The following is a 57,671-nucleotide window of genomic DNA, read 5'->3' as shown; positions in this document are numbered from 1 at the left end:
TTAACCAACTATTATATGCATTTTCAACACCTTCAATCCCAACATCATCTATGTTAGTGATGCCGATTAACTGAGCCGTGATTTCGCCACCAGGATAATAACGGCGAGATTCAGACTTTAGAAATACACCGGGTAATTTAAGCTGAGTAATATAGTCCGCAACCGCAGGGGTAATTTGGCGTTTCAAGTAGGTGAAGCGTTTGGTGGGGTTACTGCGCACTCGCTCTAACAAATCTTCGAGGGGCTCATGCAACACATCGGCTAAGGCTTGCCAGCGGCGCATATCGGCAAAACCATTACTATCATTGACTTGTTTTGGATCAGCCCAGACGGCTCGTACAGGTACGCTCACGGCCAGCATGTCGCCATTACGGTCGGTGATCAAGCCACGCTGCACTTCACGACTAGTGGTCCGCAATGTTCGCATGTCACTTTCGTGACGTAATTTGTCGGGCTCGATAATTTGAATGTAAGCTGCGCGTCCCACTAGGCTGCAAAACAACGCACACACAAACCCGACCACTACGTATAAACGCCAGTGGATCAATTGAGGTTTTTGCGGTTTGCTTACCCGTTTGATTTTCGCTTGCCTAGTCATATCTTCCCTATACTCACGGCACCTTTACCACAACTTCTTCGCTGGGTAACGGACGACTCATGTTGAGTTCCTTAGAGGCAATACGCGTAATACGACTGTGCTCAGTCTGCGATTGCTCTTCTAATAATAAATTGCGCCACTCAATATCTAATCTATCTCGCTCCTGCAGTAACTGGTCCCACTGGGTTGTCAGTTGACGGCTAACATGACTGCCATAAACCACGGCAACCGCATTACTCAGCACAAGCAAGGCTAATAACAAGATCCATTTGTGCAGCCATAAATCATGTAAAACGATCCGTGGCAGATTAATCGAGGGCTTACTCACAATGCGCCCCTTAGTAATCTAAACGCTCGGCAATGCGTAACACTGAGCTGCGAGCTCTGGCATTGCGTTCGATTTCTTCGTCGGATGGCATAATCGCCTTGCCCACGGCACGTAACTTACGCGACTTGTTAATTTGATCTTCAGTCACCGGAAAACCGTGCGGCACACTTTCGCCTTGGCTATGACGACGAATAAAACGCTTCACGATACGATCTTCTAAAGAATGGAAACTGATGACAGACAAGCGTCCTTGGGGAGCGAGCACATTGACTGCTCCTTCAAGTGCCTGATCAATTTGATCTAATTCACTATTGATATAAATGCGGATCGCTTGAAACACCCGAGTCGCAGGGTGCTTATTGCGTTCTTTATTTTTAGTGATACGCGCAATTAAATCGGCTAAATCTTTGGTACGTAAAAAAGGCGTTTTCTCACGGTCGGCAGCAATACAACGGGCAATATGGCGAGCATTTTTCTCTTCACCGTAGGTTTTAAATACCCAAGCCATATCTTCAATTTCGGCACGAGCCAACCATTGCGCAGCCGTTTGGCCTTGGCTGTTATCCATACGCATATCGAGTGGACCATCGCGCAAAAAACTAAAACCGCGTTCAGCATCGTCTAGCTGGGGTGAAGACACACCTAAATCGAGTAATACGCCATCAATTTTGCCCACAAGCCCAAGCTCTTCGACGTAATCGGCTAATTGACCAAAGCCGCCATGCACGATTTGAAAGCGTGGATCGTCAGCAAATTGTTTGGCCGCTTCAATCGCTTGAGGATCACGATCGATGGCGATCAATCGACCATGTTCACCGAGTTGTTGTAATACTTGTCTTGAATGACCACCGCGGCCGAACGTGCCATCGATATAGATGCCATCGTCTTTGATGTTTAAACCGCCAACCGTTTCTGCTAGCAGTACGGATAAATGGGCAAATTCTTGACTCATTACTCTCTTCTTATTTAGTTATCACGACTCGTTAAAGTGAAAAATCCGCGAGGCGCTCATTATTAACGAGATCCTCACTTCGAATCGTTTCCTGACATTCATCAATTTGCTGCAGCCAAGATTGCTCATCCCACAGCTCAAATTTATTCAATTGCCCCACCAGCATGATGCGCTTATCTAAATTGGCATATTGCCTTAACGGTGGCGGCAGTAATATGCGCCCATTACTGTCGAGCTCCACTTCGTGGGCGTAGCCGAGTAACAGGCGTTTTAAAGATCTCTGGGTTTTATCGGTATCTGAAAGCTTCAACAACTTAGCTTCGATCAATTCCCATTCGTGAATAGGATACAAGAGTAAACAGGCGGATTGGATATCGACGGTAATCACGATGCGGCCTTGGTGCTCAAGCTGCAAAGGTTCGCGGTATCGCACTGGAATAGCGATCCGTCCCTTTGTATCTAAGTTGATAGCACTGGCTCCACGAAACACGCTAATTCATCCTATCCTTTGATTTTTGATCCACAAATATCCACTATTTCCCACAACTGCTAAGTTTAGGGACAGTCGACAAGCATTGTCAAGGGATGGGATCCTTTTATAAATCCAGTCGGCAAGCGGGTTAGCCGCATGTTGAGCACTTAACCTCGCGACAAACTTTTGACAAGAAAAACCATTAGAGATTGACTAAACAGAGGAAACAACAGGAATAAATAGCGCCGATATATTCAGCAACCTTTTGCTTTCAGGTGCTTGCGATGAAAAAAATGGGGAATTATTTCTGTATTTGTAGGATTTTACGGGTCGAGAAATAACGTCAAACTCAAAAACGCAACAAAACAAACTTACGTCCACCCTTATTCGACAGTCAAAAAAGAGTTGAAATCAGCATAAAAATCTAAATTTTTATTCCAAATAAAGACGTTCATCCTTTTTACTAATGACTGAATATTAATGTCGCGATTGCGAGAAAGATCAAAAATCCCACGTAAAATCCACCAAAAGAACCACTTTATCCCTACACATTCACCTTATACCCGCACTAGCTACCTAATGACTCGCCCTATTCGCCTTAACAAGTTAAACGGCGTATAGTCTAAATATTGACCGACTTCAGCCGATATCATATTAAGAGGTGTAATAACAAGGAGGCGTTATGAGTGGATTGGATAGCATTTATGCCATGCTGGCACAGCCAGTAAAAGCCGTGTTTCACCCTAAACGGGTTGTTGACCAAGTCAGCAGTGCAAGCGCAAATGCCCCCGATAGCCATGAAACACCGCAGTCGCAGTTACCTCCAGCGTTAAAAAGCCGCAATACTAAAGTCAGGGAAAGACGCAAAGAATCAGATAACAATAAAAATAAGAAACGCCGTGCATCGGATGAAACCGAAACGCTAAAACTAAAAGAAGGTGTCGTACTTGAAGTGACCGATGATTCCGCAGAAATCAAGAAGCCACCGAGCCAACATATCATTGATGTAGAAGTATAAATCCGTACTGATATAAAACGGAAAAGGCGCAATCCCATTGGATTAGCGCCTTTTTATTAGCCTCTTTTTAGCAGCACTATCGAGCATGTCTGAAATCAGGCCAGATTTCGAATCATGCGATACCTCAAATTAAGTTTTATCTCAAACCAATGCCGCCTCAAGGCGTATTGTTTAAGTTCGAGTTCTGGCCACAGCATCCTGCCAACCTGCGTATAGCTGTACTCGAGTCTGGGCATCGATATTAGGGATAAAATGCTTATCAATGCAGGCTTTGTGCTCAAGCTCTATCACACTCTCCCAAAAGCCCACTGCCAACCCAGCTAAAAATGCCGCACCTAAAGCGGTTGTCTCACAAACGCTTGGCCTTAACACTTCGACATCGGTAATGTCGGCTTGAAATTGCATCAAAAAATCATTAGCGACCGCGCCGCCATCCACCTTTAAACGCTTAAGACTAACGCCACTGTCTTTAGTCATGGCATCAAGTAAATCTTTACTCTGGTAAGCGATAGATTCCAACGCTGCCCGAATAATATGATTACGATTCGCCCCGCGCGTCAGCCCAAATAGCGCACCACGGGCATTGGGATCCCAATAGGGCGCACCGAGTCCCACAAAAGCGGGCACCAGATACACGCCATTAGTATCGGCGACCTTAGAGGCAAAATACTCGGTATCACTGGCATCACGAATAAGCCCCAGTTCATCTCGCAGCCATTGAATGGTCGCGCCGCCCATAAAGACTGAACCTTCAAGGGCATAGTTCACTTCACCCTTAGGCCCCACGGCAACTGTAGTCAATAAGCCATGGTTTGAGCGCACCGCTTTTGTTCCTGTATTCATCAACAAAAAACAACCAGTACCGTAGGTATTCTTCGCCATGCCGGGCTCGACACATAACTGACCAAAAAGCGCAGCCTGTTGATCGCCCGCCATTCCTGCAACTTGGATTTCACTGCCTTCGCCAGCAATCCGTGTCGTGCCATACACGCTGCAGGAAGGTTTAACGTCAGGCAACATAGACAAGGGAATATCTAAGGCTTCGAGTAACTTATTATCCCAAGTCAGACTATGGATATTGAATAGCAAAGTACGGGCAGCATTGGTGGGATCGGTGACATGCACCTTGCCCTCGGTTAACTTCCACACGAGCCAAGTATCGATAGTGCCGAACAACAACTCGCCACGCTTGGCTTGCTCACGGGCATTGGGCACATTATCTAGAATCCATTTGATCTTAGTGCCTGAAAAATAAGGGTCGAGTAATAAACCGGTATTCTCACGCACATATTCTTCTAACCCTTGAGCTTTGAGTTGCTCACAAATCTCAGCGCTGCGACGGCACTGCCACACTATCGCGTTATAAATAGGTTTACCTGTGGCCTTCTCCCATATAACAGTGGTTTCCCGCTGATTGGTAATGCCAATGGCGGCCACTTCATCGCTGTGAATACCCGCACGCGCCAATACTTCAATTAACACTGAACTTTGGCTTGCCCAAATCTCCATGGGATCATGCTCGACCCAACCCGGATTAGGGTACAACTGGGTAAATTCCCGCTGGGACACGCTGACAATGTTTGCGTCGTGATCGAACACTATCGCCCTTGAGCTGGTTGTGCCTTGATCTAAGGCCACCACGTATTTTTTCTGCACGCTACTATCCTATCTGAACTCTCCGCCGCCTTTTTATGCTAGGGAGAATTAACATGATCCACCGACTTATGCAGTGAATATATTCGGAATTTACCGCCGTGACCAGCAAGCAAGCCGTAAAACAAGATCACTCCACCATGCTATAGCCATAAAAAAGCCCTGAAGATTCAGGGCTTTTTTTAACATACTGAACTTACATCTTGTAGCTCATTTGGATACCCGCAAGCCATACATCACCGCTTGCTTCACCGTTAAAGTTAACAGTCGCGAGGTTCAATAGGTTTTGCTGTTCGTTGATTGGCGCATCGCCAGTCGCTTTAATATAAGTCACAGCAAAATCAACGTTCAGGTTCTTAGTTGCCTGATAACCTGCGCCGACAGAGAACCACAGACGGTCAGAGTCTGGAATTGTGGTTGTGCGCCACTCGTCATTTGCCGCCGTTTTATCTAAAGCAACACCGGCACGCACTAACCAGTCGTTATTCACTTGATAAGTCGTCCCTAGCGCGAAGCGCCAGTTATCTTCGAAGTGCTCTTCTTTAACTAAATCAGACTCTAAGCCGCCCTTAGGCTTAACTTCACCAGGGAAATAAGCCACTAGTTGATCGAATACACTCCAATCGGTCCAGTTCACACTCGCATGCATGGCCCAGTTATCGGTCAATTGGTGATGGGAAGCTATCTCTGCAAAAGCGGGCAATTCAAGCGGTAAATAACCTTCAATGGACACATCTTGGCCGCCAGTGTACAGCACACCAGAGGCATGACCATCCAAGTCCAGTTGCACGCCGCTGTGATAAGCAAAACCCAAACGGTGAGCAGGATTGATCTGCCAACTTGCACCTAACTGCCAGCCGTAACCCACATCATCACCCTTCATGCTTTTCAGCTCAGTGCCACCTGGAGGTAACACTGCCTGCACAGGAGCCGGCAGAGCAGGTTTGATACCATCAACCCAACCTGGTAATGAGGCACCAATTTCGCCTTCACCATAAACGATACGTACACCAGCACCTACGCTAACAGCATCATTGATGCGATAAGCGATGTTTGGATTAAATTCGACGGTCGTAACCGAAGTCTTGTTACCAAAAATAGCCGCTGCGTGGGTCGCGGGTAATTCAGTGGCTAGACCATAATTAGAGTTTACCGCTAGGCCCCAAGTCCATTGATCATTTAGCTGATTTGAATAATAAAAATTTGGCACGAGTGCGTCATCAGCTACATCTAGTGCATCGCCACCTTTCATAACAACAGGATTAGGACCAATTAACGGTGAGCTAAGGCTCACATCACCAGTCACATCGACGTTTGGCATAACGTAAATGCCACCCGCGGACAACTGACGTCCTTCTAAATAAGTGAGCATTGCAGGATTTCGACCTTGAGCCGAAGCGTTATCCGCCATAGCGGCTTCACCCGCAAAGGCGCGACCTAAACCTGTAGCAGAGTATTCCGCAAGTTGAAAACCCGCGGCATGGAGTTGAGTCGTTGAACTTAACAAGGCTGCAGTGACAGCCAAAGTCAGAAGACGTTTTTGCATTGTTATTCTCTAATCATATTATTGTTATCTGTACTACTTAGATGAGTACTGCGGCGTTCAGGCAAAATAGAGCAAACACTCCATATTGAATGCGCAGCAGTTTACTTATGCAGAAGATGTTTGCAACCAGAGGAGATAAAACAGACAGAAACTCTAAATAAATGCGACTTTAAAACAGATTTAGTGACACACATCACCATTCAAACAAAGACTAACCTTTAAGCACTCAAAAATCATTCACAACAGTCGTGAGATTTAAATAAAGAATCCAACAAATACCAATATTAAACAACAAGATAAAAAATAAAAACTTTGGAACACCTGTAAATCATTTAAACTCGACAAATTCAGCATAAATCACTGCGGAGAATAAAATTTTCTAGTACCAAAATAACAATGAAAATTTATTTCTTAAAATACAAACAATTAAATTAAGCGAATATTGAGATTCAAAACAAAAACGCCTAGGTATTAACCTAGGCGCTTAAATATAGACTCAACACCAGTACAAATGTGCGCTGAAAGTTTAGCGGCGCCAACCTTGGATTTGAGTTTCGTACTGACTGATTTGCGCAGCATGGGACAAGGTCAGCCCAATAGCATCTAACCCATTGAGTAACTTATGTCTCGCCGACTCTGCCAGCGTAAAACTAAACTCAGCACCTGACGGTGCAATCACTTTACAGCTGGTGAGATCAACCGTGATTTGCGCGCCTTCTTCTGCCGCCACTTCGTCCATCAACTGACGCACCTGCGCATGGGTTAACGCCACAGGCAATAGGCCATTATTGATTGAGTTGCCGTAAAAAATATCGGCAAAACTCGGCGCTATAATGGCGCGCAAACCAAAGTCCGCCAGCGCCCAAGGCGCATGTTCGCGGCTTGAACCACAACCAAAGTTTTCCTGCGACAAAAAAATTGAAGCGCCTTTATAACGAGGCTGGTTCAATGAAAACTCAGGATTGGGCACATCGCCCGCATCATCTAAATAACGCCAGTCATGAAATAAGTGCACGCCAAAACCATCGCGCGTCACCTTAGACAAAAACTGTTTAGGAATGATTTGATCCGTATCGATATTAGTGCTGTCGATCATGACCGCAAGCCCGGTATGGGTCGTAAAAGGTTGCATTAACTTCTCCTCTTGGGTTTACGGTAATTAGTAAGGTTTACGAATATCGACAAAATGCCCAGCCACCGCAGCGGCGGCGGCCATTGCAGGGCTCACTAAATGGGTACGACTGCCGCGGCCTTGACGACCTTCGAAATTACGATTACTGGTCGAAGCACAGCGATCGCCCGCCTCTAATCTGTCATCGTTCATCGCTAAACACATGGAACAACCCGGTAAACGCCACTCAAACCCCGCTTCGATAAAGATTTTATCTAAGCCTTCGGCTTCGGCTTGGGCTTTCACTTGGCCAGAACCAGGTACTACAATCGCGGTGACGCCACTCGCGACTTTACGGCCTTTGGCATGTTCTGCGGCGCTGCGTAAATCTTCAATCCGTGAGTTAGTACATGAACCGATAAATACTTTGTTGATGTTGATATCTGTCATTGGCGTACCCGCACTCAGGCCAATGTATTCTAGGGCCTTTTCCATACTAGCTCGGGTACTTGGGTTTGCTTCATCAAGAGGATCAGGCACTTTACCATCGATTGCTACGACTTGGCCTGGGTTAGTGCCCCAAGTCAATTGTGGCGCGATATCGGCGGCATCGAGTACCACAGTCGCATCAAACACGGCGCCATCATCGGTTTTTATGGCTTGCCAATAAGCGACAGCCTCTGCCCAATCTTCGCCCTTGGGTGCAAACTCGCGGCCTGCTAAATAGTCGAAAGTGGTTTGATCCGGCGCGACCATGCCCGCCTTAGCGCCCATCTCAATCGCCATGTTGCACACTGTCATGCGACCTTCCATCGACAGTGCTTCAATCGCCTCACCGCAGAACTCCACCACATAACCTGTGCCACCATCCATGCCGATTTTGCCAATAATAGCGAGTACGATATCTTTGGCGGTCACGCCATCGGTGACATGACCATGCACTTCAATCTTCATGGTCTTAGCTTTTAACTGACGCAGAGTTTGCGTCGCTAAAACGTGCTCAACCTCGGACGTACCAATGCCAAACGCCAATGCCCCAAAGGCGCCATGGGTCGCGGTATGGGAATCACCACAGACAATCACAGTGCCCGGTAAGGTAATACCTAACTCTGGCCCCATTACATGCACAATCCCTTGATTAGGATGATGAATGTCGTATAAACGCACGCCAAAGTCTTTACAGTTTTGCGCTAGGGTTTCAACCTGTGTGCGCGCCATTGGGCTTAGGGCATCCAAGCTGGCGCTACGGGTCGAAGTGTTGTGATCCATAGTGGCAAAGGTTTTTTCCGGTGCACGCAGTTTGCGGCACGCCACTTTTAAGCCACTGAATGCTTGGGGGGAAGTCACTTCATGGACTAAATGTCTGTCGACATAAATGATCGGCGCTTCACCTTCAGGAGTCGCTACAACGTGAGCATCCCATACTTTTTGATACAGCGTTTTTGCCACCGCGTTTTTTGGCACAGTCGTCATTACACACCTTCCTTTATAGCATTGGCGATAAAGTCACCCATCTCGGCGGTTGATTTAGCTTGGCTACGCTTGTCGCTGCTCAATAGCTCACCGGTTAAGTAGCTAGAATTTAATGCTTTACTTACGGCACGCTCAATCGCACACGCGGCTTCTTCTTGCTTTAAGCTGTGACGCAACATTAAGGCCGCCGACAGAATTTGGGCGATAGGGTTTGCAATGCCTTTGCCCGCGATATCTGGCGCACTGCCACCCGCTGGTTCAAATAAACCAAAGCCAGTGCTGTTCATGCTCGCCGATGACAACAAGCCCATAGAACCCGTTAACATCGCGATTTCGTCGGATAAAATGTCGCCGAACAGGTTAGAACATAGCATCACATCGAACTCATCGGGACGACGTAGCAACTGCATAGTCGCATTATCGATATAAATGTGTTCAAGCTCGACATCGGGGAAATCTACCGCGACTTCTTCAACCACTTGGCGCCATAACACTGAACAGGCGAGCACATTGGCTTTATCCACTGAGGTCACTTTTTTACGGCGACCACGGGCGGCTTCGAAGGCGATACGGGCGATACGGCTAATTTCGCGGCGGCTATAACGCATGGTATCGAAGGCTTCTTCATTTTCGCCTTCGCCTTGACGACCCTTCGGCTTACCAAAATAAATGCCGCCGGTTAACTCGCGCACACATAAAACATCAAAGCCACGGGCGGAGATATCGCTACGCAGCGGCGACATATGTTCTAAGCCATCATGCAATTTTGCTGGGCGCAGATTACAGAATAGTTCGAAGTGACCACGCAGAGGCAATAGCGCGCCGCGCTCAGGTTGCTCATTTGGCGGTAACTTTTCCCACTTAGGACCGCCTACCGAGCCAAATAGGATCGCATCAGCCGCTTCACAGCCCTTTAGCGTGGCATCGGGTAAGGGACAACCGTGGTTATCAATGGCAATACCGCCAACATCGAATTCAGTGTATTCGATATTCAAATCGAAACGCACTTCAACCTCACGCAGCACTTTACGCGCCTCTGCCATCACTTCAGGACCGATCCCATCCCCTGCTAATACTGCTATTTGATAACTCATACGCCAGCCAACTCCTTTAAATGTAAATGCTTTATGCTCGACCTTGCTATTCTTTGGATGCTTTTAGCGACTAGACGCCGCCTAGCTCTCGGTTTTTTTGCATGCTTTGTTTGTAATCGGCAACCTTGTCTGCGCGGCACGTTAAGTTCATCACATGCACTAAAGCGCGTGCCGAGGCTTCAACCACATCGGTTGCCAAACCTACGCCGTGAAAGTTTTGCTCGTGGTAAACCGCGGTAATATCCACTTGGCCTAAGGCATTTTGACCTACGCCTTTAGCGCCTAGCTTGTAGCTGATGATATCGATTCGACGATCGGTTGCGCGGGCAATCGCGTTATAGGCAGCATCAACAGGACCATTACCCGTTGCGGCTTCGGTTTTAATTTCGCCGCCCACTTCGATACGCACAGTCGCCGTAGCAACGCCTTCAGTTGAGTCAGACTGCACCACTAATTGCTGCAATTGATAGTGATTGTCTTCTTCGGCCTGTGCTTCCATAAAGGCTAAGGCTTCTAAATCATAATCAAATACTTGTCCTTTTTTATCTGCCAATTTTAGAAACTCTTCATACAGAGTATCCATATTGTAATCGTGCTCGCTATAGCCCATTTCTTCCATGCGGTGCTTGATCACATGGCGACCCGAGCGCGAGGTCATATTCAAGTTATTACGATTTAAACCTATGCTTTCTGGCGTCATGATTTCATAGGTATTTTGTGCTTTTAACATGCCATCCTGATGGATACCCGACGAATGGGTAAAGGCATTGGCACCGACAATCGCCTTGTTCGCCTGCACTGGCATATTGCATAACTGGCTGACTAAATTAGAAGTACGGTGAATTTCTTTGGCATTAATGCCCGTTTCTAGCCCTAACATCCCCTTACGCGTCGCTAAAATCATCGCGATCTCTTCCAGTGAACAGTTACCCGCACGCTCACCTATGCCATTGATCGTACATTCAATTTGACGCGCACCGTGCTGTACAGCGGTAATCGAGTTAGCCACAGATAAACCTAAGTCATCGTGACAATGCACTGAGATCACCGCTTGGTCGATATTCGGCACCCGATTAAACAAAGTTTGAATGATATTGCCAAACTCGCTGGGCACTGTGTAACCGACCGTATCGGGAATATTAATGGTGCCTGCGCCCGCACGAATGGCCGCTTCTACCATACGGCATAGATTATCGATGGGCGTACGCCCCGCATCCTCACAGGAAAACTCCACATCGTCGGTAAAACGGCGGGCATATTTCACTGCACCTACGGCCATCTCTAATACTTGATCGAAGGAGCGCTTCAGCTTGCTTTCCACATGAATAGTCGAGGTCGAGATAAAGGTATGGATACGGAATTGATCAGCGACAGACAAGGCCTGCGCCGCAGCATCTATGTCCTTTTCCAATGCACGGGATAAGGCACAAACGCGGCTATTTTTGATGGTGCGTGCTATGGTCTGCACTGACTCAAAATCACCGGGCGAAGAAACCGGAAAACCCACTTCCATCACATCCACACCCAGACGTTCCAGCGCCATGGCGATCTGTAGCTTTTCTTTGACCGACAAACTTGCGGCTAACGCCTGCTCACCATCACGCAAGGTAGTATCAAATATTATGACTCTGTTAGACATCTCGCTTCTCCATGGAACGTCACCGTTCGTTAGTTAATTTTTGCCGTATTCAGATACAAAAAACCCCGCAACATCGGTGCGGGGTTTGTGAATGCTTTGCCTCTTTATCGAGCGTGCAACACTAAGACCTCCGCGTATAAACCGCGAGAGAGAGAAGGAGGAGGTCGAGTTTGCGGCTAATAATATTCATTTAATCTGTATATTTATTCTGTTTGAATTATTGAGGACGGTTAATATTTAACTTGCCTAGCCGATAGTGTCAACCCTAATTTTTTCATGTTCCACTCATTCAACCTGTCTTAAGGCTAATAACGGTGAGTTTCATCCCCAAATAAGTGATCGATTCCACAGAATTAACCAGCTGTTTGGATTCAGAAATCACTGGGATGTGTTAACTTATTCCCCTTAGAAAAAAATAGTTTTTTATGCAAAAAACGATTAAGAAAAGTTATAATCCCGCCTTAGTGATTAGGGATATTAGAACTTACGCATTTTATATGGAGCACAAAATGGATTTTCGCGTCTTAGTACTGAGCCTGTTGTTATGGCTGTTTCCCTTTGGGGCCAGTGCTATAGACCAATTAGATGAACTCACTGAACTCGTCTACCAATATCCCAGTAAAGCACTCACTCAAATAACAGCGTTAGAAAAACAATTTGCGACCAGTGCAAGCTCGGATATCAATCGACTCAGATTAAGTGTGTTGAAATGCCAAAACCTACTACAAATAGGGGAAAATGAAGCCGCTATCAACGTCGCTCAATTAGGCGAAGCAAACGCTAAACAACTTAAGCTAGATCAAGTACGACCTTACTTTTTGATCTGCCAAGCCGACGCCAACCTTAGCTATAACAATGTTCAAAATGCCCTACCTTTGCTTGATTCAGCCATTAACCTAGCGCGACGTTACCAGCAACCACAAGCCTTAGTCGATGCTTTACGCTTACGTGGCCAACTCGATACTGACACTGATAACTTCTCCTCTGCTATCGAAGATTTACGCCTCGCGATTGATATTTATCCGGATATTCATACTCAAACCCAAAATTGGATTTGGCCACCACAAGCCTATGTGTATGCCGCGATGGGAAATTTACTTTATGCCACCCATGATTTCCCCCAAGCCATGTATTACACCAACTTAGGTATACAAAGTGCCGATGCAAAAGGGAAAGTTTTACACTTTATTTTACGCAATGCAGCTCGGATAGCGCTTGATAATCAAGAGTTTGATTACAGTGATAAACTCGAACAACAAGCTAAAGCGCTTTTACCTGAGCTCGGTTCGCCACTTGAACTCGCCTACAGTTATGCCATTTTGGCCTCAATCGCGCTCGATAAAGGCCGCATCGATAATGCCGAAGAATATCTTTCTATCGCGATTAATACGTTTAAAAAACAAAATCAACAATTAGCGACAATGCGTTCAACTCGCCTACTCGCCCAAATTCGTTTTGCTCAGCATCAAGAAGATGCCGCTTTAATCCTCATGAATCACGCAATTGAGCAAGCTGAAAATCTAAAACAGTATTCTGATCTCAAAGGATTTTACGGGATCATGAGCGATCACTACTTAGAAAAAGGGGATTTTAAACAGGCCTATTCTTTCTTACTCAAACGTTATCGAGCGGCCGAGCTCACCAATCAAGCGATGAATAATGCTCGGATATTGCAGTTTAAGGCCCGTCTAAATCAACAAGATCTGCAGCAGGAGCCAAATAGCACTGCACCAGAAAAAGATTCAATCTTACAAGAGCTAAATGTCGATTGGGCCTATAGCACACTGTTCTTAATCGCGATGGCATTATTGGGCGGAGCTATTTGGTATTTGATTGATAAACAGAATAATCGTGCCCCACATATTGAAGGTAATGAACCTGCGGAAACGCTGCTCCAACAAGTCACATCAGCATTAAACAGTGCCAAACAAGGTAATTACCCACTGTCTTTATTATTGTTTAATGCGAGTCAGATCCGTCAAGTTGACCTACCTCTCTTACAGGATGAGCTACAACACAGACTACGGGAGCAAGATAAGTTAATCCGATATTCGATGGATGAAATTGTCATTATCCTGCCGCATACCTCGGCAACTGGCGCTAAAAGAGTCGTTAGTCAGTTAGTTGCTTGCATTCAGCCTTGGCAGGGTTCAAGTAAGGTCAATATTGGTATAGCGGCGATGCAACAGTTTGATACGTTAGAGTCTTTAATTAAGAGAGCCAGTATCAATCAATTGGGCAAGGTTAAAATCAATGAGAATACTTCAAACCATTATTCTCCCGCTAAGTAAGCCGTAATTTCATCGAGAAAAGCATCACCGAAACGACTCAGTTTACGCTCGCCAACCCCGTTGACGGCGAGCATTTCCCCCGCGCTCGTTGGCATCATGGCTGCCATTTCTGCGAGGGTAGCGTCGTTAAAGACTAAATACGGCGGCACATCCTGCTGCTCGGCAATGGTTCTACGCAATAACTTCAACCGTGCGAACAACTTACGGTCATAATTCAACGGTGCTTTAGACTGAGTCGCCTTACGTTTTGTGGTTGTTAACTGAATACGCGGTTCGGCGAGCATTAACGCCACTTCCCCTTTGAGCACAGGCCGTGCCGATGGGTTTAAGGTAATAGATGAGCCGCGGGTCACATCTTGACTCGCCAGTCCCAAATGAATGAGTTGGCGGATCACACTCAACCAATATTCATGGCTCTTGTCTTTACCAATCCCCCAAGTCGTGAGTTTGTCATGCCCTCGATCGACTATCGGTGCGCCTTTCGAGCCGCGCAACACTTCAATTAAGTGATTGATACCAAAACGCTGGCCTAAACGGAAAATACATGACAACACCTTCTGCGCATCTTCAGTGCCGTTATAACGCTTAGGTGGATCGAGGCAAATGTCGCAGTTGCCACAGGGCTCTAGTGCGCTCTCATCAAAGTAATGCAGCAACACTTGGCGGCGACAGGTCTGCGCCTCGGCAAAGGCTGCCATAGTATTAAGTTTATGGAATTCGACCTGCTGCTGCGGCCCAGGTTCAGACTGTTCAATCAAATGTCTGACCCGACCAATATCGGCGGGATCGAACAACATAAAAGCTTCTGCATCGAGCCCATCACGGCCTGCTCGGCCCGTTTCCTGATAATAGGCTTCGATACTTTTCGGGATATCGTAATGCACCACAAAACGCACGTTCGACTTATTGATCCCCATACCAAACGCCACGGTCGCAACGACGATATCAATTTGATCTTTAAGGAAACTATCCTGTACTGCACCGCGGTCTTCCTGCGTCATTCCCGCATGATAGGCCTTGGCATTAAAACCTTGCAGGCATAAACGGTCGGCCACTTCATCGACACGGCGACGACTGCTGCAATAAATAATGCCGTTAGTGCCGTTCTGTTGCGTTAAAAAATGTCGTAACTGATTAGCTGCATTAAGCTTTTCAGCGACTGTATAGCGAATATTTGGCCGGTCGAAACTTGAGAGTAAACGGAATGGGTCAATGCCGAGTCGTTCACAAATACTCTGCCGAGTCGCCTGATCTGCTGTTGCGGTCAGCGCCATCATGGGCACATAGGGGAAGAGTTGCTTTAACTGGCCGAGCGCCGCATATTCAGGGCGAAAATCATGACCCCACTGACTGATACAATGCGCCTCATCGATGGCAAACATCGCTAGCTGCAACGACTGCATACGCTCAATAAAATCAGCGGTTAATAAGCGCTCAGGTGACACATAAAGTAACTTTAACTCACCGTGGCGTAGCTGCCTTAATACTTCGGCACTCTGCTCGCGCGGCAAAGAAGAATTCAGATAAGCCGCAGCAACACCGGTTTGCAACAAGCTATCAACTTGGTCTTTCATCAAAGAAATCAATGGAGAGACGACAATAGTGATGCCATTCATCATCAAAGCGGGTAACTGATAACACAAACTCTTACCGCCGCCCGTCGGCATGATCACTAAGCAATCTTGCCCGCCGCAGACACGTTCTATCACCTCCCGCTGACCGTCCCTAAAGTCACGGTAACCAAACACCTGCGCGAGGCGTTGCGAGAGCGGATCATCATGCGTGTCGAGTACGAGCTTTTCCATGGATCTTCTATGTCAAAAGTGAGGGGGCCTATTCTAAAGGACTGAACCGCTCCTGTCTTGCGCCATCTTGTCGTAAACCCATTCTGGATAAATGTCATCGACTAAGATCGCCCTCCCTCAACTAACCATAATGCCCATAGCCAATTTATCTTCAATCTGGCTTAAGTTGCATTCTGCGCACGCTTCACTGTAGATTAATTGCTCTAAGCCGCACTTTGTTAATCTAAGTGTTGATAACACATCCAATTACGCCTAATACCGTCACTCAGTGACAAGGATGAGAAACCATGACAAACCCAATCCAAGCCGAGATATTAAGCCGAGTGGCAGAAGTCTTTGATCAACATGTCCCTTTTCATAATCTGCTCGGGCTCGATATTAAACGTTACGATGTCGACGGTGTCGAAGTGGTCATCAATATGAAACCAGAACTTATTGGCAATATCCATCAACAGATCCTCCACGGCGGTGTCACAGCTACAGTACTAGATGTGGTCGGCGGACTTACCGCATTTGCAGGACTGGTCGCAAGCCGTGAAGATTGGACGATTGAAGAATTACAACAACGCCTCCAAACTTTAGGGACGATTGATATGCGCGTCGATTATCTGCGGCCGGGACGCGGCCTCACCTTTACGGGCACGGGCAGCGTCATTCGTGCGGGTAATCGAGTATCAGTATGCCGTATGGAACTACATAATGAGCAAGGCACGCATATCGCTTTTGGAACAGGGACTTATATGGTGGGTTAGGCGGTTAAATTTAGATGTGTATTACTGCCTTAGGGCTCAAAACTGACTAAGGTAAACGTCTTGATCAACAGGATGTTTACTGACTTTAATCGCCCATTCAATTTTTTGTGGAGATATTCTGTAACGAAAAGAACGCGGCGAATCCCTTGAGTCAGCGGTCAGACACACCTACAATCGCCACCTTGTTGTTCTTCGAAGATGTCTCATGCTAGATCTTGAATACCGCAAAGGGATCCTACTTGCCGTCAGTGCTTACTGTATGTGGGGTTTTGCGCCTTTATATTTCAAATTACTCAACCATGTTTCCGCCACCGAAATTTTGCTCCATCGAGTGATTTGGTCATTCGTGTTTATGCTGATCATTATGCAGTTTATCGGCGGTTTTTCTCGCTTACGCTTACTGTTTAAACAGCCTAAACAGTTGATGGTTCTCACCATTACTTCCATATTGATCGCGGGAAACTGGCTACTATTTATCTGGGCGGTAAATAACGATCACATGCTCGATGCCAGTCTAGGTTACTTCATCAATCCTTTACTCAACGTCTTACTCGGTATGTTATTTCTAGGCGAAAGATTGCGTAAACTGCAATGGTTTGCGGTTTCACTCGCCAGCGCTGGCGTATTGATCCAGTTAATCTCTTTTGGCTCAATTCCCATCGTCTCACTGGCACTCGCGGGCACCTTTGGTTTCTATGCGCTGCTGCGAAAAAAGGTCAATGTGGATGCTAAGGCCGGATTATTGGTCGAAACCGCAGTGTTATTACCGGTAGCGCTGATTTATCTCGTCGCAACCTTAGACACTGCCACGGCGAGCATGCTGACTAACGATTGGCAATTGAATCTGATGTTAATGGCGGCTGGGATAGTGACTACCATTCCTTTGCTGTGTTTTGCAGGGGCAGCGGTACGTATTCCATTGTCTATGCTCGGCTTTTTCCAATATATTGGCCCGAGTATTATGTTCATCCTCGCGGTGAGTCTGTTCAATGAGCCCTTCGATGCCGAAAAAGGCGTGACCTTCGGCTTTATCTGGAGCGCGCTGCTCGTCTTTACCTTAGATATGGCCTATAAACGCAAAACGGCGTGAGCATTATCACGCCGATAAACACAGTGGCAGAAGTGATGACATATGATGATTACTTCTGTAACTGTGCTAAAAACTCACTCCCTTGCGGTACTGTTAGTAATAAACTGTAGCCTTTAGTCGTTGGCACTAACACTAACTGCGATTTATCTGTTATCGCCAAAAATGCCCTGCCTTTCCCCTGCAACTTAAACCAGCCTAATTGAAACCCTGGCATGCCTATGCCGTTCGTTTTAAAGCTCGGCGTTAAATCTGCCTCTTGCTGCAAATCGACTATGCGCGCCTCGGCGGGCAATAAATCCACGCGGGATAACTGCACTTTATAGAAGGGAACATCCACTGTGAGCTCTGTATCGGTTAACACTAATTCGGCGCTATTCGATTGATAGAAGACCCAAGAAAATCCGCCCATCATCACCAGCAATATACCTACACTCGCCGACTTCGCTATCTTAGGCATATTTTTTAGCCATAACATCAGCAAGATACCCGCTAAACCGAGCAATAAGACGATAAAGCTAAAGATAGAGGTTTGGGTTAAAGGGGCGAGTTCAAAAAATTGAGGACTCATTGGCAGTATCTCCCGTGCAGTGAAGCCTTAATCTGCCAACAAAGACATATTATGTCAATAAAAATGCCAGCGCTAATATGAGTACTAGGCTGGCATTGATTGGATTGATTTAGAACGGCTTAAAGATCGAGCGCGAGAATTTTTGAGCGGCGTTGATAGTTATACAACTGCTTCTTCTTCTGTGGCAGTGCTTCAACATCTTCAATCACAAAACCATGCTCTAAGAACCAGTGAATGCTCCGAGTTGTCAATGCAAACAAGCGTGAATAACCACGGTTTCTGGCCTGATTGATAATGTTCTTCAGCAGTAAGCTCCCTCTGTCGGCATCGCGATAATCGGGATGCACCACTAAACAAGCAAACTCACCCGCATTGTCCTCTTCAAAAGGATAGAGCGCAGCGCAACCAATCACTAAACCGTCGCGCTCAATCAACATGAACTGTTCGATTTCAATCTCAAGCTGCTCACGACTACGACGCACCAGAATGCCTTGCTCCTCCAATGGACGGATAAGGTTCAACACACCGCCAATATCAGCGATCGACGCACAGCGTAAACGCTCAGCACTCTCAGTGACGATTTGTGTACCAATCCCTTCACGGGAAAACAGCTCTTGTAGTAAAGCACCATCTTCAAGGTAGCTAACTAAATGACAACGTGGCACACCATTGCGGCAAGCATCGATACTGGCTTTGAGAAACGCCATAGTGCCAACACAAGCCGACCCTTGCTCGGCCAGCTTGTTCATGATGTTTTGCGCATCATTTGGCATCAACTCGGCAATTACATCGCCATTACGATCGAGAATACCGTTCTGTGAGCTAAAGCCGATCATCTTGTCTGCTTTAAGCTTAATTGCCACTTGAGTCGCGATTTCCTCAGCGGTGAGATTAAAACTTTCACCAGTAACCGAAGCCGCAATCGGCCCCATCAATACGATGCAGTGATTATCTAACTGACGTTTTAAGCCTTGCACGTCAATACGACGCACCTTGCCACTCAGGCAAAAATCCACACCATTATCCACACCCAGTGGTTGAGCAATCACAAAGTTGCCGCTCACTAAGTTAATTTGCGCACCTTGCATCGGCGTATTACTTAAACTCATGGATAAACGCGCTGTGATATCAAATTGCAGTGCACCTGCAACTTGCTTAATCACTTTGAGCGAATCTTCATCCGTGATACGCACACCGTCGTGGTAGGCAGGCGCAATACCGTTGGCGGCTAATGCTGCATCAATCTGCGGCCTAGCGCCATATACCAACACCACTTTGATCCCTAAACTGTGCAGCAGGGCGACATCATTTAAGATGGCGCGGAATTGATTTTGAGCCAAAGCTTCACCGCCAAGCATGACCACAAAAGTTTTACCTCTGTGAGCATTAACATAGGGGGCAGAGTGACGAAATCCATCAACCAGTTCAGTGGTACGCACGCGTTATTTACACCTCATTTTTGAGCTGGCAGCGTCACTATGACATGCCAGGAATGAATCGATAACTTTCGCGTATGGTATTGCATTTTAATTCACATATAAAGAATTTATTCTCACTAAAGTGCAGCTTTAATGATTTAAAGTGCTTAGAACTGCACTATTTTATATTTTCAGCAAGTGTTCACACTTTTTTAACTTCACAGGGGATGATTCAGCGGCTTAAGTTTGCGAGGCAATTATCTCAACTTGATGACTAGCCACTAAAAAAATGCAAAAAAAAGCCCCTTAAATAAGGGGCTTTTCTCGAAACACTAACCAAGGATTACTTGATTTTGGCTTCTTTGTAGATAACGTGCTGACGAATAACTGGATCAAATTTTTTGATTTCCATTTTTTCAGGCATGTTACGCTTGTTTTTTTCAGTTGTGTAGAAGTGACCAGTCTTAGCTGTAGAAACTAATTTGATCTTCTCACGATTACCTTTAGCTTTAGCCATGATCTATTATACCTTCTCGCCACGGGCACGAAGTTCAGCAACAACAACTTCGATACCTTTTTTGTCGATCAGACGGATACCTTTAGTAGATACACGTAACTGTACGAAACGCTTTTCTTCTTCTAACCAAAAACGGTGGTTTTGTAGGTTAGGTAAAAAACGACGACGGGTCGCGTTTTTTGCATGCGAACGGTTGTTACCAACCATCGGCTTCTTGCCAGTAACTTGGCATACTCTTGACATGTCAATCTTCTCCAAAAACAATTTTAACGCTCGAGCATTAATGTGCCTCGTATGGCCGTCGCCCGAGGCACAAAGAGGGCGCATTTTATACACGATCACAGAGTGAAGATCAAGTGTTAGATTAATTAATCCAGCCTCGTTCTGCAAAAGAAACTATCTCTCGATCACCTACAACCATATGGTCCAACAAGGATACGTCTATGGTTGCTAACGCATTTTTTAATCGCTCAGTTATTCGTCGGTCAGCCTGACTGGGCTCGGCAATACCAGACGGATGATTATGACAAACTATAACTGCTGCGGCCTTTTTCTCCAGCACTAAGCTCACCACTTCACGTGGATACACTGAGGCTGAGTCTATTGTGCCGCGGAATAATTCGACAAATTGAATCACTCTATGCTGGCTATCCAGCAGTAAAACTGCGAACACTTCATAGGAGCGATCGGCCAATTGTCGCATTAAATAGTCCCGAGTTAAATCGGGATTTGTCAAAACCTGACCTCTTTGCAGATTTTCCTGCGCTACACGCCGCGCTAATTCGGCCGCAGCTTGAAGCTGGGCGTATTTTACAGGTCCTACGCCCGGAAGTCGACACACCTGATTTCTTGGGGCACAGAGCAGGTTTCTGAGGCCGCCAAACTCGCAAATAAGCGACCTAGCAAGGTCAACCGCGTTTAATCCGGCTAAACCGTTACGCAGCAATACTGCCAGTAATTCAGCATCCGAGAGATGCGCAGCTCCTTTTTGTAACAGTTTATCTCTGGGACCTTCGCCCTCAGGCCAATCTTTAATCCCCATGTGACCTCCCTGTCATCTCACATATTTTCACTTTACTGAGTATGGACGAGATTTTTTGAACTGGGATAGTCACTAAAATTCACCACTTTGTGATATTGTTGCCGGCATTATTTCTATCTCGGATGATGTCTGTGAGTCTGACAAATAAAAACGTCCTGCTGGGCATTGGCGGCGGTATTGCGGCCTATAAAAGTGCTGATTTAGTACGCCGCTTGAAGGAGCGAGGCTTTGATGTGCGCGTGGTGATGAGCCAAAGTGCGATGGAATTTATCACGCCTCTGACGCTGCAAGCGTTGTCTGGACATCCAGTGGCATCTAGCTTGCTCGACCCCGCAGCAGAAGCAGCCATGGGTCATATAGAACTCGCTCGTTGGGCAGATCTCGTCATCATCGCCCCTGCAACCGCAAACCTATTGGCGCGGATTAATGCAGGCATGGCCGATGAGCTAATCACCACCACGTGTCTTGCCACTGAGGCACCTATCGCCCTGTGTCCGGCAATGAATCAGCAGATGTACCGTAATCTGGCTACACAAGCGAATTTAACTAGCCTCGCATCACGTGGTTTTACACTTTGGGGTCCCGCCAGTGGCAGTCAGGCCTGTGGTGAAGTCGGCCCTGGACGCATGCTCGAACCGCTAGAAATTGCCGAGCTAGCCAGTGATTTTTTTGCAACAAAAGAAGCCTCTGCGCAGCCTCTTGCAGGCCAGTCGGTGCTTATTACCGCCGGACCAACCCGTGAAGCAATTGATCCCGTCAGATACATTTCAAATCACAGTTCTGGAAAAATGGGCTTTGCACTGGCCAAAGCCGCGGCAGATATGGGTGCAGCAGTCACCTTAGTCTCAGGCCCAGTAAATCTCAGCACCCCAGAAGGCGTGACACGGATTGATGTTGAATCGGCGCAAAATATGCTCGATGCTGTTATGGATAACGTTGATAAAAAAGATATTTTTATTGGCTGCGCCGCCGTTGCAGACTACCGCATTAGTGATATTGCTACCTGTAAGATCAAAAAATCGACCGAAGAAATGCAACTTGCGCTGGTGAGGAATCCTGATATCTTAGCCACGGTTGCGAGCTTACCTAACCGTCCTTTTGTGGTGGGATTTGCCGCCGAAACCCATGATGTAGAAGCCTATGCGCACGATAAGCTCAAACGTAAAAACTTGAACATGATCGCCGCAAACGACGTTTCCATTGCTGGCCTAGGCTTTAATGCCGATGCTAATGCCCTGCGTGTTTTCTGGCCGCACGGCAGTCAAGATTTGCCTGCTACTGACAAACTCACGTTGGCACGGCAATTACTTTCGTTGATAGTGAAAGAAAAAACAAATACATGAAAACACCGATTGAATTAAAAATTCTCGACTCCCGTATCGGCTCAGAATTTCCTTTGCCCGCTTACGCCACCGCAGGCAGTGCAGGCATGGATCTTCGCGCCATGATAGACACGGCTTTAACCATAGCACCGGGTGAAACAGTGCTCATTCCCACGGGGATTGCTATTCATGTGGCCGACCCAGGACTTGCTGCGGTGATTTTACCGCGCTCAGGCCTTGGCCATAAACACGGTATCGTACTGGGGAATCTAGTCGGACTCATAGATTCAGATTACCAAGGCCCCTTAATGGTATCTTGTTGGAATCGTGGTGACAGTCCATTCACCTTAGAAATGGGCGATCGTCTCGCGCAACTGGTGTTTGTTCCTGTGGTACAAGCACAATTCAAACTCGTTGATGAGTTCGACAGCTCAGACCGTGGTGAAGGCGGATTTGGCCATTCAGGCACTAAATAATCCCCTAAGTCGTTATTGAGCCAAGGATACTGCAATGGCTGTAAGCCCAAAAATTAATCGTCGTGAACACATTCTGCAATGTCTAGCGCAGATGCTAGAAACCAACCCAGGACAAAGGATCACCACAGCGAAACTGGCCTCAGAAGTCGGTGTATCGGAAGCCGCCCTGTATCGCCACTTCCCGAGTAAAGCGCGGATGTTCGAAGGCTTAATCGAATTTATCGAAGAGTCGTTATTGTCGCGCATCAATTTAATCATGGATGACGAAAAAGACACCATGAAGCGCTGCCAGTTGGTACTGCAACTGCTGCTGATCTTTGCCGAGCGTAACCCAGGAATTTCCCGCGTTCTCAACGGTGATGCTCTACTCGGTGAAAATGAACGCCTGCGAAGTCGTATTGGTAACTTATTTGCCAAAATTGAAACCCAGTTAAAGCAAATTTTACGGGAAAAAACCCTGCGAGAAGGTAAAGGCTTCAACTTAGACGAAGCCATATTAGCCAATTTACTGTTAGCCTTTGCCGAAGGCCGCATCGCCCAATTTGTACGAAGTGAATTCAAACTCAAACCGACGACACACTTCGATGAACAGTGGCGTTTTATCCAGCATCAACTTTTACAAAGCTAATGATTTTTCAACATAAAGGACGGTAACTATCGTCCTTTATGTTCGGTATTCCTTCCTTGTTTCGCTTCATCTTTTGTTTTATCCTCGAAAAACATTTCAAGAACAAAAAACACAATGATTTTACAAGGATGTCAGATGAAACTCTTCCGATTAGCCATGTTGGCGACACTTTGCTTACCAATACTTCCAATACCCACCTTTGCAGCCAATAGCTCCAACGCGAATGCGTTATCGCAAGCACAGTTATTCAGCAAAGGTGATGAGTACTCGGATGTAAAAATATCGCCTACTGGTAAATACTTAAGCGCTATCACAAGTGTCGAAGGTAAAAACGTTCTCTTAGTCTTAGATACCCAAACCAAAAAACTCCTCAATGCGATACGTTTTCCCGGTAATGCTCAAGTCGGCGACTATGAATGGGCCAACAGTGAGCGACTGGTACTGGCAAAAGAATACCTAAAAGGCTGGCAAGACACACCTATCTACTACGGTGAATTGATGGCGGTAAATGCCGATGGTTCACGAAAAGCGTATCTATTCGGTTTCGAGAGTGGCGAGCAACAAACAGGTTCAAATATCAAGAAAAATACCCCTATGCGGGCAAGCGCATTTATCCTCGATCCTCTGCCAGATGATGAACGCTACATGTTAGTTAATGCTATTCCATGGAATGATAAGATCAATCTGGACGTGGAACTGTTACAAGATGTCTATCGCGTAGACTTGTTCAATGGCACACGCAAACGCATCACAGGCTCACCTATCGGCAGAGCCCGTTTTATGACAGACCATGATGGAGAGGTTCGCTTCGTTGCAGGTGAGGACAATAAAAATATTACTAAAGTGTTCTACCGCAAAGACGGTAACTGGATAAATACTGACAAACTCAACCTAGGTCTAACTGACTTTAAACCACTCTCCTTTGCCGATGACAAAAATACGATTTATGCAGCGGGACGCTCCCAAGGTGAAACCTTAGGGGTTTATAAAATTAATCTCGAAACGGGCGATAAAACTGAAATCATTCAGGATGAAAACGTTGACCCTAGCAACTTTTGGATTAACGGCACCAATAAACAACTTTACGCCGTCGAGTTTGAAAATGGTTACCCAAGTTATGCCTTTGTCGATAATGAGGATTCGCACGCTAAATTGCTAAAAGATCTGCTTGGTGCTCTCCCCGGTCACCAAGTACGAATTGTTAGCGAAACCCGAGATGCTGAAAAATTCCTCGTACTTGCGTTTAACGATCGAAACCCTGGCGATTACTACATATTTGATACGAAAACACTAAAACTTGAATATCTAGCCGCCGCTAAAAAATGGCTCAACCCAGAGCAAATGGCTGATGTTAAACCCATCAGTTTCACCAGCCGTGATGGTAAACAACTCCATGGATATCTAACGCTTCCCTTTGGTAAAGAAACTAAAAACCTACCCTTAGTCGTCAATCCACACGGTGGTCCACACGGTATACGTGACTGGTGGGGCTTTGACCCACAAAACCAATATCTAGCAAGCCAAGGCATAGCCGTTCTACAGGTCAACTTCCGTGGTTCAGGTGGATATGGCGATCAATTTGAACACGCTGGCTATCAAAAATGGGGCTCAGATATTCAGCACGACATTATCGACGCAACCCAGTACGTCATTGACCAAGGTTTTGCCGATAAGGAACGCATCTGTATTGTTGGCGGCAGTTTTGGTGGGTACAGCGCCTTGCAGAGTGCTGTGCTTGCGCCAGATATGTTTAAATGCGCCATAGGTGTAGCTGGCGTATATAATCTTGAATTGATGTTTGATGAAGGCGATGTAGCCAGTAGCCGTTCTGGCACTAGCTATCTCAAGGATGTGCTTGGCCAAGATAAAGCGGTACTCAAAGCAATGTCTCCTTCTGAAAATGTCGATAAACTAAAAGCAAACATACTATTGGTGCATGGTGGTGAAGATGATCGAGCGCCAATCGAGCAACTCGAATCCCTCGAAAAAGGCCTAAAAGCTCACAATTATCCTTACCAAAAACTGGTGATGGACAATGAAGGCCACGGTTTTTATAACGATGAGCATAGAGCGAAATACTATGAACAAATGCTCAGTTTCCTAAAAACCAATCTAAAACTTTAGGATTTACTCAAACTTGCCGTCACTGCCAGTCTAAACTCGATTGGCAGTGGCTGATTTAAAGCCGATATCCGATAAGGACTATCGGCTTTTTCATGTGGCCCATGAGCGTTTTTCGGTATGAATTATCTGCAATTCGCGTTATCCTCCTCCCCCTATTCTTGCCCTAGCGAGAATAACAATAATTTGTATCTGATGCTGAACAGCCCAAGTACCACTCGATGCTCAGCATAGGTTTTCTGTTATAGCCGCTACGACGTAGTGGAGGATAAGATGGCATTAAGTGAAGCAGCAGTAAAAGTACAAGCCGCGTTATTAGAACGTGGACTTGAAACCCCAATGCTCCCAAGCGTTTACAGCAGTGAAGAACGTAAAGACAAGATTGAACATCATATGAAAGAAATCCTGACATTAATGTCATTGGATCTGTCAGACGATAGCCTTGCCGATACGCCGCGCCGCATTGCTAAAATGTACGTCGATGAAATCTTCTCCGGCTTAGATTATGCGAACTTCCCTAAGATCACGGTGATCGACAATAAGATGGGCTTCGATGAAATGGTGCGAGTGCAAGATATTAGCCTCACCAGCACCTGCGAGCATCATTTAGTGACGATCGATGGCACTGCGACCATAGCTTATCTACCACGCAAAAAAATCATTGGTTTATCAAAGATTAATCGCATCGTGCGTTTCTTTGCCCAACGTCCTCAGGTGCAAGAGCGTTTGACTCAGCAAGTGTTAGTCGCGCTGCAGACCTTGCTCGAAACCAAAGACGTTGCGGTTAAAATGGATGCTGTGCATTACTGCGTAAAATCCCGTGGCGTGATGGACTCAACCAGTTCAACCACCACCACAGCGCTGGGCGGTATTTTTAAATCAAATCCTGCGACCCGCGCCGAGTTTTTGCATCAGTCTAAATAAGTGTATTGAAGCGTAATGTGATTTAAAGCGTGCCTAAATCAATAGCAATCAATACAACTCAACAAAAAAAACGCTGCGATTCCTTCTATAGAACCGCAGCGTTTTTTGTTTTCATACCCACTCAATCAAACCTTTCTCAACCTAGCTAAGATCAATGCTGGCTGATTAACTGATTTCACAAAGTTAGTGATCGCTACTTGATCAATACCAGCGGCTAAGCACTCGATTTAAATGCCGTATTGCTCGCGGTACTGGCTCACGGCGGCAAGTTGCACTTCCATTCCAGGCTTTTCTGATAAATAGCTAATGAGGTCGGCAAGTTTAATGATCGCCACTATGCCGCAGCCAAAATCACGCTCAACCTCTTGAATAGCCGATAACTCGCCCTTGCCTTTCTCTTGTCTATCTAAGGCGATCAACACACCGGCTAATTGTGCCTTATGGGCTTCGATGATTTCCATCGACTCACGAATTGCCGTACCGGCAGTGATCACGTCGTCTACCAACATAACGCGGCCTTTCAGCTCGCTTCCGACTAAGCTGCCACCTTCGCCGTGATCTTTTTTCTCTTTGCGGTTAAAGCAGTAAGGGATATCGATATCGTGGTGTTCACACAGGGCAACCGCCGTAGTGGTCGCAATCGGAATGCCTTTGTAAGCTGGGCCAAACAGCAAATCGTAATCAATGCCAGAATCCACCAACGCAGCGGCATAGAAACGGCCTAAACGCGCTAAGTCACGGCCAGTATTGAACAAACCCGCATTGAAGAAATAAGGACTGATACGACCCGATTTAAGGGTAAATTCGCCAAATCGCAACACCTGACGTTCTAAGGCAAATTCAATAAACTCACGTTGATAGGCTTTCACAATATCTCCTTACGGCTTTGTCTTTTATTGGTTTTTATTAGGTAATGTTTTATTAGGCAACATTTAATTCGGTACAGGGCTTGTCTAACACTAGCATCTTGCTGCAGATAAAAAGTTGCAGCTAATAAAAAGCCCCGCACTCTGTAACATGACGGGGCTTGTTCATCACCACACTATTAGTTCAGTGCGGCTTTCTGCACATCGACGATTTCACGAATACTGTTCTTCGCCAATGCCAACAGTTCGAGTAATTCTTCATGGCTGAATGGCTCGCCTTCGGCGGTGCCTTGAATTTCGATGATCTTACCCGTTTCTGTCATCACCACGTTCATGTCAGTTTCAGCGGCGCTGTCTTCGATATATTCTAGATCGCTTATCGCTTCACCCTTGTAAATACCGACGCTGACTGCCGCAATCAAGAATTTAAGCGGGTTAGATTTAATGATGCCTTTACCGCGTGCCCAGTTCAGCGCATCCACTAAGGCCACACAAGCGCCAGTGATAGAAGCAGTGCGCGTGCCACCGTCAGCTTGGATCACATCACAATCGATCACGATAGTGTTTTCGCCTAGAGCTTTCATATCCACACAAGCACGCAGAGCACGGCCGATAAGACGTTGAATTTCTTGCGTACGGCCAGATTGCTTACCGCGAGCGGCTTCACGATCCATACGGCTATGGGTCGAACGTGGCAACATGCCGTATTCCGCCGTCACCCAGCCTTGACCCTGACCTTTAAGGAAACGTGGCACACCTTCAGTAAAACTGGCGGTACAAAGCACTTTCGTTTCGCCAAATTCCACTAACACAGAACCTTCGGCATGGGCCGTAAACTGGCGAGTGATAGTGATGGGACGAGTTTGTGCTGGCGTTCTGTTACTTGGACGCATGCGAGATTCCTGTATTCTGAGTCATTGACCGATTTTGGCTGCATATTATAAGGGCTTGAGCCTTAGGATGCCATGCTTAGGGTGATTCTCTGGCAAACTCATCTAGGCAAAGTACCCATTAACTTGCGGTCTTATACTGTATGCCTTTAATCCTAAAGCCATTGACTCTATAATCGCCTCTCATTATGACGATTACACCATTAGGACAACCCATGATCCAAAGCATGACAGCCTACGCTCGCATCGAGCACAAAGCACAATGGGGCACTGCCTCCTGGGAAATTCGCTCAGTCAATCAACGTTATCTCGAAACTTACCTACGTTTACCCGAGCAATTCCGCAGCTTCGAACCCGTACTACGCGACCGCCTTCGTAAACGCTTAAGCCGCGGTAAAGTCGAAGTCAATCTGCGCTACGAACTGGCAGACAACAGCAATAACGAGCTGCAGTTGAATCAAGCGCTAGCAAAACAACTATTAGGCGCCGCCACTTGGCTCAAGCAAGAAGCGGGACAAGGCGATGTCAATCTGACCGACATCCTGCGCTGGCCAGGCGTGCTAGCGAGCGGTGAACAAGATATGGATGCCATCGGCGCCGATCTGATGACAGCCTTCGATTCAGCCATAGATCAATTTATCGAAGCCCGCGGCCGCGAAGGCGAAGCCATCAAAGACATGTTATTAAGCCGCTTAGATGGAGTCAGCGAGCAAATCGCCGTCGTACGCGAGCACATGCCAACTGTGATGCAATATCAACGCGAAAAGCTCACCAACCGACTTGCAGAAATCAAAGGTGAACTCGACCCAGCCCGCATCGAGCAAGAAATGGTGCTTCTGGCTCAGAAACAAGATGTGGCCGAAGAAATGGACAGACTCGAAGCCCATGTCGCCGAAGCCCGCCGCATCCTCAAAAAAGGCGGCAGCGAAGGTCGCCGTTTAGATTTTATGATGCAGGAATTCAACCGCGAATCGAACACCCTCGCCTCTAAATCCATCAGCACTGAAATCACTTCAGCCGCCGTTGAGCTTAAAGTGCTAATCGAGCAAATGCGCGAACAAATACAAAACGTTGAGTAATGATAGTTAACGCGTTTTAGATACCAAAAAGCCCTTAATGTAAGGGCTTTTTGTATTTTATGACTGAGAGAATATCAGTTAAAGCACTCACTCTTAGCCAAAAATATCGAGTGCTGAGCTAGGTTCAGTGAACAATCGCTTACGGTAACAGGATTTTTTGCAACTCTTGGTGCGAGCTCACTTGATAGTGCGGGGCGATACCGGCGGGCACATCGTGGCCGTGGACGTTATACCAGCATGTATGAATACCAGCATTGATGCCGCCTTGGATATCTGAATGCGGGTTATCACCGACCATCAACACAGTCTCACGCTCAGGATGGCCCATGAGTTCGAAGGCGTGCTCGAAGATACCCACATCAGGTTTGGCTATGCCGACTTTTTCTGAAATCACTAAAATATCAAAATGATGCTGCAAGCCTGTACGCTCTAATCGCACAGTTTGTAGCTCAGTGAAACCGTTGGTAATGATGCCCAATTTAGCTTTACCTTGCAGCGCGGCTAATAACTCACGGGCACCGGGTAGTGGCGAACAAATTTCGGCCATTGCTGATAAAAAGGCACTATTGAGCGTCATGGCCGTGACAGATAATTTGGCTGCCCAAGGTTCGAAACGTATGGTTTGCAACTCGGCGGCAGTTATTTTGCCATCTTGATAATCGCCCCAAAGCGGTTTGTTAACCAACTGATACTCATCAAAATCGGCTTGGGTAAAATCGACCCCAAACTCACTAAACATCAACTTAAGCCCTTTTAAAGCATCGAAATAAAATAGGGTTTCATCGGCATCAAACAAAATCCATTGGTAAGGCAAGGACATAGGAACTCTCTTTCTGACAAAATAGCTAAGACCCATCCCCATGCCGTTCAGTGGCATCGAGAATGGTACATCGGCGATTGCGGCAATGCTTGGCTAGCTGCCTAGCAATAATCAAGATAAGCGATAAACATGAGCGATGAGCCCGAAAATAACTAGGCTTCACAGTCGACACCCGCAATCAGCAAGTGCATTAGTCTACCTTGCATCAAGGGCGATGATAACCACGATAATAAAAACTGACTGTTGAGGTATCATCAACAATAATGGCTGGGGAACGCGATAATCTAAGGACACCATGGAGCACTTTTCGGCACTACCTATCTTTGTCACTGTAGTGGAATGCGGTAGCTTTTCATTGGCAGGTCAAAAGCTTGGACTGAGTAAATCGGCGGTGAGTAAACGCATTACCCTATTAGAACAAAGTCTGGGTATTCAACTCTTGCACCGAACCACTCGCAGCTTAAGTCTTACCGAGGCAGGCGCCCGCTACTTCGACTATGTTCGCCCTGCAGTTAAACTCGCAGAGGAAGGATTGGACGCCATTTCCGAGCTACAACAAGCGCCTCAGGGCAGTCTGCGCATCGCTGCCCCTATGGTATTTGGCCGCTTGCATATCGCCCCTTTGATCCCAGAATTTCTGCGCCGTTACCCGAAAATACAGCTGCAAATGCAGATGGATGATAAGACCACCGATTTAATTGCTGGCGGATTCGATCTGGCAATTCGTATCGGCGAGCTACCAGATTCAAGCCTTATTGCCCGTAAAATCGCCCCTTGTTTAAGTGTCATTTGCGCCTCACCCGAGTATCTTGCTCGCCACGCTGCGCCACCAACGCCGCAGCAACTCAGCCAACATAACTGTTTGTTCTACTCATATTTTCGTGATGGTGTTGAATGGACCTTCTTAAGCCCGCAGGGCCCAACTCGTATCCAGCCGAACGGTAACTATCAAGTCAACAATAGTGATGCCATCCACCAAGCCACACTCGATGGTTTAGGCATAGCCAACCTGCCCCGCTTCATGGTCGACGCCGACTTACAAGCAGGCCGCCTACAAGCCTTGCTCGCAGACCATCCCCTCCCCGAACATGGCATCTACGCGGTTTACCCGCAGCGAAAATATTTGCCGACTAAGGTGAGTGTATTGATTGAATTTTTGATGGAGAAGCTGGCGAGTTCAGATAAGTTTCAGCTTGTAAGCGACTAAGAATTACATCCCTACTTTACCCATATGTTGAATGAGAGATATGCTCGATACCTGTAAAAGCGGAGCAACTCTATCTATCCAATGGGTAAAGTTGATATTGCAAATAGGATAATAAAGTTAGTTCGTGTCTCACTCAAAAGTTCAAAGCTCTTCGATTCCACACGCTTTTAGAAATTGATAAGTCGAATCATAAAAAGCCGGTTTTCTAGTAATATCTAACTCATCGCCTTTAGGGACGAAAATCACCATTCCTTGCCTCGCTCGCGTCAGTAAGACTCGATAGGCATTTTCAAGATACCTGCATTTTTCTTCCCGTTGTCGTTGTTCCCAGCTTGAGCCTCGAAACTGCATATGCTCAAAACCTGCATGACCGAATCTAAAATCAGCCTCCCAAGCAACCAAACACCAATCAAGCTCAAGCCCTTGAACATCAAACTCTGTGGCGACATCTTCAAGAAAATGTGAAGAACGAATATCCTCTATCGGCCCCAAAAACCAATCTTTATGCTCAATTTTGTTTTTAACGAAAATGCCTTCAGCTTTTAATCGAATACCATTTGACGAAGCTAGCATTCCCATTGTTTCAGTCCCACGCACTTGAGATTTTATCCAACATTTAGCAGCCTTTAAGTCTCGGGTAACTTTAATTGGATATTTTTGCTTAAAAGTCGCCAAAACATTCAAAGCCATGCCACTGTTACCATTAACTAAATGGTGGATAAAATTTGACAACTTTTCGGCTCGAAATGAACGCATCGATGTCGCCAAATGTAAACAAGGTAACAAAGTACCTTTTGAAAAGTCGCGAGGAGTTAAACCCGTAGACACATACTCACCATTAAGTAAATCCGTAGAATAATAAGCATCCCAGTGAGTAAATCGGTTGCCAAGTGCATCCAACCATCCAAAAAGCCCAACCTCGCCGGTGTTGATTTCTTGTCCACCGCCGATCAACGCAATAATTACAGCCCAATCTTCATGGCGGTCCATCACTTCGATAAGATATTCTGGCTCAGACTTATTGAATCCAGCTTGATTACGCTTGGTCTGCATGAATTTGCTAGTCTGCTCAACATTCCAAGCACGCTGAGCTTCGTCAAAGATAGCTACTTGCTCTACTGGGGGTTTGTTCGATGTAAGCGAGTCATCCCTAAACTTATGGATATTCTGAATAAATTGCTCAGTATGTCGTCGACAATCGCCAATTTTCTCTTTAGTGCGATCACGTCTATCTCGCGCCAGAGCTTCTTGCAAAACAGAGACTAAAGGGCCATTTCCGCTTAAAAATACGGCATATTCCTTTTCGTCAGCATTAGAATGCGCACTCGCAATATTAAGCCCTACAAGGGTTTTGCCCGCACCCGGAACGCCGGTAACGAAACAAATGATTTTTCGCTTATTGATCCGAGCATTGTGAATCAACTGAAGTAATTGCTGGCTCGTTTGTCCAAGATTTTGAGTGTCGGCTTCACTACGAGCAATATCTTCGACTTTATGCTGCGCATATAGCGCTTGCGCCGCTTCGATAATAGTTGGTGTTGGCAAATAACCAGAATCAGCCCACAAGTTTGAATCAAAAGTAGGTTGATTCAACCGCTCAGCAATTAGGCGCATTCTTGAAAACAATTCACCGGGTGAAATACACAAGGTAGAAGCAACATTATCGCCTGCGAATACTGGATCTTTCGATTGGCTCGTCGCTTTGGTGGCGACAAGCAGAGGGACTAGATATTTATCATGACTACCGCGATGAAAGTTCTTTAAATCTAAGGCATATCCATGAGTTTGCCTCATATCTGCAGCGGTAAATACTTTTGCGCCAACTTTAAACTCTACAATAAAAACAATTCCTTTAAATATCATGACGACATCCGCACGTCGTCCCATTCGTGGGATCATAAACTCAATGAAAATATGCCCTTCTCGCTCAATGCTCTCGGCCAAGGAGCGTTTGAGAACTTCAATTTCAGCACACCAAGCACGAGTTTGTGCATGCAATAAATGCTGAGTATGGAAACGTGATATCTGCCCGGTAATCGCATCGGGCTCAGCAGATAGAAAATCTTTAAAACTCGCCGAATAAAATGCTCGTTGAGTCATAATGATCCCTCAACGGTAAAATCAAGAAGTTGTTTCGCCGGGATATCTAAAGCACTGGCAAGCTTAAAAAGATTAATCAAACTAACATTGCGTTGCCCACGTTCAATGCCGCTGACATAGGTTCTGTCCATGTCAGCTTTTAATGCAAGCTGCTCCTGAGAAAAAGATCTCTCAAGTCGCAAACTTTTTAGATGAGTACCGAATGAGGTAAGCAAATGATCTTCCATGAATAATCCTTTGAAGAGTTTTCATGATGATCTTTACTTGTAGACAATACGTCTACGGACTATGAGTCACATTAAATGCCTAGCACTTAATGATTTGGACATAACATCGCACAGGGTAATCACTCACAAAATGCAAAATGATTGTTGCCGCTGATTACATTTAGACGGCAAATTCCGCAATCTACTTACCAACCACTCGGCAATAAGTACCTTGTACTTCGGCCGCCGACGTCGGCTTTGAGCCAGTATCTATCTCAAATTTCTATTAAGCGATTGGTTCTACTGGCTAACAGATATGCGCGAAGGCTAGCAGGATTAGGCACTAACATGGAAGTGACCATCCGTGACAGGACGTCACGGTTGAGCATCCTGGGACTTGAACATTCCCTATTTAACTACCTGTTCGCCTTCCATGGCTCTCGTTCATAAACTTAGAAACCCTAGGTTTCTATTCACCGAGTCACTGGAATGCAAGTGCTTGATAACATACCTAACCTTTATCGTTTCATACTGAGTGGCAATAAGTATCTGGTACTTCGGCCACCGGCGTCGGCTTTAACTAAAAAGTGCTGTTCGACCATTTGCGCAAGATGACGGGTGGCGGTGGCGCGACTCACCTTAGCGACTTTTTGATACTGGCTACTATTAATCCCTAACTCAAAATCGCCGTCTAACATGCGATTGAGTACTTTGGCTTGCTCTTGACTCAATAAAGATTGGTCGACACTTTGCCAATACTGAATTTTCGACAGCGTTCTGCTCACATCTGCCATCGCATTGAGTAAGCAATCATTGAGGGTTTCAAAAAACCATACTAACCAAGGAGTAATATCTACATCGCCCCTTTGAGTGGACTCTAAAATGTCATAGTAGGTTTGGCGACGGGCAAGAATACTGACCGACATAGCGTAAAAACGAATCGAGCGTTTCTCCGCTTGCGCCAGAGCTAAATCAGTCAATAAGCGCGTGATGCGCCCATTACCATCATCAAGTGGATGAAGAGTAACAAACCAAAGATGTGTTATCGCCGCACGGATAAGCGGATCTAAAGCCTGCGCTTGCCGTGAAGCATTAAACCATTCGATAAACTGCGAGAGTTCAGCATCCAATGCCGATCTAGAGGGTGCCTCAAAATGCACTGTTGGTTTATCAATGCGGCCAGAGACAACCTGCATAGGTGTATCGCCACGCAGCGTTCCGCCAATAACAGGGTTAAGTAATGTGTAACCCAGCGGAAATAACTGCTGATGCCAGCCCAATATCCGTTCGAGGGTTAATTCAGTCTCTAAATTTTTTAAGGCATCGAGCATAATGTCAGCCAAACCATCGGTTTGCGCTGTTGTCGGATAAGGCTTGTCTTCGGACACGCCGAGTTTTTTAGCCAAGGATGAGCGCACCGAGGCCGCATTGAGCGTTTCACCTTCGATGGCACTGGAATGGATAATATTAGCGAGTAAAGTGTCGAGTGCAGCGTCTGACGTTAATAGGCTATCGTCGTGACTTAGCATTTGCTTGCCAAGCAACTGGCCCTGATTGAAATAGACCTGACGCAGCAAGGCATCAATGCTGCTGGTGTTCCAATGAAACTTAGGCCAATCGGCTTGCTGCCAAATCCACATATCTACCCCATGAGTCGAATAACAAGCCTATTCTACTCACATAATGAGGCGATTAACAAACCTATTCGACTCACTTTATGAGTTGAATAGCACTAATAATCGCCTCATCAATACCAACATGGCTATGCAATGCAGAGAAATGAGCCTTGTTGGTAATCCGGGAGCTCTGTTTCTAAGCCTTGCGGTCAGCCACTTGCTATTATTGTGCAGCTACAGTGCAGCTATCATACAACTTAGTGGCGCCTTTACTGTGGTGCATTGGCGTTGCGCGTGACTTTTATGTATAGCCACCGACAAATATGTATAGCCACCGACAAAGCCTTCGCGCTGAGATATACTGCCGCCGCTGATTTGACACGCCAATGTGAAACGCCGAGGTGAAAACTTACGGCTTTACCGCACCGCTGACACACATTCTGAGCCTAAACTATGCCTGATAACACCAACAATTCACCAACCTCTACTCACGTACAATGTACTGCTAATGCACAGCGTATCGGCAATGTTCAACCTACTGATAATTCACAGATTGCTACGCCAGATACAATGCATCCAGCCCAGTCGAATGCGCTCAGTGGCGAACAGATAAAGGTGAAGAAGCAGAAGGTCTTTATCATAGGTTTGCCACGCACGGGCACCACGAGTGTGAGTGTGGCGCTATTGGAGCAAGGGCTAAAAGTGGCGCACATGGCCTTTACTAAACAGGCATTTATGCTGGCCGATGCAGTGTCTGACACGCCTTGTTTCAGCGATTATCAGCAGTTGGATTTATTATTTCCCGAGGCTGTGTTTGTCTATCTCGACCGCGATATCAATACTTGGTTGCCTTCAATGCAGATGTTACTTGGTAAAATGGCGCCCCATTTGGATGAAAAAACGGGCCGCTTCCATCCAATATTAAAGCGCAGTTTTAGGCATACTTTCGCCATAGATAAAGTGGCGGAACCTGCCAGCAGTGAGCACTTAATTGCTTGTTATCAAAAGCATCAGCAAGAAGTGTTTGCTTACTTTAATGGGCGGGAAGACTTTATTTCAATCGATGTTAGCCATGCAGGAAGCTTGAGTCAGTTACTGCAATTTTTGGGAATGGAAGCAAACGCGGAGAATAGCGATGTCGCATTAGGTTTAAGCGAGCCGCTGAGTTTCCCTAAACTTAACGTGGGCCGCAACGTGGCAAGTTGGGGTGAATATAAACACCCCAACAAGGTCAACACCAATAGCGCAGGCCCACAAAGTCGTAAGTTTTTCGACTACACGCTTTAATAATGCATTGGATCAGTACACAAATACCAATGCACAGATATCCAAGCGCTGAATTAGAAATTAGCTTTAAGCGCAGCCTCTTGGTCGAGCAAGCTTTGGTACAAGGTAAACTGGTTGGCCGCGCGGTCTAAATTATGGCCTTCGCGGTGGATGTGGAAATACACATCACCGTTAAGATAATCCGTTAAAAAACGCACACCTATCATCAAACAAATCACCCGAGCACCGAGCCACAGACTGCGCTTTTCGTCTTCCGTTAAGACGTCACCCAACTCGCTCAAGTAGCCACGGCAAATCGCGGCGAAGATGTCTTGACGCACTTGGACTTTATCCAAGGCCGTAGAGTCTTCCTCCTCTGGCGAGCAGAAAGTGCGTACCATGTCGCCGAAGTCATACATAAGATGACCTTTCATGCAGGTATCTAAATCGATAATCGCCATGCTGGACATGTCGCGTTTATCAAAAAGCATGTTATTGATTTTAGTGTCGTTATGACAAATTCGCAGTGGCAGCTTTGGCGATATTTCTGCAAGTTCATCCAGCAAAGCCTGCTGAGATAACGCGTAATCGACCCAATGACGACAGAGCGCTAAGCGATGTTGACTATCGAGTTCAGCGGCCTGCTTTAGTAAGGCCATGCGTCCCGGTAAATGGTGAAATTGGGGGATCACATCTTCAAGCTCTGTCGCATCAAAATCACTTAAGGCAGAGGCAAAATGCCCAAAGGCCTTAGCCGCCATTTCCGCTTCTTGTTCCGACTTAACCACTTCAATGCTAAGACTATGGGGCAAGTAACTGATCGCACGCCAAAATCCTTGCTCGCCTAAATCGATAGCCAGCTCACCCTCTTGGGTTAAACAAGGGCTAACGACTTTCAGGCCGTATTGTTGCTGCAACGACTTAGCGCATAAATGATGGCTAATTTTATCGGCATTGCAGACCAAAGCGTTGGGTGTTTTAAATACCTCAGTGTTAATTCGCTGCAATACCAATTCGCCCGCAGGCCAGCGCACCAAAAGGGTGTCATTGATGTGGCCATTACCGAGGGCAGAAATTTTCGCCTCGGCAGCTTCAATACCAAAATGAGGCAACACTGACTGCCTGATGAGTTTTATCACTCAATAACTCCGTTAATTTTTGTTTTACCCAGACAGTGTCCTGCGGATAAGTCACGCCAAGCCAGGGCTCACAGGCAACATCGACATAGACAGGCAAACCTTGCTCAATGCCCGCTTGTACTATGGCGGGCAAGTAACATTCAGACTTAGGTTGTTGACCCTGTTGCCCGATAAATTCGGTTAATTCACGTTTAATAACATCAAATATGCTTGGGGAGAAGCCCCAGCATGTCATAGAGACCAAGGAGTGCGCCGGCAAATTAGCATGACCCTGCGGGCCATCACCCATTAAGTGGCCAGCTTGCTCGGCGATATTGAGCCATTCGGCGACCGATTTAAGCTGACCATTTTCAACCTGACACAAACCACGATTAACGCCACCGTGTTCCGACAACGTGAGTTCTATGGGATAGGCCACCATCATCCACTCAGTTGGCCTCATGCTTAAACCTTTCGCTAAGGAAACAAAAGCGCTATCACCATAAAAATCATCGGCATTGATAACGGCCATTGGCCCTTTAACGAGATGGCGCGCACTCCAGAGTGCATGGGCCGTGCCCCAAGGTTTAAGCCTGTGACTAAGATCCGCCAACTGCGCCGCTTCGGGTAAATCCGTTAAGACTTGATAGCAAAAATGATATTCAAAATCGGCTGGCAAAAATCGTGTCAGAATCTCAGTTAATTCACTTTCTAATTCTGGGCGGATCACCAGCACAGCACGCTGAAAACCACTGCGAATGGCCGACATGATTGATAGCACCAACATGGGTTCACCCGCGGGGCCGAGTGCCGCCAATTGCTTATCGCCGCCGAAACGACTACCTAGCCCCGCAGCCATAATGACTAAGGTCAATTCTGTATTCATGCTGGATTGATATATTCAGTTCAAATTTAAAGGTGTTTCTCCAAACCGCATCGACCTAAACAACCTAAAGTACGGTTTGAGAAAAAGAGGAGCAAAAGTGTAATCTACCCCTCTAATTGTGACTAGCATTTAAGCAGAATTTTTATCGACTTAGCTGCAGACTTTTTTAACGAGCAATATAATCGCCAAAGGTGCGATTTTGTTCCAATATCGCTTGGCTGCCCTTAAGACTGAACTTATAACCACACAGGCTAATATTACCTCGACGGGCGAGATCAATAATGATGGCCTGAGTATCGAGTGGTGAGAATCGCGCCTCTGAAGCGGAATCCGCTTTCAGATCCACAGTCACAGGGCGATAGTCAGTGCCATTGTTAAAGGATAAGACGCTGCAAGTTTTATCTCCCTTTGCCGTCGCTAAGGACCACAGATTTTGTGCTTTACCTTTCTCACCGAGCCAACGCATGATCAAGATGTCATCCTCCAGCGCCACAGAAAAACCGTCCGGTAACGCGAGCGTCACCCGCTCACCCGCATAGGGCGCAATCGCGTTAACCGTGACAACTTCTGCACCATCACCCGTTTCTGCGTCGCCATTTGGCCAAAGGCCCCACACCAAGGCAATCAAGAGCACCACGCAACAGCCAATTCCTGCTGGGCGCCAATAACGGCGTTCCACTTTCGGCAGTTTAATCTTAGGCAACACCAAGAAACGCTTTAGTGGCGCCAAAAACTCAAATAAACCGCGAAATAGCTCAGTCATCGAACCAGAATCTTTTGCTTCGGCGCGGCGCTGACGCACTTCTTCGGCATGATCTCTATCGTTAAAGCTGTCAGGCTCGTCATCTTCTTCGGCGGTAAAACGCCAACCGGGTTCAGCACTACGCTCGGCAGGATCTAATTGCGCCGCAGTAAAGTCGACATGTTTCAAATCAACATTGTCCACATCGACATCGACCAACTCAATGTGGGTCTGTTCAACGCGGCTAGTATTAGCAGGACGGAAATCTGCATGACTGTCTGGCACCACAAAATCGGCAGGATTCTGCGTCATCCGAGTAAGGGCATCGAAGCGCAGTTCATCTTGACGCAACGCCTCTCGCTCTGCCTCCGCCGCGCTAACACTCGGCTCAACCCTCGGCGATGTTAAAACAGATTCAACATGGGTCGATAAATCGACCTCTGGCTCAGACACAGTCTCAGCACTAATGGTTTGGGCATGAAGCTGATCAACATGCGGCTCATGCCTTTCAGCTTGAGGTTGTGCTTGAATATGAGAGGTAGATTTTGCCGATTGTCTTACGGCAACGTCTTGAGCAACAATAGGTTTAGGGTCAATGATGTTAGGATCTATGGCAGTTTTAGATGCCATGGCTTTAGCGTCTATAGTGTTAGGATCTACGATTTTAGGATCTATGGTTTTAGGTGCGATGGTTTTAGGAACGATAGTCGGTTCCACACGGCGCCTAGGCATTGCCTGTGATGTTGGTGCATCCAGCTCAGGACCGAAATAACCGTAGCGATAATCCACTATCGTTGGTGCAGGAAAGCGCCAGCCCCAAAATGTCAGTCCCGCGGCTAACACTAAACTCAATCCAATTAAGGCAATATGCACATCGGCCGCTAACAGGCCGATGAAAATTATTAACGGCAATAGGAATACGCCAATCAAGCCTTTTGACTTATCGGCATCGGCCAAACGACGCAAACTGGTGAGCCCTAATAAAGGTAGACCCAACAATGCCAGCAAATACATCAGAAAATTAGCCCCAAAAGCAGCGGCTGCAAATGCAATACAGACATAAACGCCAACACTGATTGCGACAAAACGGGGACGAGAATCACGCCCGTGAAGGCAGAAAAGAGATTTTAACAGCACGACCCTTCCTTTATTGTTGTAAAAACGAGATACAAAAAGACACTCATTGCCTTATTCGCACGAGCGTAACCAATTTACCCGCAATTGTCAGTGCCTACGACCCAAGTCGGATAAAAATGCACATAATATCGAAGTAAATCTAAAATAGGCTTAAATTGCCAGCCAACAAGCCCTAGTATTTCTATGGTCAAAATCGGTATAATGCTCGGCTTTCTGGGCCCTTCTTGCGTTAACCCATTGGATATTTAGCTCATGACCGCACGCGGAAATTTATTTATTGTGTCGGCGCCAAGTGGCGCAGGTAAATCCTCGTTGATTTCAGCCTTGCTTAAAGACAAGCCAGCCGACATGCAGGTTTCGGTATCTCATACCACCCGCGCACCACGCCCAGGTGAAGTTGATGGTCAACACTATCACTTCGTTAATGTTGAGCAATTCAAAGCCTTAATTGCTGAAAATGCCTTTTTTGAATGGGCAGAAGTGTTTGGCAATTACTATGGTACCTCGCGCCATGTGATCGAGCATACGCTCACCCAAGGTATCGATGTTTTCCTCGATATCGACTGGCAAGGTGCCGAACAAGTTAAAGCCGTGATGCCAGAAGCCGTTGGTGTGTTTATTCTACCACCCTCTAAAGCCGAGCTAGAGCGCCGCCTCACTGGTCGCGGACAAGACAGTAGCGATGTTATCGCCAGCCGTATGGCACAAGCCGTATCGGAAATGTCCCACTATAAAGAATATGATTTTATTATCGTCAACGACGATTTTGACACTGCCTTAGCCGATTTGCGTGCCATCATTCGCAGTCAGCGCTTAACAGGTGCTAGTCAGATCCACGCGCAAAATGATATGCTTCACGATCTGTTGGCAGGATAGCTGTCATAGTGTACAATTTTGCGTCATTTTTTCCCTAGATAAACTGGAGTTTCAACACATGGCTCGCGTAACTGTAGAAGACGCCGTAGAACAAATCGGCAACCGTTTTGATATGATCTTGGTTGCGGCGCGTCGTGCTCGCCAAATCGCCGTGCAGGGTAAAGACCCTATGGTTGAAGAGATGAACGACAAACCCACGGTTATCGCCCTGCGTGAAATCGAACTAGGTTTAGTTAATGCTCACACCTTAGATGCCGATGAGCGTCAAACGGTACGTGAACGTGAAGCCGCTGAAATTGCAGCGGTTGCAGCCATTGCTGAAGGTCGTTCATTATAGTTTTTGAGTAAAAACCTATTTAGGTAAAGGGAGAGCTGCCACTTGTATCTGTTTGAAGGTCTAAAGGAGTCTGCTTCCGGTTACTTAGAACCTGAACAGGTAGAATTGCTCAAGCAGGCGTACCAGATTGCGCGCGATGCCCACGAAGGGCAAATGCGCACGAGTGGCGAACCTTATATTACTCATCCGGTTGCGGTTGCCCGCATCCTTGCTGACATGCGTCTTGATCATGAGACGCTGATGGCAGCACTGCTCCACGACACTATCGAAGATACCCATGTCACCAAAGACGATTTAGCCGAACTATTCGGTGCCGCGGTGGCCGAACTCGTCGAAGGCGTGTCAAAACTCGATAAGCTTAAATTTCGCGACAAGAAAGAAGCTCAGGCTGAAAACTTCCGTAAAATGATGATGGCGATGACGCAGGATATCCGCGTTATCCTCATCAAGCTTGCCGATAGAACCCACAACATGCGTACCTTAGGCGCACTGCGTCCCGACAAACGTCGCCGTATCGCCCGCGAAACCTTAGAAATCTACGCGCCCATCGCTAACCGTCTTGGTATCCATAACATCAAGACAGAGTTAGAAGACTTAGGTTTCCAAGCTTATTATCCAATGCGATATCGGGTGCTTAAAGAAGTCGTTAAAGCCGCCCGTGGCAATCGCAAAGAATTGATCCAAGGCATTGAAGCCGCTGTGTATACGCGCTTAAACGATGCGGGTATTCCGGGAAAAGTCAAAGGTCGCGAGAAAAACCTCTACTCCATCTATAACAAGATGCAGAGTAAAGAACTGCAATTCCAAGAAGTGATGGATATCTACGCCTTTAGGGTGATAGTCGATTCCATCGACACTTGTTATCGCGTACTCGGTGCCATGCACGGACTGTACAAACCTCGTCCCGGTCGTTTCAAAGATTATATCGCTATCCCCAAAGCCAACGGTTATCAGTCTCTCCATACCTCTTTATTTGGTCCACACGGTGTGCCCGTTGAGATCCAAATTCGTACCGAAGATATGGACCAGATGGCCGACAAAGGGGTAGCTGCACACTGGGCCTACAAAGGCGGTGCGCAAACAGGCCAAGGCACGACGACTCAAGTGCGTGCCCGTAAGTGGATGCAAAGCTTGTTGGAGTTACAACAAAGCGCTAGCACCTCATTCGAATTCGTTGAAAACGTGAAGACGGAACTCTTCCCTGAAGAGATTTATGTGTTCACCCCTGAAGGTCGCATTCTGGAATTACCCGTCAATGCCACCGCGGTAGACTTTGCCTACGAAGTGCATACGGACGTAGGTAATACCTGCGTCGGCGCCCGTGTTAACCGCCAAGCGTATCCGCTTAGTCAACCGTTAATTTCAGGCCAAACCGTTGAAATCATTACCGCTAAAGGCGCCCGTCCTAATGCCGCTTGGCTGAACTTTGTGGTAACCGGTAAAGCTCGCGCTAAAATCCGCCAAGTGCTGAAAAGCCTTAAAGGTGATGATGCGATTGCGCTTGGTCGCCGCCTGCTCAACCATGCGCTAGGCAAAACTAAACTCGATAGCATTGCGCCTGAGCAGATTGAAAAAGTGATCCGCGATACTAAACATACGACGCTCGATTCGCTGCTCGCCGACATCGGCCTTGGCAATGCCATGAGTATTGTTATCGCCCAGCGTTTGATTGGCGATAATCTTGAGAATCAAGAAAGTCGCGACGGCCACATGATGCCAATTCGTGGCGCCGAAGGCATGCTCGTTACCTTTGCTAACTGTTGCCGCCCAATTCCTGGTGATGCCGTGATTGCCCACGTGAGCCAAGGTAAGGGCTTAGTGGTACACATGGAAAACTGCGCCAATATTCGTGGTTATCAAGGCGAGCCAGACAAGTATATTCCCGTACAATGGGATAATGTTGAAGGCGTTGATTACCAAGCCAATCTGCGGGTGGAAATTGTTAACCACCAAGGTGCACTGGCGAAGATCACCTCGATCATTGCCGCCGAAGGTTCAAACATTCACAACCTCAGCACTGAAGAACGTGATGGTCGCGTGTATTTGATCAACCTGCGGATTTCGGTGAAAGACAGGATCCATTTAGCCAACGTGATGCGCCGAATTAGGGTACTGCCCGAAGTACTGCGCACGTCCCGTAATCGTTAATTAACTCAACACTAGAGAGAGCGTCATGGCAGAAAAAATCATCATAGCGACCGAAAACGCCCCAGCGGCCATAGGCACGTATTCACAAGCGGTTAAAGTCGGCAGCACAGTGTATTTATCTGGCCAGATCCCGCTCGTGCCAAGCACAATGCAAATTGTCAGCGATGATTTTGAAGCACAAGTCGTGCAAGTATTTAAAAACCTGACGGCAGTTTGTACTGCTGCGGGCGGTTCAATCAACGATATCGTTAAGCTCAACATCTTCCTGATTGATTTAAGCCACTTCGCTAAAGTGAATGAAATCATGAGCCGTTACTTCAGCCAGCCATACCCAGCCCGTGCTGCTATCGGCGTGAAGCAATTGCCGAAGGATTCTCAAGTTGAAATGGACGGCGTGATGGAGCTGTAAGCACTAGCATTTCACCTTCTATAAACGAAAAGGCGCTACGGCGCCTTTTTGTTGCCAACACAATCCAACCCCCCCGCTTGCCACTCTCTTCATCTTGCTTTCACACTCAACTTGTAGGCTTTGCGCTCCATTCTCATATTTTACAATCTTGTAAACTATTTGCGCGAGCTCACAAAACTCGCCATACTGGGTACAGCCAAAAGAACAATAAATAACAGGGAATTGCCAATGGATACAGCGATTAAGACGCCAATTGAAATGCTGGCGCACTGGGCTAATACTCAGGGGGACCAAGTCTATTTACGCCAACCGATCAAGGGTCAATTCCTTGATTTTACTTGGGCTGAAGTTCAAGAAAAAGTTCAACAACTTGCCGGAGCCTTACATCACTTAGGCTTAGAGCGTGGTGATAAAATTGCCGTTCTCTCTAAAAACTGTGCCGAATGGTTTATCACCGACCTCGCGTTGATGCACGGCGGCTATGTCAGCGTACCTATTTACCCTACCGCCAACACAGATACTATTCGGTATGTGCTGCAACACAGTGGTGCAAAAGCCATTTTTCTCGGCAAGCTTGACCATTGGGCAGACCAAGAGGCTGGTGTCGGCGGCGAGCTACTACGCCTTGCCATGCCCTATGATACGATGCCAGCCCAATATCAATGGGAACAGTTGCTTAAGCTAGGGTACCCCTTAGTTAACGCCCCGCTGCCTACTCCAGACCAAGTGATGACACTCATCTATACCTCTGGCTCGACTGGCCAACCTAAGGGCGCGATTCAAACCTTCGCCAGCTATGGCTGGACTTGCCAAGCGGTAGTGCGTGACCTGCGCACCGATGGCGACGATAGACTGTTATCCTATTTACCCTTAGCCCACATCACAGAGCGCGTTGCGATTGAAGGCTCATCCTTCTACTCAGGTAGTGTGGTGGCTTTCGTTGAAAGTCTCGACTCCTTCGTTGTCGATGTTCAACGGGCAAAACCAACGGTATTCTTCTCGGTACCACGGTTATGGAGCCTGTTTCAGAAAAACATTATCGACAAAATTGGGGTTAATAAACTTAATCTATTGTTGAAAATCCCCCTGCTTAGCAGCTTTGTGAAATACAAAATCCATAAGGGTTTAGGCTTGAACCATTGTCGTCTACTCGGCTCTGGCTCGGCGCCAATTCCGCCATCACTGATCCACTGGTATCACAGTATTGGTCTTAATATCTGCGAAGCTTGGGGTATGACAGAAAACTGTGCCTATTCGATCATCAACTATCCTTTTGATGCGCGTAAAATTGGTACTGTTGGCCGCCCAGTAGAGGATTGCCAGATCCGCCAAGGCGAGGATGGTGAGCTACTGCTTAAGAGTCCGGGATTAATGACTGCTTATTATCTTCAGCCAGAAGCTACCGCAGCGGCATTCGATGCTGATGGTTTCTTCCACACAGGCGATCTGTGCTCAATTGATGCCGATGGTTGTGTCACTATTACTGGCCGAGTGAAAGACAACTTTAAAACCGCCAAGGGCAAATATGTAGCGCCCGTGCCTATCGAACGTAAACTGGCACAGGATCCCCATGTTGAACTGATCTGCGTGATTGGCTCTGGTCTGCCACATCCCGTCGCACTAGTGCAGTTATCCGAAGGGGCAAATCTACAAGCCCGCGAAGAAGTCCGCACCTCACTCAAAGCGACACTCGATAGCGTTAATCCGCACTTAGAGTCACACGAACATGTCGATGCGATTGTCGTGGTCAGTGATCCTTGGACGATTGAGAATGATGCGCTCACACCTACCCTCAAAATCAAACGCCATGTGCTTGAAAAAGCCTTTAGCGAACGAGTTGACGGCATTCGTGGCGCCCAAGTCCGCTGGGAAGATGAATTAACTCAAAAATAACTAGGCCAAACAATCAGTTGGCGAGTATGGTCATCAGCTAAAACTAAGCACGCCTAGGGTGTGCTTTTTTATGACATATTCTGTCAAAATCCGATAAAACCACGTATCATGTGCGCCAGTCGGCCAAGGGGCAATTCCCTTGTACTTTTCCATTCAATATTAGGTTTAACAGAGTCTAACGATGCTAATTACACTATCGATTATTGGCGGTTTTATTATTTTAACCTTAGGCGCAGAAGCCCTAGTGCGTGGCGCGAGTTCAATCGCTCTACGTTTAGGCATTACGCCACTTATCATAGGCTTAACTATTGTAGCCTTTGGTACTAGCGCACCAGAACTGGCTGTGAGTGTAAAGTCTGCTCTAGCAGGAAACAGCGGTATCGCCTTAGGTAACGTTATTGGCTCTAACATTGCTAACATAGGTTTGATTTTAGCCATCACGGCACTTATCCGCCCTATTCAAGTGCAATCTCAAGTTGTAAAGCGTGATATCCCTTTGATGATATTGGCTTCTATGTTGTTCTGGGCACTCTTGTTAGATGGCGAGCTCAGCCTAATTGACGGTGTGATATTGCTGTCACTACTGTTCGGTTATTTAGCCTTTAGTTACATCAGCTCGAAAAATGGTAATGAAGAGGAAGAGATTGAAGCAGGTCCAAATAATCCGCTACTTTCAGCCCTATTTATCTTAGTCGGTATTGGTATGTTAGTCGGTGGCGGTATTTTGTTTGTCAACGGCGCAGTAGATTTAGCCAAGACCTTCGGTATCAGTGAAGTCATTATCGGCTTAACGATCGTGGCGATTGGTACCAGTATGCCAGAGTTAGTAACTTCTGTTCTAGCGGCACTGAAAGGTCAGAGTGACATAGCCATAGGTAACGTTGTCGGTTCTAACATATTCAATATTTTGGGTATTTTAGGTATTACTGCAATAGTACAGCCGGTATCATCACTTGGCTTCCAACCCTTTGATTTCATCGTGATGTTGGCATTTGCCATCATGATTTTACCTTTCGCTTGGACAGGATTTCGTATTGGCCGCCGCGAAGGTTCAGTATTACTACTGTGCTACTTAGGTTACTTGGGCTACTTAATAAACCAAGCAAGCACTCAAGCTGTGGTATAACACTTAGCTGCTCATTTGCGATTAAAAACACCGGAGTCTCTCCGGTGTTTTGCTCTCTAGGTATTGTCCACTTTATTAATCACGCACCTTCTTTAAAGCACACCTCATAAAAAATATAAGCACACAACTCAACTGATGACATTTGTCATGCCAAAGACATGACCTTTGTGTCTGCACTTCTTCTATCGAATTTCTGATAATGAGCCCGTACCCAAACATTGGGAAACTCACTCAATAAGGAAATACCATGAAAACATTACTCCTCGCCTCCAGCTTTGTGCTTATCAGTACTCACTCGTTTGCAGCAACGCCATCAAACACTAGCATCACCAACGTAGACGCGGCCTCGAATGCGATGAATCTAACGCAATTACAACAACTGAGCGGCAGCACTCAAGATTATGATAAAGCCTATGCGAACTATCGCTTAGCCATCAGTGCCAATGTAATGGGACAAAAAACACTCGCTAGCAGCGCACTGACTACAGCGCAAACCACATTAGAAGCACTCGAAACCAGCCAAGCGAATGCAGAATCCCTCGCCCTGTTATCGTCGGTTTATGGCATGCAAATCGCCTTAGACAATAGCAAAGGTGCAACGCTCGGCATGAAATCCGCCAAGGCGATTGCCGGTGCTGAACAATTAGAACCACAAAATCCACGGGTAGCGCTTGTTAAAGCCATCGCCGCCTATAACACGCCAGCCATATTTGGCGGCAGCATGCAAAATGCTAAGACCTTAGCCACTACAGCAATAGAAAGATTCGCTCAGCCTTGCGGCAATATTTGCTGGGGTGAAGCCGAAGCTTACACGTGGCGCGGGCTAGCTAAACAGGAATTAGGCGATAGCCAAGGCGCGATTGAAGATTGGCAACAAGCGATCAAAGTACAAGCAGATTACGGTTGGGCAAAATTTTTGCTTCAACAAAATCAGCAATTAAGTGCAAAATAGACAAAGTTGTTAACGGGGATCTATGGCGCTGACGATAGCGCCAATCCCTAAAAAGAATAAATTAAAACAGATGCCATCGGTAGGCATTGAACAACCAACTCAGTGACACAGAGGCATCATGATAAGCACTCCCCTTCAGCTCGAACGAAAACTTGCTTGGGTGTATTTGATAAACTTAGTGTTTTATCTGATCCCACTTGCCATAAATCCCTATCCAAGCTGGAAAATCGCCCTCAGTTTTGCCGTGTTAATCCCTTTTATTGCCAGTTATTTTTGGACCTATAAGTGCAATAGCCGTAGCGCCTATCTGCCCATTCTCATTATGGTGGCCATAGCAATAGCGATCACACCAATCAACCCAGGCTCTATCTCGCTATTTACCTTTGCCGCTTTCTTCATTGGCTTTTTTTATCCTCTCCGGACCTGTCTGTTGGCTATTGCAGCCCTCATCGGCCTGCTGTTTGCCCTCAATGAGATTTACCACTTTAACAGTTACTACTTTCCGCTTTACGGCTCGGGATTAGTGCTCGGCGTGGGCATGTTTGGTGTCGCCGAACGCAGACGTTATCGGCATAAATTGAAAGAACAGCAAAGTGCCCAAGAAATTACCACCTTGGCCACTATGCTTGAGCGTGAACGTATCGCGCGGGATCTACACGACATTATGGGGCATAGCCTATCTTCCATCGCCCTTAAGGCTGAGCTAGCCGAAAAGCTAATCGCAAAACAAGAATATGAACTCGCATCAACCCAATTGATTGAGCTAGGACAAATTGCGAGGGAAAGTTTAAGCCAGATCCGCCACACAGTGTCAGACTACAAACACAAGGGCCTAGAGAGTTGCGTGACGCAGCTTTGTAAATCCTTAAGGGATAAAGGCTTAAGTGTCGAGCTCAGTGGTGAGCTACCTAAGCTAGGTGCAAGCACAGAAAGCCAACTGAGTTTGATCCTCACCGAACTCATTAATAATATTCTTCGCCATAGCGGTGCAAGTGAATGCTCTATCCACTTTTCTAAGCAAGCAGACCGCCTGCTGCTAGAAGTCAAAGACAATGCCGCGGCCAAACCTTTTATAGAGGGTAATGGCCTCACTGGTATACGCGAGCGTCTCGACAGTTTAGGCGGTAGCTTGAGCTATAATCTCGAACAGGGATATAGATTTACCGTCAGTTTACCTTTGCAGGGAGCAACACATTAATGAAGATTTTATTGGCGGAAGATCAAGCTATGGTGCGAGGAGCACTCGCCGCACTCCTTACGCTTGCAGGGGGTTTTAGTATCACCCAAGCGAGTGACGGCGACGAAGCTCTAAGCTTACTCAAACAGCAAAGCTTTGATCTCTTGCTAACTGATATCGAAATGCCCGGCCGCACAGGCTTAGAGCTGGCCACATGGTTAAAGGAGCAACATAGCCAAACTAAGGTTGTGGTCATTACCACCTTCGGCCGTGCAGGCTATATTAAACGTGCCATCGAAGCGGGTGTGGGCGGCTTTCTGCTTAAAGATGCGCCCTCGGAAACCTTAGTCAACGCGATTCAACAAGTGATGGCGGGAAAACGAGTGATCGATCCTGAACTTGCCATGATGGCGATTGGCGATGTCGACCCGCTCAACGACAAAGAACGCCGTGCTCTTCGCCTCGCTAGCGAAGGCAAATCCACCTCCGACATCGCCGAAACTCTTTTTATCGCCGAAGGGACTGTTCGCAACTACCTCTCAGAAGCCATAGCCAAACTCAATGCCAGTAATCGAATCGATGCAGCCCGCATTGCCAAGCAAAAAGGCTGGTTGTAAACACGCTCACAGTTGAACACTTACTTCCGTCGAACGATTGTATATCGACAATTTTTTGCGGCCTTAGCCGAAACCTAAGGGCCGCAAAATGACGTTAACTAGGCTGGCAAATAAGTCCCTCATTCCCCTTGAGATTGCCTTACGCTTATTCTCTGTTAATATATGTATAAATTCACAGTGATTGAGTGCTAACGACTTGCAGCAATTGGATCTTGTTCCGATCACCGACCTCAAAGGCGTCGCCAAAAAGGTCGCGGAGAAACTCGCAAAGCTCGGCATCACAACAGTACAAGATCTACTGTTTCACTTACCCCTGCGCTACGAAGATAGAACCCAAATCTATCCTATTGCCACCCTCAGCCTAGGCGGTTATGGCACTATAGAAGCTGAAATCCAATCGACACAAATCATCCAAGGCCGCAAGCGCATGCTGGTCTGCAATGTGCGCGACGATACGGGCAGCTTAAGCCTGCGCTTCTTTAACTTTTCCGTTGCTCAGCGTAATGCCATGCAAAATGGTTTGATGATCCGCGCCTACGGTGAAGTGCGCCGTGGTAGTCATCAAGCTGAGATAGTGCATCCAGAATATAAAGTGGTGTATCCCGGTGAAGATGTTCACCTGAGTGATACCCTAACGCCGATTTATCCCACGACTGAGGGCTTAAAACAGGCGAGTTGGCTAAAGCTGACCGAGCAAGCCTTGGTATTGCTGGAAGAGGGCGGTTTAACTGAGCTGCTGCCACCGCAGTTGCAACCTAATAACATCAGCCTTAAACAAGCGCTGCAGACGCTGCATCGACCTCCTGCGGGGATCTCTCAGTTCGATTTAGAGTTAGGCCAACACCCAGCCCAGCAGCGACTCGTGCAGGAAGAGTTGCTCGCCCATAATCTCAGCATGCTACGCCTAAGGCAGCGCAGTAATTTAGATGCAGCGGTTACCATGCAGGCCACGGGGCAGTTGCTCAATCCTTTCCTCGCAGCTTTGCCCTTTAAGCCCACAGGCGCCCAGCAAAGAGTCGTGGCCGATATAGGCAAAGATTTAGAAAAGCCGCACCCTATGATGCGCTTAGTGCAAGGGGATGTTGGCTCTGGCAAAACCTTAGTCGCGGCGATGGCGGCATTACAAGCGATTGAAAACGGTTATCAAGTTGCCATGATGGCACCGACCGAGTTATTGGCCGAGCAACATGCAACTAACTTTGCCGCTTGGTTTGAGCCACTCGGACTTAAGGTAGGTTGGCTGGCGGGAAAACTTAAAGGCAAGGCCAGAACCCAATCCCTTGCGGATATTGAATCTGGCGCAGCCCAGATGGTGATTGGGACCCATGCCATCTTCCAGCAGCATGTGGTCTTTAGCAAACTCGCGTTAATTATTATCGATGAGCAACACAGATTCGGCGTACACCAACGCTTAGGCCTGCGGGAAAAGGGCGTGAGCCAAGGTTTCCACCCGCATCAATTGATCATGACAGCCACACCCATTCCCCGCACGCTGGCGATGACGGCCTATGCAGATCTCGACACATCCATTATCGATGAGCTGCCGCCGGGGCGAACTCCAGTGACCACTGTGGCGATTGCTGATTTACGCCGTAACGAAGTGCTTGAACGGGTCCGCAACGCTGTCATTAGCGACCAACGTCAGGCCTATTGGGTATGTACTCTGATTGAAGAATCCGAAGTACTCGAATGCCAAGCCGCCGAAGACACAGCCGAAGAACTGCGCCTCGCCCTGCCCGAGCTCAATATTGGCCTAGTGCATGGCAGATTAAAGAGCGCCGAGAAACAGCAAATCATGGCCGACTTTAAGGCAGGCATTATTCATCTACTGGTAGCGACAACCGTGATTGAAGTGGGCGTCGACGTGCCCAATGCCAGCCTGATGATCATTGAAAACCCTGAACGTTTAGGTCTAGCACAACTACATCAACTGCGCGGACGAGTCGGTCGAGGCGCCATCGCAAGCCATTGTGTGTTACTCTACAAGGCGCCGTTGAGCCATACCGCCACCCAAAGACTGAGTGTACTCAGACAAAGCAATGATGGTTTCATCATAGCGCAGAAAGATTTAGAAATTCGTGGTCCGGGTGAAGTGCTTGGCACTAAGCAGACGGGACTGGCTGAGCTCAAAATTGCCGATCTGGTGCGCGATCAAGCTTTGATCCCACACATTCAGAAATTAGCGAGCCATGTAATGGCGCAAGCTCCCGAAAAAGTCGATGCAATTATTTTACGTTGGCTCGGGCACAGACAGCACTATGTGCAGGCTTAAGCCGTAAATATTAAAGGGTAAAGAACGAGGCGTAACATCTGCCTTTACTCGAAATAAATTGTTTATGTTCAGCTAAGCGCTATAGACAAGCGCATGGAAACTTGCAAAATGAACCTGCGGCCTTCAAATAGCCCGCTCTTGCACTTTAATGTTAGCTGCATGTATTCACCAAGTTACCTTGACACTCAAGCGAAGGATGTAAAATGCAAGTTAATCAAGATGATAGAATAACACCTCAAGAGACTTCTTCTAGCAGCAATCGCTTTGCGCTTTTTGCGATAGTGCTCGTCGTGCTACTTTCTGCCGGAGGATATTATTACTACAGCGGTGATTCTGACTCACCTAAACTCATTCCTAACGCCCCTATTGTATTGCCTGAAACACCGCCATCTGAACCTATGACGCTCGAAAGTACGCCAGAGCCTGAAACCACAGAGACGACGCCTGCCGTTACAGAAACGAACACCAATAGCACTGAAACCACTGCAGTGGCAGAGCCTGAAGTTGTCGTAGAACCTGTGCCTGTGCTGGCTGAAAGTGATGCATTTGTGCAACAAAAAGCCCTCGCCATGATCAATAACAATGTGCTGAGTTCTTCGTTAGTGCAGCAAGATCTCGTCCGCCAATTTGTGGTATTCGTGGATAACCTAGCTCAGGGTGAATTAACCCGTAAAGTTAGCCCACTTAAAGGACCAGAGAAGCTGTTCTCAGTCTCAGAAATCACCAACAAAGTGTATTTAAATCCTGAGGGTTTCCACAGATACGATGCCTATGTTGACTCGATTGCCAAAATGGACGAACAGGGCTTAATCACAACTTACAAGCAACTGACGCCGCTCCTAGAGGAAGCCTTTACCGAACTCGGCTACAGCAACGCCAAATTTAACGACAGAATGCTGCAAGCGATTAAAATGTTACTCGCAGCACCTATTATTGAAGATCCGATTGAGCTGAATTCAATTAGCGTTAACTATCAATTCGTTGACCCTAACTTAGAGGCACTACCCAGTGCACAAAAACTGTTGATCCGTATGGGTCCAGAAAATACTCGCAAGTTGAAAGTAGCGCTGCGTAAAATCGAGAATCAATTGTCGCAATAGGTTATCAAGCTCATGCCAAAAGGCGCTCAGTGCGCCTTTTTTCATTTTAACCTGTAAGTTAAAGTGTCTGCGAAATCAGATAGCCACTGCGATATTTGTTACTCAATGTCGAATAAGTGCTGCAAATCACAGCACTTGATCCCATTCCGTTAACCCGCACAATGCAAATGGCTTCATAAAAAGAAGGGGCATAGTGTAGAATGACCACGCTGTAGAGGGCATTTCGAGCGTCATTCTTCTAACGCGTATACTCCTCACTATGGTATGACAATCCATTAATGTTCTAACTTAGTTAGGGATAACTAAGACAGCTTAAATTTAGTGTCGAGGCAAAGTAGTGCAACTAACATTCAGCATTCTCTCTTGGGGCGCTTGGGCCCCCCAATATCAGCACCATCAAAGTTGGCAAACTTGGTGCGAGAGTTCGGCTGAGCTCAATCTCGATACGCCACCACAGTCGGATACCACCGCTCCCGCACTCAAACAAATTCCCGCCATGCAGCGCCGCCGTTTTAGTCGCTTGACTAAGATGATGTTAGAGGTGAGTTTTCAGTGCGAAATGCCTGCAAATTGTCGCTCTATTTTTGCCTCGCGCCATGGAGAGTTGCAGCGCACCATTGGCCTACTCGAAGACATTATCGCCAAACAGCCCTTATCGCCCTTAGGTTTTAGTCAGTCAGTGCACAACACCGCCAGCGGCATTTTTGGCATAGTGGCAGCCAATACCGCGCCTTCAACCTCAGTTGCGGCGGGCACAGAAACCCTGTCCCAAGCTATGGCCGAAGCCTTCGCCCAATTACATCAATCGCCAGAACCATTGTTATTGGTCTTCGGTGATGATCCAGTGCCTCCTGTGTACGATGAGTTTACCCAAGAATTTGAATTACCTTTGGCCCTAGGCCTACAGCTCGCGCCCTTCGATACACCCGCTTCGGCCAAGCTCACAGTGAGCCGTATTTCTAAGGCAACAGCTTTAAATCCGCTGACCTATGGTGCATTTATCCACGCCCTAGCAACGGCGCAAAATATTTCAGGCTGCTTATCCCAATGGCATTGGAGACTTGAGCATGTTTGATGCAGCCCACAGCCATGACGCCGCTAAGGGCCATGAAGATTCAATGCTCAATGCCGCATATACCTTGCCAGAAACTCGCCGCGAAGGGCTGAATTATGTGCCACGTTGGCTAGGTGGCGTAAGTTGTTATATCGCCTTTGGCTTAGGCGGCTTATTAAGCTCCTTGACCATTCTGCCGCTACTGCGTTTTTGGCCAGGCACACCAGAGGCGCGGATTATTCGAGTCCAAAAAGCCGTGCATTTAATGTTCAAAGGCTTTGTCGCCATGCTCACTTGGGCAGGTGTGATTAAGGTCAGCAGCCACGATGCCCAAAAATTACATGATGCCAGAGGCGTTATCGTCATAGCCAATCACCCCAGTTTAGTCGATGTGGTGGTATTGATAAGTCTCATGCCCAATGCGGGCTGCATAGTCAAACAAGCTTTGTGGCGTAATCCATTTTTGCGGGGTGTGGTGTCCTGCGCGGGTTATATTCCCAATCGCGGCGCCGAATTGATGCTAGAGGATTGCCGCGAAGTGCTCGCAAGAGGCACCAATTTAATCATCTTCCCCGAGGGCACGCGTACGGTGGTCGGTGCGACCATTAACCACTTTGCCCGCGGCGCTGCCAATATCGCCTTAAGGGCCGAAGCGGATATTTTACCTGTGGTACTGCGTACCAATGTGCGTGGTTTGACAAAGGAGCAACCTTGGTATGAAATCCCAAGGCAAACCATGGGAATGGCCGTTGAAATCGGCACAATCGTTTCTTACCAGAAGTACCAAGCGGCTTTAGGTGAGCATGCAAAAATGGCCCGGCAGCTGACGCGGGATCTTGAACATTACTATAAACAACAACTCGAAAATAATTATGAACTTAAACAATGAAATAAAGCAGTTAATCATCGACTGTCTCGACCTAGAAGACGTCAGCATTGATGATATTGAAACCGATGCGCCGCTATTTGGCGAAGGTTTAGGCTTAGATTCTATCGACGCCCTCGAGCTCGGCTTAGCCATCAAGAAAAAATTTGATGTCAAAATCGAAGCCAATTCGGATGCCACTAAGGCCCATTTCCACAGTGTTGCCAGCTTAGCTCGCTTTATCGAATCACAGCGTCCATAGGAGAGGAATATGCAAAATCGTGAACAAATCCTCGCTATGCTGACCACTATTTTAGTGGACGAATTCGAAATTGATGCCGAGGCGATTACGCCTGAGGCTAACCTGTATGAAGAGCTCGATCTCGACAGCATTGATGCAGTCGACTTAGTGATAAAACTGCAGCAACTGACAGGTAAAAAGATCCAACCCGATGAATTTAAATCAGTTCGCACAATCAATGATGTGATTAATGCTATCGAAGGTTTAGTTAAAACCTAATGCGAGCCTTGCTACAGGTCTTAACCGCCCTAACTTTGCTGGCCTACCCCGTTGCCGTGTATTTAGGGCTCAATTACTTACCTGCTGGCACCATAGCGCTCGTGCTGTGTTTATTGCTGATAATGCGGCTAATGCTACAAAAGCAAAAGGTTAAGACATTAGTTTTACCACTATTGGTGGGGATTATGCTCACGGCAGGCAGTTATCTTGCCAAGCGCAGTGATTGGCTGCTGTATTACCCAGTAGTGATAAATCTCACTATGCTGGCGCTGTTCAGTTATTCACTGCACACTGGCCCTAGCATGATCGAACGTTTAGCCCGTTTGAAAGAACCCGATTTACCGGATGAAGCCACTGGGTATCTTAAAAAAGTCACTCTACTTTGGTGCGGTTTATTTATCTTCAATGGCACTATGGCGGCTTACACCGCTGGCTTTACTAGCTTAGCAACCTGGACCTTGTATAACGGTTTGATTGCATACGTACTCATGGGACTGCTCCTCGGTGGGGAGTGGTTATATCGCAGCTTTTGGTTGAAGAAAACATGACACAGCTACTCAAAAACTGGTTAACCCAAGGGCCCTTTGCCCAACAACTGATCAGCTTTAATCACCACGACATAGTCACAGGTGCATTATTTACCAATCAGGTGGCGTATTTTTATGAGCAACTGCTGGCCGCGCCAGAGAAAAAATGGCTGCTCGCGAGTGATACCAGCGATCTGTTTGCTGTCGGTTTATGTGCGGCGCTGTTAGCAGGCAAGGAAATTATCTTACCAGCCAACACCCAAACGGGCACGCTGAGCGAGTTAACCCACCAGTTTGAAGGCATATTGTCGGACAAGCCATTGTGTGAAAGTCAGGCCTTTATTCTACTGAGAAAAGAGCTGAGCCTGCCGAGCAAACCTTGGCCGGCGAGCGAGGCTATCGGCGAACTTCTGCTATTTACCTCCGGCAGCAGTGGCGAACCTAAGGCGATCCGTAAAACACTTCAGCAATTAGACGTTGAAGTCTCAGTGCTCGAACATACCTTTGCCGAACATTTACCCCATTGCAGTGTGGTTTCAACGGTTTCCCACCAGCATATCTATGGCCTGTTATTCAAGATTTTGTGGCCACTCGCCGCCAGTCGGCCGTTTTTAAGTGAGCAGATTGAATACCCAGAAACCTTAAGCTATTACACTGCCTTACTGCCAAACCTGTGTTTGATCAGTAGCCCTGCCCAGTTATCGCGTTTACCTAAGGCCTTAGAGCACGAGCGGCAACTGCGCTCACCCAGCTTAGTGTTTAGCTCTGGCGGGCCCTTAAGTTTTGCGGCAGCTCAAGGGATCAGCCAATGCTATGGCCATCTGCCCATCGAAATTTTTGGTAGCACAGAAACGGGCGGCATCGCCTATCGCCGTCAACATGAAGCCGATGAACCTTGGCAAGTGTTTGACAGAATATCGATAGATCAAGATCCTAACGACGGAGCCTTGCTACTTAAATCGCCCTATTTGGCCGACGATGAATGGTTGCGCTGCGAAGATAAAATCGAACCGACCGAAAATGGCCA

At 46.9% G+C, this 57,671-nt stretch carries 54 protein-coding genes (2 of these 54 running past the window's edge); 29 read left to right on the top strand and 25 right to left on the bottom strand.

Annotated elements, in window-relative coordinates:
- The 4 genes in view from KO531_RS13090 to mraZ are tightly spaced (at most 31 nt apart) and all read right to left on the bottom strand, a layout consistent with a single transcriptional unit that may run on beyond the window.
- Positions 1-598: the 5' end (the start) of a penicillin-binding transpeptidase domain-containing protein gene (locus KO531_RS13090; RefSeq protein ID WP_105251191.1), read on the bottom strand. It extends 1,157 nt beyond the left edge of the window; 598 of the gene's 1,755 nt are visible here — the first part of the coding sequence; the start codon lies at positions 596-598; its stop codon lies beyond the left edge, outside the window.
- Positions 599-611: 13 nt separating this feature from the next.
- Positions 612-926 (bottom strand): cell division protein FtsL, encoded by a 315-nt coding sequence (gene ftsL / locus KO531_RS13085; RefSeq protein WP_105251190.1) that lies wholly within the window; start codon positions 924-926, stop codon positions 612-614.
- A gap of 10 nt (positions 927-936) precedes the next feature.
- Complete coding sequence (gene rsmH / locus KO531_RS13080) at positions 937-1,878, bottom strand: 16S rRNA (cytosine(1402)-N(4))-methyltransferase RsmH (RefSeq protein ID WP_105251189.1); 942 nt, start codon at positions 1,876-1,878, stop codon at positions 937-939.
- Between the two features lie 31 nt (positions 1,879-1,909).
- Complete coding sequence (mraZ, locus tag KO531_RS13075) at positions 1,910-2,368, bottom strand: division/cell wall cluster transcriptional repressor MraZ (protein WP_105251188.1); 459 nt, start codon at positions 2,366-2,368, stop codon at positions 1,910-1,912.
- Between the two features lie 664 nt (positions 2,369-3,032).
- On the opposite strand from mraZ, the gene KO531_RS13070 reads away from it, so the two are divergent.
- Positions 3,033-3,368 (top strand): hypothetical protein, encoded by a 336-nt coding sequence (locus KO531_RS13070; RefSeq protein WP_219251385.1) that lies wholly within the window; start codon positions 3,033-3,035, stop codon positions 3,366-3,368.
- Between the two features lie 171 nt (positions 3,369-3,539).
- Here the strand turns inward: KO531_RS13070 and glpK are convergent, their stop codons facing one another.
- The 6 genes from glpK to leuA all read right to left on the bottom strand — a co-directional run bounded on the left by glpK (position 3,540) and on the right by leuA (position 11,884).
- Entirely contained in the window at positions 3,540-5,024 is a 1,485-nt protein-coding gene (gene glpK / locus KO531_RS13065) for a glycerol kinase GlpK (RefSeq protein WP_219251384.1), read from the bottom strand.
- A 193-nt stretch (positions 5,025-5,217) separates the two neighbouring features.
- Positions 5,218-6,567 carry an outer membrane protein transport protein gene (locus tag KO531_RS13060; RefSeq protein WP_219234674.1) on the bottom strand — a complete coding sequence of 450 codons (1,350 nt, stop codon included), beginning with the start codon at positions 6,565-6,567 and terminating at the stop codon, positions 5,218-5,220.
- Positions 6,568-7,093: 526 nt separating this feature from the next.
- Complete coding sequence (gene leuD, locus KO531_RS13055) at positions 7,094-7,699, bottom strand: 3-isopropylmalate dehydratase small subunit (RefSeq protein WP_219251383.1); 606 nt, start codon at positions 7,697-7,699, stop codon at positions 7,094-7,096.
- A gap of 27 nt (positions 7,700-7,726) precedes the next feature.
- A complete protein-coding gene (leuC, locus tag KO531_RS13050; RefSeq protein ID WP_219251393.1) occupies positions 7,727-9,127 on the bottom strand; it encodes a 3-isopropylmalate dehydratase large subunit in 1,401 nt (466 codons plus the stop codon).
- Positions 9,128-9,150: 23 nt separating this feature from the next.
- Positions 9,151-10,245 (bottom strand): 3-isopropylmalate dehydrogenase, encoded by a 1,095-nt coding sequence (leuB, locus tag KO531_RS13045; RefSeq protein ID WP_219251382.1) that lies wholly within the window; start codon positions 10,243-10,245, stop codon positions 9,151-9,153.
- 70 nt (positions 10,246-10,315) lie between these two features.
- Positions 10,316-11,884, bottom strand: a complete 1,569-nt coding sequence (leuA, locus tag KO531_RS13040) for a 2-isopropylmalate synthase (RefSeq protein ID WP_219251381.1) — start codon at positions 11,882-11,884, stop codon at positions 10,316-10,318.
- Positions 11,885-12,393: 509 nt separating this feature from the next.
- Here leuA and KO531_RS13035 point away from each other — a divergent pair.
- Positions 12,394-14,175: a diguanylate cyclase gene (locus KO531_RS13035; RefSeq protein WP_219251380.1), complete on the top strand. Its 1,782-nt coding sequence runs from the start codon at positions 12,394-12,396 to the stop codon at positions 14,173-14,175.
- Here the strand turns inward: KO531_RS13035 and recQ are convergent.
- A complete protein-coding gene (gene recQ, locus KO531_RS13030) occupies positions 14,157-15,980 on the bottom strand; it encodes a DNA helicase RecQ (RefSeq protein ID WP_219251379.1) in 1,824 nt (607 codons plus the stop codon). The two genes, KO531_RS13035 and recQ, sit on opposite strands and share 19 nt — an antisense overlap.
- A gap of 287 nt (positions 15,981-16,267) precedes the next feature.
- On the opposite strand from recQ, the gene KO531_RS13025 reads away from it, so the two are divergent.
- Both KO531_RS13025 and rarD read left to right on the top strand, forming a co-directional pair.
- Positions 16,268-16,732 carry a thioesterase family protein gene (locus tag KO531_RS13025; RefSeq protein WP_131525639.1) on the top strand — a complete coding sequence of 155 codons (465 nt, stop codon included), beginning with the start codon at positions 16,268-16,270 and terminating at the stop codon, positions 16,730-16,732.
- A 205-nt stretch (positions 16,733-16,937) separates the two neighbouring features.
- On the top strand, positions 16,938-17,822 hold the full coding sequence (gene rarD, locus KO531_RS13020) for an EamA family transporter RarD (protein ID WP_219251378.1): 885 nt from the start codon (positions 16,938-16,940) through the stop codon (positions 17,820-17,822).
- Positions 17,823-17,871: 49 nt separating this feature from the next.
- Here the strand turns inward: rarD and KO531_RS13015 are convergent, their stop codons facing one another.
- From KO531_RS13015 to radC, 5 genes are all read right to left on the bottom strand, one after another.
- Positions 17,872-18,390, bottom strand: coding sequence for a PH domain-containing protein (locus KO531_RS13015; protein ID WP_212601180.1), 519 nt, complete (start codon positions 18,388-18,390; stop codon positions 17,872-17,874).
- 119 nt (positions 18,391-18,509) lie between these two features.
- The gene (gene argA / locus KO531_RS13010; protein ID WP_105251176.1) at positions 18,510-19,829 is read right to left on the bottom strand and encodes an amino-acid N-acetyltransferase; all 1,320 of its coding nucleotides are present in this window, start codon (positions 19,827-19,829) and stop codon (positions 18,510-18,512) included.
- Between the two features lie 322 nt (positions 19,830-20,151).
- The gene (gene rpmG, locus KO531_RS13005) at positions 20,152-20,325 is read right to left on the bottom strand and encodes a 50S ribosomal protein L33 (protein WP_006079871.1); all 174 of its coding nucleotides are present in this window, start codon (positions 20,323-20,325) and stop codon (positions 20,152-20,154) included.
- Between the two features lie 6 nt (positions 20,326-20,331).
- Positions 20,332-20,568, bottom strand: a complete 237-nt coding sequence (rpmB, locus tag KO531_RS13000; protein WP_006079870.1) for a 50S ribosomal protein L28 — start codon at positions 20,566-20,568, stop codon at positions 20,332-20,334.
- Between the two features lie 121 nt (positions 20,569-20,689).
- Complete coding sequence (radC, locus tag KO531_RS12995) at positions 20,690-21,367, bottom strand: DNA repair protein RadC (protein ID WP_113941095.1); 678 nt, start codon at positions 21,365-21,367, stop codon at positions 20,690-20,692.
- A 122-nt stretch (positions 21,368-21,489) separates the two neighbouring features.
- Between radC and coaBC the strand changes: the two genes are divergently transcribed.
- The 5 genes from coaBC to folE all read left to right on the top strand — a co-directional run bounded on the left by coaBC (position 21,490) and on the right by folE (position 26,838).
- Positions 21,490-22,710 (top strand): bifunctional phosphopantothenoylcysteine decarboxylase/phosphopantothenate--cysteine ligase CoaBC, encoded by a 1,221-nt coding sequence (gene coaBC, locus KO531_RS12990; RefSeq protein WP_219251392.1) that lies wholly within the window; start codon positions 21,490-21,492, stop codon positions 22,708-22,710.
- Positions 22,707-23,165: a dUTP diphosphatase gene (gene dut / locus KO531_RS12985; protein ID WP_105251173.1), complete on the top strand. Its 459-nt coding sequence runs from the start codon at positions 22,707-22,709 to the stop codon at positions 23,163-23,165. Before coaBC ends, dut begins: the two co-directional genes overlap by 4 nt.
- Positions 23,166-23,199: 34 nt before the next feature.
- Positions 23,200-23,793 carry a nucleoid occlusion factor SlmA gene (gene slmA, locus KO531_RS12980; protein WP_113941097.1) on the top strand — a complete coding sequence of 198 codons (594 nt, stop codon included), beginning with the start codon at positions 23,200-23,202 and terminating at the stop codon, positions 23,791-23,793.
- Positions 23,794-23,928: 135 nt separating this feature from the next.
- Entirely contained in the window at positions 23,929-25,917 is a 1,989-nt protein-coding gene (locus tag KO531_RS12975; protein WP_219251377.1) for a S9 family peptidase, read from the top strand.
- A 270-nt stretch (positions 25,918-26,187) separates the two neighbouring features.
- Complete coding sequence (gene folE / locus KO531_RS12970) at positions 26,188-26,838, top strand: GTP cyclohydrolase I FolE (RefSeq protein ID WP_006079864.1); 651 nt, start codon at positions 26,188-26,190, stop codon at positions 26,836-26,838.
- 227 nt (positions 26,839-27,065) lie between these two features.
- On the opposite strand, the gene pyrE is transcribed toward folE, so the two are convergent.
- Positions 27,066-27,707, bottom strand: a complete 642-nt coding sequence (gene pyrE / locus KO531_RS12965; protein ID WP_006079863.1) for an orotate phosphoribosyltransferase — start codon at positions 27,705-27,707, stop codon at positions 27,066-27,068.
- A 176-nt stretch (positions 27,708-27,883) separates the two neighbouring features.
- On the bottom strand, positions 27,884-28,597 hold the full coding sequence (gene rph, locus KO531_RS12960) for a ribonuclease PH (RefSeq protein WP_006079862.1): 714 nt from the start codon (positions 28,595-28,597) through the stop codon (positions 27,884-27,886).
- A 212-nt stretch (positions 28,598-28,809) separates the two neighbouring features.
- Between rph and KO531_RS12955 the strand changes: the two genes are divergently transcribed.
- Entirely contained in the window at positions 28,810-29,673 is an 864-nt protein-coding gene (locus tag KO531_RS12955) for a YicC/YloC family endoribonuclease (protein WP_106648342.1), read from the top strand.
- Between the two features lie 139 nt (positions 29,674-29,812).
- Here KO531_RS12955 and yjjG read toward each other — a convergent pair whose 3' ends face one another.
- The gene (yjjG, locus tag KO531_RS12950; RefSeq protein WP_219251376.1) at positions 29,813-30,550 is read right to left on the bottom strand and encodes a pyrimidine 5'-nucleotidase; all 738 of its coding nucleotides are present in this window, start codon (positions 30,548-30,550) and stop codon (positions 29,813-29,815) included.
- A 238-nt stretch (positions 30,551-30,788) separates the two neighbouring features.
- Here yjjG and KO531_RS12945 point away from each other — a divergent pair, with 238 nt between their 5' ends.
- Positions 30,789-31,700 (top strand): LysR family transcriptional regulator, encoded by a 912-nt coding sequence (locus KO531_RS12945; protein WP_219251375.1) that lies wholly within the window; start codon positions 30,789-30,791, stop codon positions 31,698-31,700.
- A gap of 141 nt (positions 31,701-31,841) precedes the next feature.
- On the opposite strand, the gene KO531_RS12940 is transcribed toward KO531_RS12945, so the two are convergent.
- From KO531_RS12940 to KO531_RS12930, 3 genes are all read right to left on the bottom strand, one after another.
- Positions 31,842-33,800 carry a DUF2075 domain-containing protein gene (locus KO531_RS12940; RefSeq protein ID WP_219251374.1) on the bottom strand — a complete coding sequence of 653 codons (1,959 nt, stop codon included), beginning with the start codon at positions 33,798-33,800 and terminating at the stop codon, positions 31,842-31,844.
- On the bottom strand, positions 33,797-34,027 hold the full coding sequence (locus tag KO531_RS12935) for a helix-turn-helix transcriptional regulator (RefSeq protein ID WP_076497128.1): 231 nt from the start codon (positions 34,025-34,027) through the stop codon (positions 33,797-33,799). Before KO531_RS12935 ends, KO531_RS12940 begins: the two co-directional genes overlap by 4 nt.
- Before the next feature lie 497 nt (positions 34,028-34,524).
- On the bottom strand, positions 34,525-35,646 hold the full coding sequence (locus KO531_RS12930; RefSeq protein WP_219251373.1) for a Fic family protein: 1,122 nt from the start codon (positions 35,644-35,646) through the stop codon (positions 34,525-34,527).
- Between the two features lie 429 nt (positions 35,647-36,075).
- On the opposite strand from KO531_RS12930, the gene KO531_RS12925 reads away from it, so the two are divergent.
- On the top strand, positions 36,076-36,909 hold the full coding sequence (locus KO531_RS12925) for a sulfotransferase (RefSeq protein WP_219251372.1): 834 nt from the start codon (positions 36,076-36,078) through the stop codon (positions 36,907-36,909).
- A gap of 53 nt (positions 36,910-36,962) precedes the next feature.
- On the opposite strand, the gene KO531_RS12920 is transcribed toward KO531_RS12925, so the two are convergent.
- From KO531_RS12920 to KO531_RS12910, 3 genes are all read right to left on the bottom strand, one after another.
- Entirely contained in the window at positions 36,963-38,027 is a 1,065-nt protein-coding gene (locus KO531_RS12920; protein ID WP_219251371.1) for an aminoglycoside phosphotransferase family protein, read from the bottom strand.
- Positions 37,981-38,892: an NTP transferase domain-containing protein gene (locus tag KO531_RS12915; protein WP_219251370.1), complete on the bottom strand. Its 912-nt coding sequence runs from the start codon at positions 38,890-38,892 to the stop codon at positions 37,981-37,983. Before KO531_RS12915 ends, KO531_RS12920 begins: the two co-directional genes overlap by 47 nt.
- Positions 38,893-39,058: 166 nt before the next feature.
- On the bottom strand, positions 39,059-40,771 hold the full coding sequence (locus KO531_RS12910; protein WP_219251369.1) for a hypothetical protein: 1,713 nt from the start codon (positions 40,769-40,771) through the stop codon (positions 39,059-39,061).
- A gap of 252 nt (positions 40,772-41,023) precedes the next feature.
- Here KO531_RS12910 and gmk point away from each other — a divergent pair, with 252 nt between their 5' ends.
- From gmk to KO531_RS12825, 17 genes are all read left to right on the top strand, one after another.
- Positions 41,024-41,647, top strand: coding sequence for a guanylate kinase (gmk, locus tag KO531_RS12905; RefSeq protein WP_105251162.1), 624 nt, complete (start codon positions 41,024-41,026; stop codon positions 41,645-41,647).
- 58 nt (positions 41,648-41,705) lie between these two features.
- Complete coding sequence (gene rpoZ / locus KO531_RS12900; RefSeq protein ID WP_007651394.1) at positions 41,706-41,984, top strand: DNA-directed RNA polymerase subunit omega; 279 nt, start codon at positions 41,706-41,708, stop codon at positions 41,982-41,984.
- Between the two features lie 42 nt (positions 41,985-42,026).
- Positions 42,027-44,132 (top strand): bifunctional GTP diphosphokinase/guanosine-3',5'-bis pyrophosphate 3'-pyrophosphohydrolase, encoded by a 2,106-nt coding sequence (gene spoT / locus KO531_RS12895; RefSeq protein WP_219251368.1) that lies wholly within the window; start codon positions 42,027-42,029, stop codon positions 44,130-44,132.
- A 25-nt stretch (positions 44,133-44,157) separates the two neighbouring features.
- A complete protein-coding gene (locus KO531_RS12890; RefSeq protein ID WP_212600294.1) occupies positions 44,158-44,541 on the top strand; it encodes a RidA family protein in 384 nt (127 codons plus the stop codon).
- Positions 44,542-44,769: 228 nt separating this feature from the next.
- Positions 44,770-46,434: an AMP-binding protein gene (locus KO531_RS12885; RefSeq protein ID WP_219251367.1), complete on the top strand. Its 1,665-nt coding sequence runs from the start codon at positions 44,770-44,772 to the stop codon at positions 46,432-46,434.
- 181 nt (positions 46,435-46,615) lie between these two features.
- Positions 46,616-47,560, top strand: a complete 945-nt coding sequence (locus tag KO531_RS12880) for a calcium/sodium antiporter (RefSeq protein WP_105251158.1) — start codon at positions 46,616-46,618, stop codon at positions 47,558-47,560.
- A gap of 247 nt (positions 47,561-47,807) precedes the next feature.
- Positions 47,808-48,512: a tetratricopeptide repeat protein gene (locus KO531_RS12875; RefSeq protein ID WP_219251366.1), complete on the top strand. Its 705-nt coding sequence runs from the start codon at positions 47,808-47,810 to the stop codon at positions 48,510-48,512.
- Positions 48,513-48,630: 118 nt separating this feature from the next.
- Positions 48,631-49,710, top strand: a complete 1,080-nt coding sequence (locus KO531_RS12870) for a sensor histidine kinase (RefSeq protein WP_219251365.1) — start codon at positions 48,631-48,633, stop codon at positions 49,708-49,710.
- On the top strand, positions 49,710-50,306 hold the full coding sequence (locus tag KO531_RS12865) for a response regulator transcription factor (RefSeq protein WP_198572537.1): 597 nt from the start codon (positions 49,710-49,712) through the stop codon (positions 50,304-50,306). The genes KO531_RS12870 and KO531_RS12865 overlap by 1 nt, the downstream gene beginning before the upstream one ends.
- Before the next feature lie 196 nt (positions 50,307-50,502).
- Positions 50,503-52,578 carry an ATP-dependent DNA helicase RecG gene (recG, locus tag KO531_RS12860; protein WP_219251364.1) on the top strand — a complete coding sequence of 692 codons (2,076 nt, stop codon included), beginning with the start codon at positions 50,503-50,505 and terminating at the stop codon, positions 52,576-52,578.
- Between the two features lie 203 nt (positions 52,579-52,781).
- Complete coding sequence (locus tag KO531_RS12855; RefSeq protein ID WP_219251363.1) at positions 52,782-53,678, top strand: DUF3014 domain-containing protein; 897 nt, start codon at positions 52,782-52,784, stop codon at positions 53,676-53,678.
- Positions 53,679-54,015: 337 nt separating this feature from the next.
- Positions 54,016-54,753, top strand: a complete 738-nt coding sequence (locus tag KO531_RS12850) for a beta-ketoacyl synthase chain length factor (protein ID WP_219251362.1) — start codon at positions 54,016-54,018, stop codon at positions 54,751-54,753.
- A complete protein-coding gene (locus tag KO531_RS12845) occupies positions 54,746-55,621 on the top strand; it encodes a lysophospholipid acyltransferase family protein (RefSeq protein WP_173242769.1) in 876 nt (291 codons plus the stop codon). Before KO531_RS12850 ends, KO531_RS12845 begins: the two co-directional genes overlap by 8 nt.
- Entirely contained in the window at positions 55,605-55,859 is a 255-nt protein-coding gene (locus tag KO531_RS12840) for a phosphopantetheine-binding protein (protein ID WP_011787697.1), read from the top strand. The genes KO531_RS12845 and KO531_RS12840 overlap by 17 nt, the downstream gene beginning before the upstream one ends.
- A 9-nt stretch (positions 55,860-55,868) precedes the next feature.
- Complete coding sequence (locus KO531_RS12835; RefSeq protein ID WP_011787696.1) at positions 55,869-56,117, top strand: acyl carrier protein; 249 nt, start codon at positions 55,869-55,871, stop codon at positions 56,115-56,117.
- Positions 56,117-56,665: a hypothetical protein gene (locus tag KO531_RS12830; RefSeq protein WP_219251361.1), complete on the top strand. Its 549-nt coding sequence runs from the start codon at positions 56,117-56,119 to the stop codon at positions 56,663-56,665. Before KO531_RS12835 ends, KO531_RS12830 begins: the two co-directional genes overlap by 1 nt.
- Positions 56,662-57,671 carry the 5' portion of an AMP-binding protein gene (locus tag KO531_RS12825; protein ID WP_219251360.1) on the top strand. It continues 355 nt past the right edge of the window, so only the first 1,010 of its 1,365 coding nucleotides appear in the window; it begins with the start codon at positions 56,662-56,664; the stop codon falls past the right edge of the window. The genes KO531_RS12830 and KO531_RS12825 overlap by 4 nt, the downstream gene beginning before the upstream one ends.

The sequence above is a fragment of the Shewanella sp. NKUCC06_TVS genome, assembly GCF_019345515.1.
Lineage (GTDB): Bacteria > Pseudomonadota > Gammaproteobacteria > Enterobacterales > Shewanellaceae > Shewanella > Shewanella oncorhynchi.
This window is presented reverse-complemented; position numbering and strand designations above follow the sequence as displayed.

What these genes read in the sequence shown, in the direction of transcription:
- rsmH (WP_105251189.1), bottom strand. Translation starts at nt 1,878, where the DNA reads ATGAGTCAAGAATTTGCCCATTTATCCGTACTGCTAGCAGAAACGGTT.
- KO531_RS13070 (WP_219251385.1), top strand. Translation starts at nt 3,033, where the DNA reads ATGAGTGGATTGGATAGCATTTATGCCATGCTGGCACAGCCAGTAAAA.
- KO531_RS13060 (WP_219234674.1), bottom strand. Translation starts at nt 6,567, where the DNA reads ATGCAAAAACGTCTTCTGACTTTGGCTGTCACTGCAGCCTTGTTAAGT.
- leuD (WP_219251383.1), bottom strand. Translation starts at nt 7,699, where the DNA reads ATGCAACCTTTTACGACCCATACCGGGCTTGCGGTCATGATCGACAGC.
- leuB (WP_219251382.1), bottom strand. Translation starts at nt 10,245, where the DNA reads ATGAGTTATCAAATAGCAGTATTAGCAGGGGATGGGATCGGTCCTGAA.
- leuA (WP_219251381.1), bottom strand. Translation starts at nt 11,884, where the DNA reads ATGTCTAACAGAGTCATAATATTTGATACTACCTTGCGTGATGGTGAG.
- KO531_RS13035 (WP_219251380.1), top strand. Translation starts at nt 12,394, where the DNA reads ATGGATTTTCGCGTCTTAGTACTGAGCCTGTTGTTATGGCTGTTTCCC.
- recQ (WP_219251379.1), bottom strand. Translation starts at nt 15,980, where the DNA reads ATGGAAAAGCTCGTACTCGACACGCATGATGATCCGCTCTCGCAACGC.
- KO531_RS13025 (WP_131525639.1), top strand. Translation starts at nt 16,268, where the DNA reads ATGACAAACCCAATCCAAGCCGAGATATTAAGCCGAGTGGCAGAAGTC.
- rarD (WP_219251378.1), top strand. Translation starts at nt 16,938, where the DNA reads ATGCTAGATCTTGAATACCGCAAAGGGATCCTACTTGCCGTCAGTGCT.
- KO531_RS13015 (WP_212601180.1), bottom strand. Translation starts at nt 18,390, where the DNA reads ATGAGTCCTCAATTTTTTGAACTCGCCCCTTTAACCCAAACCTCTATC.
- rpmG (WP_006079871.1), bottom strand. Translation starts at nt 20,325, where the DNA reads ATGGCTAAAGCTAAAGGTAATCGTGAGAAGATCAAATTAGTTTCTACA.
- rpmB (WP_006079870.1), bottom strand. Translation starts at nt 20,568, where the DNA reads ATGTCAAGAGTATGCCAAGTTACTGGCAAGAAGCCGATGGTTGGTAAC.
- radC (WP_113941095.1), bottom strand. Translation starts at nt 21,367, where the DNA reads ATGGGGATTAAAGATTGGCCTGAGGGCGAAGGTCCCAGAGATAAACTG.
- coaBC (WP_219251392.1), top strand. Translation starts at nt 21,490, where the DNA reads ATGATGTCTGTGAGTCTGACAAATAAAAACGTCCTGCTGGGCATTGGC.
- dut (WP_105251173.1), top strand. Translation starts at nt 22,707, where the DNA reads ATGAAAACACCGATTGAATTAAAAATTCTCGACTCCCGTATCGGCTCA.
- slmA (WP_113941097.1), top strand. Translation starts at nt 23,200, where the DNA reads ATGGCTGTAAGCCCAAAAATTAATCGTCGTGAACACATTCTGCAATGT.
- KO531_RS12975 (WP_219251377.1), top strand. Translation starts at nt 23,929, where the DNA reads ATGAAACTCTTCCGATTAGCCATGTTGGCGACACTTTGCTTACCAATA.
- folE (WP_006079864.1), top strand. Translation starts at nt 26,188, where the DNA reads ATGGCATTAAGTGAAGCAGCAGTAAAAGTACAAGCCGCGTTATTAGAA.
- rph (WP_006079862.1), bottom strand. Translation starts at nt 28,597, where the DNA reads ATGCGTCCAAGTAACAGAACGCCAGCACAAACTCGTCCCATCACTATC.
- KO531_RS12955 (WP_106648342.1), top strand. Translation starts at nt 28,810, where the DNA reads ATGATCCAAAGCATGACAGCCTACGCTCGCATCGAGCACAAAGCACAA.
- yjjG (WP_219251376.1), bottom strand. Translation starts at nt 30,550, where the DNA reads ATGCCACTGAACGGCATGGGGATGGGTCTTAGCTATTTTGTCAGAAAG.
- KO531_RS12945 (WP_219251375.1), top strand. Translation starts at nt 30,789, where the DNA reads ATGGAGCACTTTTCGGCACTACCTATCTTTGTCACTGTAGTGGAATGC.
- KO531_RS12940 (WP_219251374.1), bottom strand. Translation starts at nt 33,800, where the DNA reads ATGACTCAACGAGCATTTTATTCGGCGAGTTTTAAAGATTTTCTATCT.
- KO531_RS12935 (WP_076497128.1), bottom strand. Translation starts at nt 34,027, where the DNA reads ATGGAAGATCATTTGCTTACCTCATTCGGTACTCATCTAAAAAGTTTG.
- KO531_RS12930 (WP_219251373.1), bottom strand. Translation starts at nt 35,646, where the DNA reads ATGTGGATTTGGCAGCAAGCCGATTGGCCTAAGTTTCATTGGAACACC.
- KO531_RS12925 (WP_219251372.1), top strand. Translation starts at nt 36,076, where the DNA reads ATGCCTGATAACACCAACAATTCACCAACCTCTACTCACGTACAATGT.
- KO531_RS12915 (WP_219251370.1), bottom strand. Translation starts at nt 38,892, where the DNA reads ATGAATACAGAATTGACCTTAGTCATTATGGCTGCGGGGCTAGGTAGT.
- gmk (WP_105251162.1), top strand. Translation starts at nt 41,024, where the DNA reads ATGACCGCACGCGGAAATTTATTTATTGTGTCGGCGCCAAGTGGCGCA.
- rpoZ (WP_007651394.1), top strand. Translation starts at nt 41,706, where the DNA reads ATGGCTCGCGTAACTGTAGAAGACGCCGTAGAACAAATCGGCAACCGT.
- KO531_RS12890 (WP_212600294.1), top strand. Translation starts at nt 44,158, where the DNA reads ATGGCAGAAAAAATCATCATAGCGACCGAAAACGCCCCAGCGGCCATA.
- KO531_RS12885 (WP_219251367.1), top strand. Translation starts at nt 44,770, where the DNA reads ATGGATACAGCGATTAAGACGCCAATTGAAATGCTGGCGCACTGGGCT.
- KO531_RS12880 (WP_105251158.1), top strand. Translation starts at nt 46,616, where the DNA reads ATGCTAATTACACTATCGATTATTGGCGGTTTTATTATTTTAACCTTA.
- KO531_RS12875 (WP_219251366.1), top strand. Translation starts at nt 47,808, where the DNA reads ATGAAAACATTACTCCTCGCCTCCAGCTTTGTGCTTATCAGTACTCAC.
- KO531_RS12870 (WP_219251365.1), top strand. Translation starts at nt 48,631, where the DNA reads ATGATAAGCACTCCCCTTCAGCTCGAACGAAAACTTGCTTGGGTGTAT.
- KO531_RS12865 (WP_198572537.1), top strand. Translation starts at nt 49,710, where the DNA reads ATGAAGATTTTATTGGCGGAAGATCAAGCTATGGTGCGAGGAGCACTC.
- KO531_RS12855 (WP_219251363.1), top strand. Translation starts at nt 52,782, where the DNA reads ATGCAAGTTAATCAAGATGATAGAATAACACCTCAAGAGACTTCTTCT.
- KO531_RS12845 (WP_173242769.1), top strand. Translation starts at nt 54,746, where the DNA reads ATGTTTGATGCAGCCCACAGCCATGACGCCGCTAAGGGCCATGAAGAT.
- KO531_RS12840 (WP_011787697.1), top strand. Translation starts at nt 55,605, where the DNA reads ATGAACTTAAACAATGAAATAAAGCAGTTAATCATCGACTGTCTCGAC.
- KO531_RS12835 (WP_011787696.1), top strand. Translation starts at nt 55,869, where the DNA reads ATGCAAAATCGTGAACAAATCCTCGCTATGCTGACCACTATTTTAGTG.
- KO531_RS12830 (WP_219251361.1), top strand. Translation starts at nt 56,117, where the DNA reads ATGCGAGCCTTGCTACAGGTCTTAACCGCCCTAACTTTGCTGGCCTAC.